At 49.9% G+C, this 57,671-nt stretch carries 57 protein-coding genes, 1 tRNA gene, 1 other RNA gene and 1 riboswitch (2 of these 60 only partly in view); of the genes, 12 read left to right on the forward strand and 47 right to left on the reverse strand.

What is annotated here, in order from left to right:
• From KNP04_RS02980 to KNP04_RS02990, 3 genes are all read right to left on the reverse strand, one after another.
• A protein-coding gene (locus tag KNP04_RS02980; RefSeq protein ID WP_012726857.1) for a methionine ABC transporter permease crosses the window boundary here: on the reverse strand, positions 1 to 77 show its 5' end (the start). It extends 586 nt beyond the left edge of the window; only the first 77 of its 663 coding nucleotides appear in the window; it begins with the start codon at positions 75 to 77; its stop codon lies off the left edge, out of view.
• Entirely contained in the window at positions 67 to 1,095 is a 1,029-nt protein-coding gene (locus KNP04_RS02985; protein ID WP_214693486.1) for a methionine ABC transporter ATP-binding protein, read from the reverse strand. The genes KNP04_RS02980 and KNP04_RS02985 overlap by 11 nt, the downstream gene beginning before the upstream one ends.
• Positions 1,096 to 1,172: 77 nt before the next feature.
• Positions 1,173 to 1,279: riboswitch (SAM riboswitch) on the reverse strand.
• A gap of 450 nt (positions 1,280 to 1,729) precedes the next feature.
• Positions 1,730 to 1,987 (reverse strand): thioredoxin family protein, encoded by a 258-nt coding sequence (locus KNP04_RS02990; protein ID WP_214874609.1) that lies wholly within the window; start codon positions 1,985 to 1,987, stop codon positions 1,730 to 1,732.
• 180 nt (positions 1,988 to 2,167) lie between these two features.
• On the opposite strand from KNP04_RS02990, the gene KNP04_RS02995 reads away from it, so the two are divergent.
• Positions 2,168 to 3,223, forward strand: a complete 1,056-nt coding sequence (locus tag KNP04_RS02995) for a PTS sugar transporter subunit IIC (RefSeq protein ID WP_251129813.1) — start codon at positions 2,168 to 2,170, stop codon at positions 3,221 to 3,223.
• A gap of 45 nt (positions 3,224 to 3,268) precedes the next feature.
• Here the strand turns inward: KNP04_RS02995 and gcvH are convergent, their stop codons facing one another.
• The 6 genes from gcvH to KNP04_RS03025 all read right to left on the reverse strand — a co-directional run bounded on the left by gcvH (position 3,269) and on the right by KNP04_RS03025 (position 10,323).
• Positions 3,269 to 3,652 carry a glycine cleavage system protein GcvH gene (gcvH, locus tag KNP04_RS03000; protein ID WP_026825478.1) on the reverse strand — a complete coding sequence of 128 codons (384 nt, stop codon included), beginning with the start codon at positions 3,650 to 3,652 and terminating at the stop codon, positions 3,269 to 3,271.
• A gap of 48 nt (positions 3,653 to 3,700) precedes the next feature.
• Positions 3,701 to 4,054, reverse strand: coding sequence for an arsenate reductase family protein (locus KNP04_RS03005; protein ID WP_214693491.1), 354 nt, complete (start codon positions 4,052 to 4,054; stop codon positions 3,701 to 3,703).
• Between the two features lie 47 nt (positions 4,055 to 4,101).
• The gene (locus tag KNP04_RS03010; RefSeq protein WP_214874611.1) at positions 4,102 to 4,833 is read right to left on the reverse strand and encodes a hypothetical protein; all 732 of its coding nucleotides are present in this window, start codon (positions 4,831 to 4,833) and stop codon (positions 4,102 to 4,104) included.
• An 89-nt stretch (positions 4,834 to 4,922) separates the two neighbouring features.
• Positions 4,923 to 6,707, reverse strand: coding sequence for an acyl-CoA dehydrogenase family protein (locus KNP04_RS03015; RefSeq protein WP_214874612.1), 1,785 nt, complete (start codon positions 6,705 to 6,707; stop codon positions 4,923 to 4,925).
• A 13-nt stretch (positions 6,708 to 6,720) separates the two neighbouring features.
• Entirely contained in the window at positions 6,721 to 7,893 is a 1,173-nt protein-coding gene (locus KNP04_RS03020) for an acetyl-CoA C-acetyltransferase (RefSeq protein WP_012726865.1), read from the reverse strand.
• A gap of 18 nt (positions 7,894 to 7,911) precedes the next feature.
• Positions 7,912 to 10,323: a 3-hydroxyacyl-CoA dehydrogenase/enoyl-CoA hydratase family protein gene (locus KNP04_RS03025; protein ID WP_214874613.1), complete on the reverse strand. Its 2,412-nt coding sequence runs from the start codon at positions 10,321 to 10,323 to the stop codon at positions 7,912 to 7,914.
• Between the two features lie 214 nt (positions 10,324 to 10,537).
• Here KNP04_RS03025 and KNP04_RS03030 point away from each other — a divergent pair, with 214 nt between their 5' ends.
• The 3 genes from KNP04_RS03030 to KNP04_RS03040 all read left to right on the forward strand — a co-directional run bounded on the left by KNP04_RS03030 (position 10,538) and on the right by KNP04_RS03040 (position 12,755).
• Positions 10,538 to 11,440, forward strand: a complete 903-nt coding sequence (locus KNP04_RS03030) for an SDR family oxidoreductase (RefSeq protein WP_214820570.1) — start codon at positions 10,538 to 10,540, stop codon at positions 11,438 to 11,440.
• A gap of 123 nt (positions 11,441 to 11,563) precedes the next feature.
• The gene (locus KNP04_RS03035) at positions 11,564 to 12,112 is read left to right on the forward strand and encodes a YcxB family protein (protein WP_214874614.1); all 549 of its coding nucleotides are present in this window, start codon (positions 11,564 to 11,566) and stop codon (positions 12,110 to 12,112) included.
• Positions 12,113 to 12,182: 70 nt separating this feature from the next.
• Complete coding sequence (locus tag KNP04_RS03040) at positions 12,183 to 12,755, forward strand: YcxB family protein (RefSeq protein WP_214874615.1); 573 nt, start codon at positions 12,183 to 12,185, stop codon at positions 12,753 to 12,755.
• Between the two features lie 15 nt (positions 12,756 to 12,770).
• Here the strand turns inward: KNP04_RS03040 and KNP04_RS03045 are convergent, their stop codons facing one another.
• From KNP04_RS03045 to secA2, 6 genes are all read right to left on the reverse strand, one after another.
• Entirely contained in the window at positions 12,771 to 13,688 is a 918-nt protein-coding gene (locus KNP04_RS03045) for a proline dehydrogenase family protein (RefSeq protein WP_214874616.1), read from the reverse strand.
• Positions 13,689 to 13,845: 157 nt separating this feature from the next.
• A complete protein-coding gene (trhA, locus tag KNP04_RS03050) occupies positions 13,846 to 14,517 on the reverse strand; it encodes a PAQR family membrane homeostasis protein TrhA (protein ID WP_074033553.1) in 672 nt (223 codons plus the stop codon).
• A 95-nt stretch (positions 14,518 to 14,612) separates the two neighbouring features.
• The gene (locus KNP04_RS03055; RefSeq protein WP_214874617.1) at positions 14,613 to 16,055 is read right to left on the reverse strand and encodes a carbon starvation CstA family protein; all 1,443 of its coding nucleotides are present in this window, start codon (positions 16,053 to 16,055) and stop codon (positions 14,613 to 14,615) included.
• 175 nt (positions 16,056 to 16,230) lie between these two features.
• Positions 16,231 to 18,516, reverse strand: coding sequence for a bifunctional 2',3'-cyclic-nucleotide 2'-phosphodiesterase/3'-nucleotidase (locus KNP04_RS03060; RefSeq protein WP_251129814.1), 2,286 nt, complete (start codon positions 18,514 to 18,516; stop codon positions 16,231 to 16,233).
• 129 nt (positions 18,517 to 18,645) lie between these two features.
• Entirely contained in the window at positions 18,646 to 19,452 is an 807-nt protein-coding gene (locus KNP04_RS03065; protein WP_214874618.1) for an SLAP domain-containing protein, read from the reverse strand.
• Positions 19,452 to 21,818 (reverse strand): accessory Sec system translocase SecA2, encoded by a 2,367-nt coding sequence (gene secA2, locus KNP04_RS03070; protein ID WP_214874619.1) that lies wholly within the window; start codon positions 21,816 to 21,818, stop codon positions 19,452 to 19,454. The genes KNP04_RS03065 and secA2 overlap by 1 nt, the downstream gene beginning before the upstream one ends.
• A 252-nt stretch (positions 21,819 to 22,070) precedes the next feature.
• Here secA2 and KNP04_RS03075 point away from each other — a divergent pair, with 252 nt between their 5' ends.
• Positions 22,071 to 23,366, forward strand: a complete 1,296-nt coding sequence (locus tag KNP04_RS03075) for a Y-family DNA polymerase (RefSeq protein ID WP_214874620.1) — start codon at positions 22,071 to 22,073, stop codon at positions 23,364 to 23,366.
• Positions 23,363 to 23,692, forward strand: coding sequence for a YolD-like family protein (locus KNP04_RS03080; protein ID WP_214746123.1), 330 nt, complete (start codon positions 23,363 to 23,365; stop codon positions 23,690 to 23,692). The genes KNP04_RS03075 and KNP04_RS03080 overlap by 4 nt, the downstream gene beginning before the upstream one ends.
• On the opposite strand, the gene KNP04_RS03085 is transcribed toward KNP04_RS03080, so the two are convergent.
• Complete coding sequence (locus KNP04_RS03085) at positions 23,689 to 25,245, reverse strand: SulP family inorganic anion transporter (RefSeq protein WP_251129816.1); 1,557 nt, start codon at positions 25,243 to 25,245, stop codon at positions 23,689 to 23,691. The genes KNP04_RS03080 and KNP04_RS03085 overlap by 4 nt on opposite strands.
• A gap of 194 nt (positions 25,246 to 25,439) precedes the next feature.
• Between KNP04_RS03085 and KNP04_RS03090 the strand changes: the two genes are divergently transcribed.
• Positions 25,440 to 26,093: a hypothetical protein gene (locus tag KNP04_RS03090; protein ID WP_214874622.1), complete on the forward strand. Its 654-nt coding sequence runs from the start codon at positions 25,440 to 25,442 to the stop codon at positions 26,091 to 26,093.
• A gap of 28 nt (positions 26,094 to 26,121) precedes the next feature.
• On the opposite strand, the gene KNP04_RS03095 is transcribed toward KNP04_RS03090, so the two are convergent.
• The gene (locus KNP04_RS03095; protein WP_214874623.1) at positions 26,122 to 27,534 is read right to left on the reverse strand and encodes an NAD-dependent epimerase/dehydratase family protein; all 1,413 of its coding nucleotides are present in this window, start codon (positions 27,532 to 27,534) and stop codon (positions 26,122 to 26,124) included.
• Positions 27,535 to 27,669: 135 nt separating this feature from the next.
• Here KNP04_RS03095 and KNP04_RS03100 point away from each other — a divergent pair, with 135 nt between their 5' ends.
• Positions 27,670 to 27,858, forward strand: coding sequence for a hypothetical protein (locus KNP04_RS03100; RefSeq protein WP_214874624.1), 189 nt, complete (start codon positions 27,670 to 27,672; stop codon positions 27,856 to 27,858).
• An 81-nt stretch (positions 27,859 to 27,939) separates the two neighbouring features.
• Positions 27,940 to 28,440 (forward strand): hypothetical protein, encoded by a 501-nt coding sequence (locus KNP04_RS03105; protein WP_214874625.1) that lies wholly within the window; start codon positions 27,940 to 27,942, stop codon positions 28,438 to 28,440.
• A 37-nt stretch (positions 28,441 to 28,477) separates the two neighbouring features.
• Here the strand turns inward: KNP04_RS03105 and KNP04_RS03110 are convergent, their stop codons facing one another.
• The 24 genes from KNP04_RS03110 to KNP04_RS03225 form a co-directional block, all read right to left on the reverse strand.
• Entirely contained in the window at positions 28,478 to 29,125 is a 648-nt protein-coding gene (locus tag KNP04_RS03110) for a hypothetical protein (RefSeq protein WP_214874626.1), read from the reverse strand.
• 11 nt (positions 29,126 to 29,136) lie between these two features.
• The gene (locus tag KNP04_RS03115) at positions 29,137 to 29,601 is read right to left on the reverse strand and encodes a GNAT family N-acetyltransferase (RefSeq protein WP_214693536.1); all 465 of its coding nucleotides are present in this window, start codon (positions 29,599 to 29,601) and stop codon (positions 29,137 to 29,139) included.
• Between the two features lie 537 nt (positions 29,602 to 30,138).
• Positions 30,139 to 31,098: an HNH endonuclease gene (locus KNP04_RS03120; RefSeq protein ID WP_214874627.1), complete on the reverse strand. Its 960-nt coding sequence runs from the start codon at positions 31,096 to 31,098 to the stop codon at positions 30,139 to 30,141.
• Positions 31,099 to 31,169: 71 nt separating this feature from the next.
• Positions 31,170 to 31,772 carry a hypothetical protein gene (locus KNP04_RS03125; RefSeq protein ID WP_214874628.1) on the reverse strand — a complete coding sequence of 201 codons (603 nt, stop codon included), beginning with the start codon at positions 31,770 to 31,772 and terminating at the stop codon, positions 31,170 to 31,172.
• Between the two features lie 175 nt (positions 31,773 to 31,947).
• Positions 31,948 to 32,091, reverse strand: a complete 144-nt coding sequence (locus tag KNP04_RS03130) for a hypothetical protein (protein ID WP_012726898.1) — start codon at positions 32,089 to 32,091, stop codon at positions 31,948 to 31,950.
• A 119-nt stretch (positions 32,092 to 32,210) separates the two neighbouring features.
• Positions 32,211 to 32,566: a transfer-messenger RNA gene (gene ssrA / locus KNP04_RS03135) on the reverse strand.
• Positions 32,567 to 32,615: 49 nt separating this feature from the next.
• A complete protein-coding gene (gene smpB / locus KNP04_RS03140) occupies positions 32,616 to 33,086 on the reverse strand; it encodes an SsrA-binding protein SmpB (protein ID WP_214693541.1) in 471 nt (156 codons plus the stop codon).
• A 54-nt stretch (positions 33,087 to 33,140) separates the two neighbouring features.
• The gene (gene rnr, locus KNP04_RS03145; protein ID WP_214874629.1) at positions 33,141 to 35,546 is read right to left on the reverse strand and encodes a ribonuclease R; all 2,406 of its coding nucleotides are present in this window, start codon (positions 35,544 to 35,546) and stop codon (positions 33,141 to 33,143) included.
• Positions 35,547 to 35,561: 15 nt separating this feature from the next.
• Entirely contained in the window at positions 35,562 to 36,302 is a 741-nt protein-coding gene (locus KNP04_RS03150; RefSeq protein ID WP_214758316.1) for an alpha/beta hydrolase, read from the reverse strand.
• A 102-nt stretch (positions 36,303 to 36,404) separates the two neighbouring features.
• On the reverse strand, positions 36,405 to 36,629 hold the full coding sequence (gene secG / locus KNP04_RS03155) for a preprotein translocase subunit SecG (protein ID WP_012726902.1): 225 nt from the start codon (positions 36,627 to 36,629) through the stop codon (positions 36,405 to 36,407).
• Positions 36,630 to 36,702: 73 nt separating this feature from the next.
• Positions 36,703 to 37,590: a YitT family protein gene (locus KNP04_RS03160; RefSeq protein ID WP_083600113.1), complete on the reverse strand. Its 888-nt coding sequence runs from the start codon at positions 37,588 to 37,590 to the stop codon at positions 36,703 to 36,705.
• A gap of 47 nt (positions 37,591 to 37,637) precedes the next feature.
• A complete protein-coding gene (locus tag KNP04_RS03165) occupies positions 37,638 to 38,978 on the reverse strand; it encodes a glycosyltransferase (protein ID WP_214874630.1) in 1,341 nt (446 codons plus the stop codon).
• Positions 38,975 to 40,183, reverse strand: a complete 1,209-nt coding sequence (locus tag KNP04_RS03170) for a glycosyltransferase family 4 protein (protein ID WP_074033967.1) — start codon at positions 40,181 to 40,183, stop codon at positions 38,975 to 38,977. Before KNP04_RS03170 ends, KNP04_RS03165 begins: the two co-directional genes overlap by 4 nt.
• Before the next feature lie 21 nt (positions 40,184 to 40,204).
• Positions 40,205 to 41,086, reverse strand: coding sequence for a UTP--glucose-1-phosphate uridylyltransferase GalU (galU, locus tag KNP04_RS03175; RefSeq protein WP_214693547.1), 882 nt, complete (start codon positions 41,084 to 41,086; stop codon positions 40,205 to 40,207).
• Positions 41,087 to 41,317: 231 nt separating this feature from the next.
• On the reverse strand, positions 41,318 to 42,115 hold the full coding sequence (locus tag KNP04_RS03180; protein WP_214874631.1) for an aminoglycoside phosphotransferase family protein: 798 nt from the start codon (positions 42,113 to 42,115) through the stop codon (positions 41,318 to 41,320).
• A gap of 31 nt (positions 42,116 to 42,146) precedes the next feature.
• A complete protein-coding gene (locus KNP04_RS03185; RefSeq protein ID WP_214874632.1) occupies positions 42,147 to 42,341 on the reverse strand; it encodes a hypothetical protein in 195 nt (64 codons plus the stop codon).
• A 68-nt stretch (positions 42,342 to 42,409) separates the two neighbouring features.
• A complete protein-coding gene (gene eno / locus KNP04_RS03190; RefSeq protein WP_012726908.1) occupies positions 42,410 to 43,702 on the reverse strand; it encodes a phosphopyruvate hydratase in 1,293 nt (430 codons plus the stop codon).
• Positions 43,703 to 43,735: 33 nt separating this feature from the next.
• Positions 43,736 to 45,277, reverse strand: coding sequence for a 2,3-bisphosphoglycerate-independent phosphoglycerate mutase (gene gpmI, locus KNP04_RS03195; RefSeq protein WP_214874633.1), 1,542 nt, complete (start codon positions 45,275 to 45,277; stop codon positions 43,736 to 43,738).
• On the reverse strand, positions 45,278 to 46,030 hold the full coding sequence (gene tpiA / locus KNP04_RS03200) for a triose-phosphate isomerase (RefSeq protein WP_034778525.1): 753 nt from the start codon (positions 46,028 to 46,030) through the stop codon (positions 45,278 to 45,280).
• Positions 46,031 to 46,048: 18 nt separating this feature from the next.
• Positions 46,049 to 47,233, reverse strand: coding sequence for a phosphoglycerate kinase (locus KNP04_RS03205; RefSeq protein WP_214746065.1), 1,185 nt, complete (start codon positions 47,231 to 47,233; stop codon positions 46,049 to 46,051).
• 97 nt (positions 47,234 to 47,330) lie between these two features.
• On the reverse strand, positions 47,331 to 48,338 hold the full coding sequence (gene gap / locus KNP04_RS03210) for a type I glyceraldehyde-3-phosphate dehydrogenase (RefSeq protein WP_012726912.1): 1,008 nt from the start codon (positions 48,336 to 48,338) through the stop codon (positions 47,331 to 47,333).
• 59 nt (positions 48,339 to 48,397) lie between these two features.
• On the reverse strand, positions 48,398 to 49,426 hold the full coding sequence (locus KNP04_RS03215) for a sugar-binding transcriptional regulator (RefSeq protein ID WP_012726913.1): 1,029 nt from the start codon (positions 49,424 to 49,426) through the stop codon (positions 48,398 to 48,400).
• A 109-nt stretch (positions 49,427 to 49,535) separates the two neighbouring features.
• Positions 49,536 to 49,793: a glutaredoxin family protein gene (locus KNP04_RS03220; protein ID WP_074033610.1), complete on the reverse strand. Its 258-nt coding sequence runs from the start codon at positions 49,791 to 49,793 to the stop codon at positions 49,536 to 49,538.
• 5 nt (positions 49,794 to 49,798) lie between these two features.
• Positions 49,799 to 50,944, reverse strand: a complete 1,146-nt coding sequence (locus KNP04_RS03225) for an RNA polymerase factor sigma-54 (RefSeq protein ID WP_214874634.1) — start codon at positions 50,942 to 50,944, stop codon at positions 49,799 to 49,801.
• Between the two features lie 118 nt (positions 50,945 to 51,062).
• On the opposite strand from KNP04_RS03225, the gene KNP04_RS03230 reads away from it, so the two are divergent.
• From KNP04_RS03230 to clpP, 3 genes are all read left to right on the forward strand, one after another.
• A tRNA-Arg gene (locus KNP04_RS03230) sits at positions 51,063 to 51,135 on the forward strand.
• Between the two features lie 138 nt (positions 51,136 to 51,273).
• Positions 51,274 to 53,169, forward strand: a complete 1,896-nt coding sequence (locus KNP04_RS03235) for a 3'-5' exonuclease (protein WP_214874635.1) — start codon at positions 51,274 to 51,276, stop codon at positions 53,167 to 53,169.
• 126 nt (positions 53,170 to 53,295) lie between these two features.
• Entirely contained in the window at positions 53,296 to 53,871 is a 576-nt protein-coding gene (gene clpP, locus KNP04_RS03240; protein WP_012726916.1) for an ATP-dependent Clp endopeptidase proteolytic subunit ClpP, read from the forward strand.
• A 76-nt stretch (positions 53,872 to 53,947) separates the two neighbouring features.
• Here clpP and KNP04_RS03245 read toward each other — a convergent pair whose 3' ends face one another.
• The 6 genes from KNP04_RS03245 to rapZ form a co-directional block, all read right to left on the reverse strand.
• Entirely contained in the window at positions 53,948 to 54,391 is a 444-nt protein-coding gene (locus KNP04_RS03245; RefSeq protein ID WP_353047898.1) for a hypothetical protein, read from the reverse strand.
• Positions 54,392 to 54,480: 89 nt separating this feature from the next.
• Positions 54,481 to 54,996 carry a DUF2179 domain-containing protein gene (locus KNP04_RS03250; RefSeq protein ID WP_074033625.1) on the reverse strand — a complete coding sequence of 172 codons (516 nt, stop codon included), beginning with the start codon at positions 54,994 to 54,996 and terminating at the stop codon, positions 54,481 to 54,483.
• Between the two features lie 90 nt (positions 54,997 to 55,086).
• On the reverse strand, positions 55,087 to 55,326 hold the full coding sequence (locus KNP04_RS03255) for a CopG family transcriptional regulator (RefSeq protein ID WP_074033629.1): 240 nt from the start codon (positions 55,324 to 55,326) through the stop codon (positions 55,087 to 55,089).
• A gap of 84 nt (positions 55,327 to 55,410) precedes the next feature.
• On the reverse strand, positions 55,411 to 56,364 hold the full coding sequence (whiA, locus tag KNP04_RS03260) for a DNA-binding protein WhiA (protein WP_074033630.1): 954 nt from the start codon (positions 56,362 to 56,364) through the stop codon (positions 55,411 to 55,413).
• A gap of 34 nt (positions 56,365 to 56,398) precedes the next feature.
• The gene (locus KNP04_RS03265) at positions 56,399 to 57,394 is read right to left on the reverse strand and encodes a gluconeogenesis factor YvcK family protein (RefSeq protein WP_214693569.1); all 996 of its coding nucleotides are present in this window, start codon (positions 57,392 to 57,394) and stop codon (positions 56,399 to 56,401) included.
• A 1-nt stretch (position 57,395) separates the two neighbouring features.
• Positions 57,396 to 57,671, reverse strand: the end of a protein-coding gene (rapZ, locus tag KNP04_RS03270; protein WP_074033636.1) for an RNase adapter RapZ. 597 nt of this gene lie beyond the right edge of the window; 276 of the gene's 873 nt are visible here — the last part of the coding sequence; the start codon falls outside the window, past its right edge — the gene reads right to left on this strand; the stop codon is at positions 57,396 to 57,398.

Below are 57,671 nucleotides of genomic sequence, written 5' to 3' on the forward strand. Positions count from 1 at the left end.
ACACCCGCGACAAGCGTCATGTACAACGTCTCCCATGTCTGTTCCATCATGATTTGCCAGTCTACGTTAGGAAACATCGCTTTCCACCTCCACTTCTACTGATTGCGAACGAATCGACGCGATGGCGCGTTCGATTTCTCGTGCTTCCCCAATCAATTGGATGAATAGCGTGCCGAGCGCACCGACTTGTGACTGGGTCACGTTCCCGCCGATGATGTTGAATCCGATGTCGTGCGTCTTAAGGACGTCAGACAAAATCGGTTGTTCTGCCGTTTCGTTCAAGAATTTCAATTTGACGATTTGCCCACTCGGATAGCGTGCTTTCAAATGTTCGAACGTGAGCGACAGATCGTCGACTGCCCCGATTTGTTTCACGAATTCTTTTGTGATTGGCTGCTCCGGATGTTGGAACACGTCAGAGACTTGACCTGTCTCAACGACTTTCCCTGCCTCCATCACGGCGACGCGATGACAAATCTTTTGGATGACGTGCATCTCATGCGTGATGAGGACGATTGTCAATCCGAGCTTCTTATTGATGCTGACGAGCAGTTCAAGAATCGAATCCGTCGTCTTCGGGTCGAGCGCGCTTGTCGCTTCGTCACAGAGGAGCACCTCTGGATTTGTAGCGAGCGCGCGGGCAATCCCGACTCGCTGTTTTTGACCGCCGGATAATTGTGACGGATAGCTGTCTTCACGACCTGATAATCCGACGAGCTCGACGAGTTCCTGAACCCGACGCTTCCGCTCACTTGCCGGTACCCCAATCAATTCGAGTGGGAAGCTGATGTTTTCTGCGACCGTGCGCGACCACAGAAGGTTAAAGTGCTGGAAGACCATCGAGACGTTCTTGCGAACTCCTCGTAATTCTTTCGGGCTGAGCTTCGTGAGCTCACTCCCGGCGACCTCGATTTCACCGCTAGACGGTGATTCGAGACGGTTGAGCAATCGGATGAGCGTCGACTTCCCCGCCCCCGAATATCCGATTATTCCAAAAATTTCACCGCGATCAATCGTTAGTGACACATCATCCACCGCCTGGACACGACCATTCTTCGTATCGAACCATTTGGCGACGTTTCGTAATTGAATCAATTCCTTTCCCTCCTGACAACAAAAAAAGTGCGCACGTTTGAGCAAACGTGCGCACTTTATCGTACGGACAACGATTGCTCTCATCTCTCAAGGTTTCTCACCTTGCTGGAATTAGCACCATTTCGGATTGCTCCGCGGTTGCTGGGCGTCATAGGGCCAGTCCCTCAGCCTCTCTTGATAAGAGTGTTGTGTATTCGATTAGCTTTATCATAGCGACAGCTTTTTCTGCTGTCAAATCATTTTTTCAAAAAAATCAAAAAAAGGTGCCGTCCGAGGACGACACAGAACGTAGCACCTTGAGTCACGGAAGGACAGCCCATAGATGAAAATCTTTTGCCCGTTCAAGATTTACATCCTTATATGGGGGAGATTCACCAATCATCACTCGATCTTGATTTGGACCGTGCGATTATACGGAACGTCTTTCTTCGCTTGATTTTTTTGGGGGACAATCGAAGGGAAGACTGACGTGTATTCGTATAAAGGTAGCAGCGGCTTCACCAAAACGTCTTGATGTCGGGAATATCGCGTCCTATTTTGTGTTCAAGTAAGATGTTGTAATGAATATACCATTCGTGAACTTTCTGTGTCAACTGATTATTTAAAATTTTCAGATTATTCTAATGTTCCTCTCTCACTTTACGAAAGAGAGGACGTGTTGAACGTTTTGAAAAGCGTAAAGACGATCCCGAACCTCGCCATTTTCAAGCTTTAACAGCGCTGGGACGCTCATCACCTGATAAGCTTCAAGTTCTTTTGGGATATAGTTCGCATCGCGCTTTTCAATCTGAATTTCAGGGTCGATCGCCTCGACAACCGTCAACATTTTCTCCGCGACAGCGCATGTACCACACATTGGGGCGTATATATATAAGTATCCGTCTGTAATCATTTTTCTCACCTCTCTTATCATTATAATAGTCGTTCGAGTCCCGTTCAAAAATCGTGCTCTCGTGAAATTTCAGAATTTTTCAATGATTCTCTTGACTCTTCTGTCTGATAGGAATAATATGGGTTTTAACTTTATCGCTTTTGTACATAACAGCAAAGAAGAAGGACAGGTGAATGAATGATGACGGAACAAGCAACTGGTACGACAAAGCAATTTACGATGAACGTCTTAAACGGTCTCAGCATGGCGATTCTGATCGCCCTCATCCCGAGCGCGCTGCTCGGTGAACTCACGAAAGCTATACTCCCTTATTTTCCGTCTCTTCAATTCATATTGGATGCGACGACGATTGCGATGCGCCTCCTCCCGGCCATTATCGGTCTTGCCGTCGCGATGCAGTTCGGACGATCGATTTTAGAGGCAGGAACGATTGCCATCGCAACCTATGTCGGCAGTGGCGCCGTTCGAATTAATGAAGGTGCGTTCGTGATGGCCGGAATCGGTGACGTGATCACAGCCGGTGTGACCGCTGCGATCGCTACGATTCTTGTCATGAAGCTCGCTCCCCACTTGAAGACGTATACGGTCATCGTCATGCCGATGACAGTCATTGTCGTCGCAGGCGGCATCGGTGCCTTCTTATTGACGTATATTTCACAGATCACGACATACATCGGATACCTCATCATGACGATGACGGATCTTCAACCGGTTCTCATGGGCATCTTGATCGCGATGGCGTTCTCGCTCATCATCGTCTCGCCGATTTCGACTGTCGGGATCGCGACGGCCATCAGTCTATCAGGCGTTGCAGCCGGTGCGGCAAACCTCGGCGTCGTCGCCGCCGGGTTCGGTCTCGCCATCGCGGGTTGGCAGGCGAACGCGACCGGTACATCGATCGCCCACTTCCTCGGATCGCCGAAGATTCAAATGGCAAACTTCGTCCGACGCCCGATTATGATGCTTCCGATTTTGGCGAACGCGGCCATCCTCGGTGCGCTCGCTGGTATATTAAGAATCGAGGGAACTCCAATCAGCGCAGGGTTTGGCGTATCTGGACTCATCGGACCAATAAACGCGCTACATCTCATGCCGGGCGGGTTCGCCTTGTTCAACGTGCTTCTTGTGATCGTCTTGTTCGGGCTTATTCCAGTCGGGCTCGGGATTTTCTTCTATCGTATGTTCGAACGGGCGACGCTCGTCAAATCGGACCATTACCGACTCGATTTCGAGTGAACATAAAAAAAGCCGGCTTCTCCAATTAGGAGAGGCCGGTTTTACTTATCCTTGAATCATCGCTTCATATTCTTCTGCAGACATGAGCTTGTCGAGGTCTGACTCTTCCGTCAACTCAACTTCGACCATCCATGCATTTTCAAACGGTGACTCGTTGACGAGTTCTGGAGAATCGGCAAGGTCTTCGTTCACTGCTGTGATGCGTCCAGATACTGGCGCATACAACTCAGAGACCGTCTTGACTGATTCGACTGAACCGAATGGCTCGTCGAGTAGGATTGTACCGTCAACTTCTGGGAGTTCCACAAACACGATATCCCCTAGTTCGCTTTGTGCGAAATCCGTGATGCCGATGCGGGCTTTCGTTCCGTTCACTTCTACCCACTCATGTTCTTTTGAATAACGTAAATTTGCTGGTACTTTGCTCATCCTAACTTCCCCCTCAAATAAATTAGACTCACATCTGTATTATAGCACTTAGCCCCAAACGTCCGTAAAGGACTTTTCTGAAAATCCGACCGTCGTTTTTTCACCATTTGTGACGATTGGTCGCTTCAAAAGCATACCATTGCTTGATAATAGCTCAAGTTGTTCGTCTTCTGATAGATTTGGCAGTTTGTCTTTGATGCCTTCGTTCCGATAGACTTGCCCGCTCGTATTGAAGAACTTCTTAAGCGGTAAGTCTGATTGTTTCCACAGCTCGGCGAGTTCTTCTTTCGTCGGTGTCGATTCGACGATATGAACGTATGTATACTCGACCCCTTGCTCTTTCAACCATTTTTCTGCTTTTTTACACGTACTGCATGGTGGATAGCCGTATAGTGTCACCATCTGTTCATCACCTCTCTCATCAATGTAGCATATTCAGAGAAATCAATTCACGTCTCAAGCAACCGTTCGATCTCTCGTTTCATCGTTGGGTTGACCTCATATCGCTCTTCGATAAAACGTAAGATGACCGCCGCCGCGACGCCCGACTTGCCATATCCTAATACCCCGTCCATCAAGAAAGAAATCATCTCTGGATGTCTCGTCTCGACCCGACGTGTCGGGTTGAACGGGTCTCCTTGTCCACCGAGCGCCTTCAAGACGTTTTGAACGGCCGCAACTTGGACGAGTTCGAACCCGGCGAGCATCTCGCCCCGGCGTTCCCGAAGCAAGCCGACATATAGGTTCGTCAATGCTTCTTCATAGTAGTAAGCCGTCGCTTCACGCGCGATTTCAAGACGCGGTGTCGCAAACACGTCGAGTGCTTCGTCCCGTCGCCAGACGACGCGTCCTTGTGTATAGGCGATCGCTGCGAGTTCATGTACTTCAAAGACGGCGAATTCACCGTAGATGCCATCGTGATACATAATCTTATGTCCGTCTTTCGTGTTTTGAAACTGATAGTGAAGCGGCTCGACTTCAAGCCAGTCGAGTCGGTCGATAAAGCGTGCCTTCTGCCCGTCCTCGACAATTAAAAAGAAATCGAGGTCCGAATAATCATCCAACCGCTCCGTCTCTTGTCCAATCGACCCTAATGCCAGCAACATCAGCGTCCCTTCGTGTGCGGCAACCGATTCTCCGATTTGTTCCATTCGTTCAAGCAATCTATCGCGTGTTCTCATCGTCTCTCCCCCTCGTTTCTATTGTACGTGGCAGAGGTCAAAAAAAGAAAGGGCCGACCGCGTCCGGTCCACCCTTTCTGTCGATTGAATTACACGATAAACTTGTTCGCTTTGATGAGGCTCGCAGCGACTTCACGCTTCGTCCCGATCACATTGATCGGCTGATAGCGGCTGAACTTCTTCATTGCCGAGAGAAGCATGCGCTGCTCGTCACCAGACGCCGCTGCATACAATACTTCTTTCGCCATGAGTTCGACTTGTTTGAACACTTGTTCCGCAAAGATTTCTGTGTAGCGGACTTTGAGCGTGTTCTTCTCTTCGCCTGTGCGTGCGATCGCTTTGTCTGTACGAGCGATGGCTGCTTCAAGCGCATAGATGGCACTGATCATGTCTGCAATCTTCGCCAAGATTTCTTGTTCGCTTTGAAGGTCTTGTTGGTACTTCTGAACCGCTGTACCTGCGACCATCAAGTTGATTTTCTTCATGTTCGAAAGGAGCATCTTCTCGCGTGCGAGCGGTGAGCCATCCAATTCTTGCGGCATGTAGCTCATGAGCTCTTTTTGAAGTTTTTGTGCTTCTGCGAGGAGCGGCAATTCACCTTTCATCGCTTTCTTGAGAAGTGTACCCGGAACGATCAAACGGTTGATCTCGTTCGTTCCTTCGAAGATGCGGTTGATGCGTGAGTCACGATAGAGGTTTTCGACTTCATACTCTGCCATGAATCCGTATCCACCATGGATCTGGACCGCTTCGTCGACAACGTAGTCAAACGTTTCAGAAGCGAATACTTTGTTGAGTGAGCATTCGATCGCATATTCAGCAATCGCTTGTGCCACTTTTGATCCGTCGCGCATGTTCTCGTCACCAAGTGCATCCAAGCTATCTTGGAACAAGCCGCCCGTACGATACACTGAGCTTTCCATCGCATAGATGTTCGCTGCCATCGTTGCCAATTTCTCTTGGATGAGCGGGAATTGGCTGATTGGTGTCTTGAACTGTTTGCGCTCGTTCGAATATTGTACCGAAAGGTCGAACGCACGTTTTGATGAACCGACCGCACCGACTGCAAGTTTGTAACGACCGACGTTTAAGATGTTGAAGGCGATGACGTGACCTTTTCCGATTTCACCGAGAAGGTTGTCGACTGGTACTTCGACGTCTTCAAGGATGAGCGTACGTGTCGACGATCCCTTGATTCCCATCTTCTGCTCTTCCGCGCCAGTTGAGACTCCTTTGAAGTCACGCTCGACGATGAAGGCACTGAACTTGTCGCCATCGATTTTCGCATAGACGACGAAGACGTTCGCGAAGCCAGCGTTTGTGATCCATTGCTTCTCACCGTTCAACACGTAGTGCGTGCCTGCTTCGTTCAAGACAGCCGTCGTTTTCGCACCGAGGGCGTCAGACCCTGAGCCTGGCTCCGTGAGCGCGTAAGCCGCGATCCATTCTCCTGTCGCGAGTTTCGGCAAGTACTTGTGCTTTTGCTCTTCTGATCCGAAGAAGACGATCGGGAGTGTCCCGATTCCGACGTGTGCGCCGTAGCTGAGTGCGAACGAACGAGCTTTCGCGAAACGCTCCGTGATGATCGAAGATGAGATTTTATCGAGTTGGTAGCCGCCGTACTCTTCTGGAACGTCTGCTCCGAGGAGACCGAGCTCGCCTGCTTCTTTCAACAATTCGACTGAAAGGTCGAACTCGTGCTTCTCGATACGCTCGAGGACTGGCATGACGCGATCATCGACGAATCCTGCTGTCGTGTCACCAATCATTTTATGCTCATCTGAGAAATCCTCTGGTGTGAAGAGACGCGATGCGTCGAGTGCGTCAATGACAAAGCTACCGCCTTTAATCAATTCATGTTCTGTACGTTCCATATCCGATTCCCCCTTAAAGTAATTCGAAGACACCAGCCGCGCCCATTCCGCCGCCGATACACATCGTGACAACCCCATACTTCTCATTGCGTCGTTTCATCTCATGCAAGATCGAAACAGAAAGTTTTGCTCCTGTACACCCGAGTGGGTGACCGAGGGCGATGGCGCCGCCGTTCACATTCACTTTCGATGGATCGATTCCGAGTTCACGGATGACACCGAGTGATTGGCTCGCGAACGCTTCGTTCAACTCGAACAATCCGACTTCTTCTAACTTCACGCCAGCCATTTCGAGTGCTTTTGGAATGGCGACGACTGGACCGATTCCCATCACTTCCGGACGGACACCACCGACTGCGAACGAGAGGAACTTCGCCATCGGTTGTAACCCTTGGCGTTCTGCTTCTTCACGATCCATGACGAGGACTGCTGCCGCTCCGTCTGACACTTGTGAGGCGTTACCCGCCGTGACCGATCCTTTGATTTTGAAAGCTGGGCGAAGTTTACCGAGTGCTTCAATTGTCGAATCGGCACGGACACCTTCGTCATGCTTCACGACTTTCTCCACTTCTGCGACTTTACCGTCTTCACCGAGCACGTGCTCGATGACCGTCACAGGAACGATTTCTTCCTGGAACTTGCCACCCGCGATCGCTGCAGCCGCTTTTTGGTGACTGTTGATAGCAAACGCATCTTGGTCTTCGCGCGAGATGTTATATTCGGCCGCGACACGCTCTGCCGTGTGACCCATGCTCATGTAGTACTCAGGTGCCGTCTCCATGATGTGTGGGTTTGGACGGATGACGTGACCACCCATCGGTACTTGGCTCATCGATTCCATACCGCCGGCGATGATCGCCGTTGCTTGACCGATCATGATTTTTGCCGCCGCATCCGCGATGGCTTGAAGACCTGACGAGCAGTAGCGGTTGATGGTGATCGCTGGAACTTCGTGCGACAGTCCCCCCCGGACCGCCGCATAGCGAGCGATGTTCATCCCTTGCTCCGCTTCTGGCATCGCACAACCCATGATGACGTCATCAATCGGGCCTTTATATCCTGAACGCTCAAGCGTTGCCTTGATGGCATATCCCGCGAGCTCGTCCGAACGAACGTTACGGAACGAACCGCGTTTTGCTTTTCCGACCGGCGTCCGTGCGCCGGCTACGATGACTGCTTCCCTCATCTGTTATGTCCCCCTTTATCAGTTCCGTAGTGGTTTGCCTTTCACGAGCATATGTTGCATCCGTTGTTGTGACTTCGGCTCCCCGATGAGGCTCAAGAAGGCTTCACGCTCGATGTCGAGGAAGTACTGTTCGTCGACGAGCGTACCGTACGCCAAATCGCCACCACTGATGACATGTGCGAGTTTCTTCGCAATCTTCAAATCATGCTCTGAAATATAACCGCCGTAGAACATTTCATACGCCGCGAGTTCGAGCGTCGCTTTACCCGTTTGACCGACGACTGGCAATTTCTCACGAACCGGTGCCGTATACCCATCGGCAAGTTCAAGTACCGTCTGTTTCGCATCGAACGTCAAGTGATCACGGTTCATCGAGATCCCGTCGACTGCACGGTGGTAACCGAGTGTCTTCGCATCAAATGCCGACTTCGATACTTTCGCCATCGCGATGTTCTCGAACGTCTGTTGCGCCGCCTTCTCGATGTTTTGCATCGATTTTGGCGTCTGTTCAAGGAGACGACGATACGTGTTGACATTTCCGCCCCCACCTGGGATGAGACCGACACCGACTTCGACGAGACCCATGTATGTCTCCAGCGCAGCTTGCATACGTGCTGCCGGTAAGCTGATTTCCGTTCCGCCACCGAGCGTCATGCCGTATGGTGCGGCGACGACCGGGCGACTTGAATAACGAATCTTTTGAACGACTTGTTGGAACTTGTTGATGATCCAATCGAGTTCGAACCAGTTCTCGTCTTCTGCTTCCATGAGCATCATCGCAAGGTTCGCGCCGACACAGAAGTTCTTGCCGTCGTTCGCGAGAACCATTCCTTTGAAGTCTTTCTCGACACGATCAATCGACTGTTCGATCATCTGCATGATGTCGACACCGATTGCGTTGTTTGGTGATGTGAATTCGAGTGCGACGACGTCATCGCCGATATCGACGAGGCGTGCCCCACCGTTCTCTAAGATGATGCCGTTTGATTTTGCGAGTGGCTTGAGTTTCAATTCTTTCGGGTTGACGGTCTTCTCGACATACGCCTTCGACGCTTTATCGTAATACTGGTCTCCCTTATAGAATGACGTGTTACCTGCAGCAAGCATCTCATCGATCCATGCCGGGACGTCGTATCCTTCCGCTTTCATACGTTCGACTGATTTTTCAACACCGAGGGCATCCCACATTTCGAACGGTCCGAATTTCCAACCGAAGCCCCACTTCATCGCATCGTCAATCGCAACGATTGTGTCTGCAATCTCTCCAGTAAGACGCCCCGAGTAAGCGAGCGTCTTCGCCGTGATTGGCCAGAGCAGTTGTCCGACGCGACCTTTGTTCAAGATGGCACCTTTCAACTTCGCTTTCGAACCAGGAAGTGATTTGATTTGATCGAGCTCAGGACCTGTAATCGCTTTCAATTGTTCGTATTCGAACGTTTGAAGATTCAATTCCTGAATGACCTTTCCTTCTTTCTTATAGAAACCTTGACCGGCTTTCTGTCCGATCCAACCTTTTTCCACGAGTTGCTTCATTTCTGAAGGGACGTCGAACGTGTCCTTCTCTTCCCCAGCTTCGAGCGTCTCGTAGACGTTACCCGCCACGTGGACGAACGTGTCGATTCCGACGACATCGAGTGTGCGGAACGTCGCTGATTTCGGGCGACCGATGAGTGGACCTGTGATTGAATCCATCTCTCCGATTGACGCGTTTTGCTTGAGCATCTCTTCGAACGTGACGAGGAGACCGTATGTCCCGATTCGGTTACCGATGAAGTTCGGCGTGTCTTTGGCTTCGACGACACCTTTCCCGAGTCGGTCTTCCGCGAAGCGTGACATGAAGTCGATGACCGGGCGTGCTGTCTTCTCCGTCGGGATGAGTTCGAGCAACTTCAAGTAGCGCGGTGGGTTGAAGAAGTGCGTTCCGAGGAAGCGTGATTTCAATCCTTCCGGAAGGGCACTTGCCATCGCTTCGATGGAGATCCCTGACGTGTTCGAGCTGAGGATCGCATCTTCACGGATGTAAGGTGCAATCTTCTCGAAGAGCTGTTGCTTCACATCGAGGCGCTCGACGACGACTTCGATGACCCAGTCCGCTTCTTTCAAACGCTCTAAATCATCTTCTAAGTTCCCGACTTCGATGAAGTTGAGATGGTCGGCTGTCGCAAGTGGTGCCGGATTTTGTTTCAATAGCTTCTGACGGTTTTCTGAGGCGATGCGATTTCGTACTTCTGGTGACTCAAGCGTCAACCCTTTCGCTTCCTCTTTTGCTGTCAATTCACGTGGTACGATGTCGAGCATGAGCGAACGAATCCCCGCGTTCGCCAAGTGAGCCGCAATCCCCGCCCCCATTACTCCTGAACCGATGACGACCGCAAAACGAATTGAGTTCGTCAAACGGAGGTCGGTTGATTGTTCGATGTGACTCGTCATAGTGTTCCCCCCTAAAATGAGAATGAATAGTGATTCATTTCACGCGTAAAAAAAATCGCAATCACCATCGTGTTTACTCTTCTATCATAAATGAATGAACATTCATTCGCAAGCGTTCATTTTTCAATTTCATTCCATTTTTTGATTGAACGATTAGTTTTCAATCGATGTGGTATAGACAAAAAGAGTCAAATTCAGAAAGGGGAATGTACGCATGCGCGATAATCGTCTGAACACTGCAGGTAGTCGAAAGGATTTTGAGTCGTTTAAAAAGGACGCACAAGAACAGGCGCACCAACCAGGAATCGATTCGAAGATGGAGCCCTTCCCGATCTATGAACGGGAAGACTATAAGGGAAGTGACAAGTTAAAAGACAAGGTCGCGATCATCACCGGCGGGGATTCCGGGATTGGGAAATCGGTCGCCATCTTCTTCGCCCATGAAGGTGCGAACTCGGTCATCGTTTATAAGGACCAAAACGAGCTCGAGGACGCGGAAGCGACGAAAGAACGGATTGAAGACTTGGGCCAAGCCTGTCTCTTGCTCCAAGGAGACCTCGGGGAATCTTCTTTCTGTCAACGAATCGTCGAGGAGACGCTCGAGACGTTCGGTCATATCGACATCCTCGTCAATAACGCCGCCGAGCAGCATCCGCAGGAATCACTTCTCGACATCTCGGACGAACAACTCGAGAAGACGTTCCGCACGAACATCTTCAGCATGTTTTACTTAACGAAAGCCGCGCTCCCTTATTTAAAAGAAGGAGCCAGCATCATCAATACGACCTCGATTACGGCATATGAAGGAAACGATCAGCTAATTGACTATGCGTCGACGAAAGGCGCGATCACCGCGTTCACCCGCTCGCTCGCCAAAAACTTGGCGGACAAAAAGATTCGCGTCAACGGGGTCGCCCCCGGACCGATTTGGACACCGCTCATCCCATCGACGTTCGATGCGGAGAAGGTCAAATCGTTCGGGGACTCTTCCGGTATGAAACGTCCGGGGCAACCGGCCGAACTCGCACCGGCCTATGTCTATCTTGCAAGCGATGACTCGACGTACGTCAGTGGTCAAGTCATTCACGTCAATGGTGGTACAGTGATTAATGGATAATTTTGAAACAGGCTCAGTCATCAGGTACTGAGTCTGTTTTTATGGGAAATTAATCCACTACATGATACAGTGGTTAACAGATATTACTTCGTTAATCAGATGAAAGGAAGGAGTTAGTGATAGATGATTCATTATCAATTGACAAAAAATGATTTTTTCATGCTACAAAAAAATTTTATTGAAAACTCGGTTTCGGAAAAACGGAAATCTTTACTTATCACGATTGTGCTCATGTTGCTGACAGCTTTTTATGGATTTGCCCTCGCAATCACCTTGTTACCTGAAACAATGTCCGCCGCCATCATCCTCATACTCGCTGTCGGTACCGCTGTTGTAGCACCGCTTCTCTTGTTCCCTTTCTTCAAGAAAGTGCATTTTACAATTAGGCTGAAACTATTGCGTTCCATATTTCGACAGGAATCGAAATGGCCACGTGACTTGACATTATCAATTTATGAGAACGGAATTGAAGTCAACTCTCTCCACAACGCCGTCAATAAACAGGTTCGAGTCTCATGGAAAGCAATTGAAAGAGTAAGTGAAGACGAAATCAACTATTATCTATACATCGAAGCGACGGAAGCAATTATTATACCGAAGCGAAAGTTGAGTGAGACTAATCAAACAACCATCAATCACTTGTTACAAAAATACTTAAATATCACTCTCTAAGCAACTATATTCAAGGTTCAATACTCCCTAGACATACATGCATATGACAAACTACAAAGGAGCAGATGTTATGGTCACCACGTACAAACTGACGCTTGAAGATTTTTCAGCTTTCCAAAACGACATGATTCACCATTCTGATCAACATAAACGAATTCGCAGCGTATGGTTGAAATATATGAATATTCCGCTATTCGCGCTTGGGTTCATTGCTACAATCTTATTATTTCCTAATCTCGAATCGACGATGACACGATTGTTGATCACATTTGGAATTGGGATGTTGTTCGCCCTATTACTTAGACCGCTGTTTAAAGATTTACATGCCCCACTCTACCTTTGGCAGATCCGTCGCATCCTCAAAAAACAGAACGTTTGGCCAAAAGACATTAAGCTTCAGTTTTCTGAAACTCACGTCGAAATGCAAGCCGTTCGCGGTAGTATCCACCGTACGACACAAGTTACTTGGACATCTATTCTTCGCGTATATCAAGACGAGTCGTATCGCTTCCTTTATTATGAAGAGGATGAAGCTTTGATTATCCCGAAAATGAAAGATGGGATTACCGAAGTCGAACAAAGTGAAATCGATCGGATACTCGAAAAACATCTACACACAGAAAAGCACACAAGTTCAACGTGAACTCGTGTGCTTGTTTTATTTCTTCACCATTCCTTTTAATACGAACGCCACGTTCGCCGGACGCTCCGCGAGGCGGCGCATGAAGTAACCGTACCAGTCACGGCCGTATGGCACGTAGACGCGGACTTTATAGCCTTGGCGTACGAGCTCGAGTTGACGCTCGACGCGGATGCCGTATAGCATCTGGAACTCGAACTGGTCGAGTGGGATGTTGTTTTCTTTGACGTGCTCGATGACGGCGTCAATCATATGGTCATCGTGTGTCGCGATGGATGCGTAGTTTCCGTTCGCAAGATGGAGTTTGACGAGCTTCACGTAGTTATGGTCGACGTCCTCTTTTTCAGGGAACGCGACCGTCGCCGGCTCTTTATATGCCCCTTTGACAATCCGGAGGTTCGGCTTGAGCGGTGCGAGGTGATTGATGTCATCTTCCGAGCGGTACAAGTACGACTGGATGACCGTTCCGAGACCATCAAATTCACCCTTCAGCTTCTTGAACAACTCGAGCGTCTTCTCACAACGCTGCTCATCTTCCATATCGATGGCCACAAAGACCCCTACTTCTCGTGCGACCGTTAGGATTTGACGCATGTTGTCTTCAATCAACTCGTCTGAGATGTCGAATCCGAGTGACGTCAATTTAAGGGACATATAGGCGTCTAATTGTTCTTCTGCCATAATTTCAATCGCACGAATGATTTCGTCACGATTCGTATTCGCTTCTTCGACCGTCTTAATAAATTCCCCGAGGTGGTCGACCGTGACCGACAACCCTTTCGCGTTCAATTCGCGAATCGTCGGAACGGAAGCCTTAAAGTCTTCCCCTGCTACAAAGCGTGATGCACCAAATCGTAGGCCATATTTCTTTGCCAAACTGTTGAGTGTTTTGTTTTGTGACATGTAGATAAATCCATCGCGCAACACTTTTTCCATCTGATTTTCCCCCTTACTTTTACACCCATCTATCTCTATGATGATGTCTGCAATTATTATGACACACAAACGTCAATTCGTCTGTATTTTTGTAACCGTTTGCAGCACTTTCTTCCCAACTTTTCAAAAAAGACAGACGCCCCGTAGGACGGCTGTCTTATAGGCTTGTCGAAGGTGCGACATAGAGTAAAATACTGAGGAAGATGAACACACTTCCCGCTAGGACGAATAAGTGCCAAATCGCATGGTTGAACGGCAGTTTTTGCCACACATAAAACACGATTCCGACCGAATAGGCAATCCCTCCTGCGAGGAGAAGCATGAACCCTTGATGCCCGAGTGATTCATAGAGCGGACGGATGGCAATGATGCAGATCCAGCCGAGTGCGAGGTATGTCACGTTTGACACCCACATGTACTTCCCGGTCGAAAATAGTTTCCAGATGATTCCGAGAATCGCCACTCCCCATACAATCCCGAATAACGTCCAGCCGAGCGTCCCGTGAAGCGTCACAAGAGCAAACGGCGTATAGCTTCCGGCGATGAGTAAGTAAATCCCCGCATGGTCAAACACTTGCAGCACCCGCTTCGCTCGTGGATGCGGGATGGCGTGCATGAGCGTCGAGAATAAGTAGAGTAAAATCATCGATGCCCCGAACACGCTGACCGCCGTAACGTTCCACGTGCTCCCACTTTCCGTCGCACTCATGACGAGTAAGACGAGGGCGACGATGCTGAAGATGACTCCTAAGCCGTGCGTGATCGCGCTCGCGATCTCTTCCCCGAGCGTGTCGGCATGGAGCATCTCTTTGAGTTGTTCTTGTTTCATATGCTCCCACCTTCCATAACTGTTCCCTCTAGTATGGACATTTCCCGATTTAAACGCAATCGAAAACACGGGCTACCGATTAGCCCGTGTCGAGATTATGCGACTTCTTTCACCGGAACGTCACATTCCATTTGTGCAGCCCGCATCGCGCGTGCCCGCTTGTGGAACAAGACGAGCAACGTCAACGTCCCGAGTGTCGAAATGACATACGGAAGGACCCCGTCCAGTTTGAATCCGATTGGTGCCGTCAAAATATAGAACCAGACCGCATACAACATGAACGTCCCTGGAAGGAGCGCGATGTAGTGGTTGCGTCCTTTAATATACAGGTACATCGCCCCGACGAACAGTGCGATGACCGCCGTCGTCTGGTTCGCCCAGTTGAAGTATTGCCAGAGCATCTGGAAGTCCATGTTCGTGAGCACGTATGAGATCGCGAAGAGTGGCAGTGCGATCCAGAGGCGTGACGAGAACTTCTTCTGCGCGATCGACAAGTAGTCCGCGATGATCATACGGGCGCTACGGAATGCCGTGTCGCCTGATGTGATCGGCAAGACGATGACACCGAGAATCGCGAGCGTTCCACCGATGCTACCGAGCATGAGTGTCGCCACTTCTTGGACGACGAGTGCCGGCGTCCCTGAGTTGATGAGTCCGAGCAATTCACCTGGCTCGAAGATGGCCATCGCAGCCCCAGCCCAAATCATGGCGATGACGGCTTCCGCGATCATCATACCGTAAAAGATTTCACGGCCGTTGCTTTCTTTCATCGTCGTCCGCGAGATGATCGGCGACTGTGTCGCATGGAAGCCAGAGAGCGCCCCACACGAAATCGTGAAGAAGAGGAGCGGCCAGATCGGCAAGCCGTCCGGATGCATGTTCGTCAATGTCATTTCTGGGATTTGGTAACCTTGTGCGAACAAGCTGACCGCGATCCCGATAGCACTGACGACGAGTAGTGCCCCAAAGAACGGGTATATGCGTCCGATGATCTTATCGACCGGAAGGAGCGTCGCCAAGATATAGTAGGCGAACACACCGAAGATGACGAACATGAGCGTCGATGCGTTTCCATCAAACAAGTTGTTGATCATGTTACTCGGAGACGTGACGAACACTGTTCCGACGAGTAAAAGAAGTAAAAGTGCGAATCCGTTGACGATATGACGGAGCGAGCGTCCGAGGAACTTCTCCGCTAGTTGTGGCAAGTGTGCCCCGTTATTCCGAAGGGAAATCATTCCTGTCAAATAGTCGTGTACCGCCCCGGCAAAAATCGACCCGAAGACGATCCAAAGAAACGCGACCGGTCCGTAGAGCGCCCCCATGATCGGTCCAAAGATTGGTCCGACACCGGCGATGTTCAGTAATTGAATCATCGAGTTCCGCTTTTTACCCATCGGCACGTAATCGATGCCGTCCTGGGAAGCGTAAGCGGGCGTCGTCCGCTCTTCCTTGATGCCGAACGTCTTCTCGACGTAACGACCATATACCAAATACCCGACCAAAAGTAGTGCGAGTGCGACAAAGAATGTAATCATCTGTCAGTCCCCTTTTCCGTCCATATGTAGCTGATCCCCGCCAGCTCTTCGGTTTACATGTGTCATGTAACCGATTACATGATTGATTATACAAGAAGAATCCATGGAATGTAAGGGTTTTCATTCACATTTTTGCCACAAAAAATGAGCCTCCATTCAGGAAGCTCATTTCCAATTAACGAAGCGCTGGTTCACCGACGTGGCCGGCACCGACGACTTTCATTTCCGACTTCGTCTGACCGTCTTTTTCACTGACGACTTCGACTGTTTGGCGAAGCTTGAGCGGTTTGACAGACAGTACATATTCTCCGTTCTCATTTGCGACCGTCTGAGCCAATACACGATTGCCGTCGCGAAGCGTCACGTCTGCTCCAGGAGCCGTCATTCCCGTCACGCGTTTTGAGCCCGGTTTGATCGTATCCACTGTGAGGTTTAACACGAACTCTGGTGCTGTCGGCTCGAGACCGAGCGTATACGTCCGGAAGAGACGCCCCGCTGCGTCCGCACGAGTCGCGTCTGTCGCTTCGATGCCTTCGTAAAGGTTCAAGTACTGCTTGCCGGCATCTGCTGTCTCAAATGTCACAGAACGTTTCGCGTCCGCGACAATCTTCCAGTTGTTGTCGGCTTTATAGTCCAAGTTGCTGCCACTCGACACGATATAGTCCGAGATGACGTTACGTGTCTCATACGCTGAGCGATAGACGATGTTCTTCCCGCCACCGAGACCTGGGAATGAAGACGAACCGGCACGATAGTTGTTCGTCGCGACCAAGAACTCTTGGTCCATCGTGATCGGTTGACCGTTATACTCGACGTTCTTCACACGGTTGGCGTTCTCGTTGACGAGCTTCCCGCCGACATCGAACTTCGCCGGACCTGTGACATCGATCTCATACGTCAAGCCGTCGAGGACGTCGAAGTTATAGCTACGGAACTGGAGGTTGAGGAGGTTTTCCCCATCTGTCTCGATTTGGTCATATGCCCCCGCTGACATCTCGAGCCAGTCCATGACGTCTTTCCCTGTCACTTTGACGACTTCAAGCGTGTTCGGATAAACATATAAGTCCGCCACGTTCTTCAAGGCGATTTGACCTTTGGGGATGTTCGTGTAATAGCTCGCGTCCGTCAACTCACGACCGCCCGCTTTGAACGGTGCCCCTGCCGACAAGAGTGGCAGACCTTTATAAGGTGAAAGCTCCGGGTTCGTCTCGAGTTCTTTCTCGACGTACCATTTCTGTGCGTTCGTCACGAACTGGACCGATGCATCGTCACGGACGAGCGCGAAGTAGCTTTGAATATCGTCTTGAATCTGACCAACCGGCTGGTTGATGTAGTCGATTGTCGCCAAGTGGTCGTCTTCGATCAACGCCTGAATTGTCGGGTCGACCGTCGTATCAGCTGTCACCGTGTCGAGCGTGGCTGATGCGTCAAGAATCTGCCATTTGCCGTCGACGAGTTCGAGTTCGAAATCGATGACACCGAGGTCTTTCCCTTGGTTGTTCGCCATGACGACCGGTTTGCCGTTGATCGTCCCTTTTGCCATATCGACGTTCGGGAACGAAGCGAACATACCTTTCGCATCTGGGAAGCGACCGTGCTGGTGCCCCGTCATGACCATGTCGAGCCCATCAATCTTCGTGAGCGCATATCCGACGTTCTCTTCGCTGTCGAGTTGTTCGTCCGCAAGTGCTGCACTTTCGCCGATGCCTGAGTGCGCGAGCGCGACGACGACGTCCGCTCCTTGGTCTTTCAATTTTTGAACCGATTCACGTGCCGATGGGATGATGTCCTCTGCCGTCACGCGGCCTTGTAGGTTCCCTGAATCCCATGACATGATTTTCGGCGGCACGACACCGAACACACCGACTTTGATTGTATGTGTTTCCCCGTCCAAGTCTGTGACCGTCCGTTCGATGATTTGGACCTCTTGTCCATCCACGTTGAACTTCGAGACGATTGGGTTGCCTTCTAAGTCCTTGACGTTCGAGTTGACGAAACGGAGCTTCCCTTTTGATCCTTCCATCGCGTTGTACAAGAATTCGAGCCCGAAGTTGAATTCGTGGTTCCCGAGTGTGACGGCGTCATAGTTGAGTGCTGCCATCGCTTGATACATCGGATGTTCGAACGCTTCATTTTTCCCAGCTTGAAGCTCACGAACATAGTCGCCAAATGGTGTCCCTTGAATCGTATCGCCGTTATCGAACAAGAACGTGTTCGATTCCCCAGCGGCTGTACGATGTTCATTGATGAGTGTCGCGACTTTCGTCAACCCGATCGTGTTGTCGACCTTGTCTTGGAAGTAGTCATAGTTCGTGATGTTCGTATGTAAGTCTGTCGTCTCTAAGAAACGGAGCTTGACGATATCCTCGTCGACTTCTGCCAAAACGTTTGGTGCCTGTAGCGGTAAAACGGTTGGTAACACGAGCGCGGTCGCGATCGACCATTTTAATGCACTTTTCATGTGATTGTCCCCTTTGTCTGGTTGATAAGTGTCTAACCATACTCAATATAACACCAGCCTCGTTGACCTTCTATTAAAATTTTGTATAAAAAAGACCCAATTTCCTTTACAGAAATTAGGTCTTTCGTCTTATGAGCGTTTAATCCGTACGGTGAACGGACCGTCCCCTTCCACGTTCTCGAACGTGACGGAAATCGGGTAGGCATGTTTGCTGTGGACCGGGTTCTCAAGACGGATTGTCGTGAGACCGACAACTTCTTCTCCACTCATAAGTTCGAGTGGGAGTTGTTCCACATTTAAATCGTGGGCATAGCCGTTTCGGAGAAGGAGCGTCGTTGTGACACGCGTCTCGTCTTGTTCGACGGCGACGAGCATCATGTTAAACTCGTCTTCCCCGACCGGTGGTGTCGCAACGTTCGTGCGCATCACTTGTTGCCACGCCCCTGGCGAGAACTGTTCCATCGCCTCACGTGAGATGGCTTGGATCGCGTCGATCGGGTTCATTTGGAAGACGAGACGAAGTGGTGATGACGGATCGATCTCGCCAAACAATTCATCTTGAAGGAAATCGAGGTAGACGGGCTTACTCGTCCACGGCTCGAAGTTCGGGAGCGCCGAACGTTCCAATACTTTTCGTCCGAGCGGCATGTTGTTCGCGTCGAGCAACAAGACCGGAAGTTCGTTGATTTCAAACGAACTCGGGAGCGTGTTGCGGAACAACGCGACAATCGACAAGTCCTGACCGAGCGACTCTGCGCTCAACAGTTCGATTGAGAGCTGGTTGTCGAGGAGTGCCGGGAGTCGTTTCGCATGATAACGGAAGACGTACTCATCTTCTTTCGGGATTCCCATCTCATCATCGAAGACGAGCGTCAACTGACGCCCTTCTTCCGTTTTGCCTGTCTCGATTTGTTTTCGCTTACGAAATCCTAACATTACACTTCCTCCTCTGCCGTCTCAACGAAGTACAGGTCGAGCTGGCATAGTTCTACCGTCACGTCACGGGCGATGTTGACATACGTCTGTTCGAAGATGTCCAACCCTTCTTTGCTGAAGAGACGACTTGGATCTTCTTGGGCATAGCTCCGTAGACCGATTCCTTCTTTCAATCCACTCATCATCGTCAAGTGGTCCGTCCATTTCGTATCAAGGGCACGAAGGAGCGACTCTTTCGTGAATAAGACGACGTCTTCTCGCGTAAGGCGCGCTTCTGTTTTTTGGATGATTTCTTCCATCCAATCCTTTAATGCTTCTTTCAACTCGTACGTATCCGCGATGTCATTCGACCAAGTCGGCTCTTGCATCGTCAAATAGCGCAAGTCTTCTTTCAATTCGGCGACTGGCCATTCTTCTGGAACGAGTTCGTCCGAGACGTGCATGTCGATACTGTTCTCAAGGGCGAGACGCATCATGCTGAGCACGTTTTTCGTGATGGCATCCGCATCGGCATTGACGGCCTGGTCGCGAATCGTATAGATGATGTTCCGTTGTTCGTTCAAGACGTCATCGAGCTTGAACAAGTAGTCGCGGATCGATACGCCGATTCCTTCAATCGTCGTCTGGGCGTATTCCACCACATCGATCGCTTCTTTTGACGAGATCTCACCGGTCGCGTTCGGCTTCAGTTTCTTCTCGACGCGTTCTAGTTTTTGTGTAGCATATCGTTTCACAATCTCATCTTCGAGCGAGACGAAGAACTCAGTCTCCCCTGGGTCACCTTGGCGCCCAGAGCGTCCACGAAGCTGGTTGTCGACACGTTGCGACTCATGACGTTCCGTTCCGACGACGAATAGTCCACCTGCTGCTTTCGACTTCGCATCGAGCATGATGTCCGTTCCGCGTCCCGCCATGTTCGTCGCGATCGTCACTTTCCCGAACTGTCCGGCGTCGGCGATGATGTCGGCTTCTTGTGCGACCGTCTTCGCATTCAACACGTCATGTTTGATCCGTTTCTTCTTCAAATGTTTGCTGATCGCCTCGGATTGCGCGATCGATGTCGTTCCGATCAAGACCGGACGTCCCATCGCATGCAATTCGTCGACTTTTTCCGTCACGGCCGCATACTTCTGCTCGATCGTCATGAAGATACGGTCCGGATGGTCGATTCGTTTCCGTTCACGGTTCGTCGGCACTTGCACGACGTCCATGTTGTACGTTTTCAAGAACTCTTGGCGTGACGTCTGTGCCGTCCCCGTCATCCCGCCGACGAGCGGATACATGCGGAAGTAATGCTGGATCGTGATCTCCGCCGTCGTCTTGTTCTCCTCGGTGATCGTGACGCCTTCTTTCGCCTCAAGCGCCTGATGCAATCCTTCCGAGAGACTACGTCCTTCCATGATACGTCCCGTGAACAAGTCGATCAGCTCGATCTTGTCGTCACGGACGATATAGTCGACATCGAGTTCGAACAACACGTTCGCACGGAGCGCCTGGACGAGATAGTGATAGAGCACCTGATGCGACGCACTGAACAAGTTGTCGATGGCGAACAACTCTTCGATCTTGGTAATTCCCGCTTCGGTGAACGAGGCCGCCTTCGATTCCAAATCGACTTCATAGTCCGTCTCTTCAAAGTTCGAGATGACTTGTTGTGCGAGCTGTTTCAAGCGGATGTGCGAGCGGTCCTTTTGTGCGATGATGAGCGGCGTCTTCGCCTCATCGATCAAGATGCTGTCCACTTCGTCGACGAGAGCGAAATGGAACGGGCGCTGGACGCGTTCTTCCGGCTTCCCGACAAGGTGGTCACGCAAATAGTCGAACCCGAACTCGGTCCCGACCCCGTACGTGATATCCGCTTGATAAGCGGCGCGCTTCTCGTCTGGTTCGATGTCCGGCACGTTCAAGCCAACCGTCAAACCGAGGAAGTCATGAATTTTACCGATTTGTTCGGCGTCACGTCTCGCCAAATAATCGTTCACGGTGATGACGTGGACGCCTTTTCCTTCAAGCGCCTTGACGTAACTCGGCAAAGCAGCGACGAGCGTCTTCCCTTCCCCTGTCGGCATCTCCGAGATGTTTCCTTCGAGAAGGGCGAATCCACCAATGAGCTGGACGTCGTAATGACGCATCCCGAGCACGCGGACCGATGCTTCGCGGACGAGGGCGAACCCTTCTTCGGCGATGTCATCGACTTTCTTTCCATCTAAGAGACGTGCTTTGAGCGTCTCCGTATATGTACGCATCTCGTCATCCGAGAGTGCTTGCATCGTTGTCTCTAAGTCGTTGATTCGCGCGACCCGTCGTTCGTACGCTTTCAAACGCCGGCTTTGATCATTCGTTAATTGTTTTACAAATTGGATCACACTAATAGCCTCCATCTTTCTGTCAATTCATCTGTTACATACTCGTCTATTATAACGAAAATCGAGTGAATTCGGAGATTTTTTTACGAAAACTTCCTAAAAGTTGGTTTTTGTCATGTTAAAAACCTATAAATTTTGGTTAATTTTCAAAAAGTCTTTGTAAAAATATTTTCAATTCACTATTTGAGACGGCGTGAGACCGTGTTACGATGAGAAAAACAGAACATTTGTTCGTAAAAAGGAGTGGTGACGATGCGCAGACGAATTTTTTGTATCGACAGCGTCTCGTTCTATGCCAGTTGCGAGTGTGCCGCGCGCAACAAAAATCCTTACCGCACGAAGCTCGTCGTCCTCTCGAATCTACAGGACAGCGGGGCGCTCGTCCTCGCGGCGACCCCGAAGATGAAGCAGCTCGGCATCAAGACCGGGTCGCGTCGCTTCCACATCGACCGTCTTCCGTGGCACGAACGACGGGACGTTTTGTATGCCGAGGCGCGGATGAGTCATTACTTGAACGTCTCCATCCAAATCATCCACATCCTCCATCAGTTCGCCCCGCCCGAAGCGATTCGTGTCTACTCGATTGACGAGACGCTCGTCGACATGACGGGGACAGAGCGGCTGTTCGGAAGTGACGAGCACGTCGCCCATCTCATGCGCGCGACGATTTTTCGCTATACGGGCATCCCTGTGACCATCGGCATCGGACCGAACAACGTCCTCGCCAAGCTCGTCCTCGACTTGCATGCGAAAAAGAAAGGGGTCGCCACGTGTCTTCTCCACGACGTCGAGCGACTGATTCACCCTTCCCCAATCGAGAAGATGTGGGGCGTCGGGGCGAAGATGGCGGTCCACTTGCAGCGACTCGGTATTTGGACGATTGGTGATTTGGCCCGCTATCCGCTCGAGTCTCTTCATGAAAAATTCGGCGTCATCGGTGCCGAACTCTGGCATCACGCCTGGGGCATCGACGAGTCGCCGACCATCTTGCCGGCGAGCTCCTTGTTCGGGGCGAAACGGACGCGACCGAAGTCGATCGGACACGGGATCACCCTCATGAAAGATTACACGACGTACTCCTCGATCCGGCTCGTCCTACAAGCGATTGCGGTCGAAGTCGGAATGCGGACCCGGCAAGCGGGACTTGTCGGGGGTACGATTCATCTCGGGGTACGCTATACGCGGACAAGCGACCGAGGCGGATTCAGCAAACAAAAGAAGCTCCCCCGCTTCACAGCGGACGAGCAAGAGTTTTTACCCATCTTATTGCAACTATTTTTAGACGGCTGGGAAGAGACCGAGGCCGTCCGCTACGTCTCGGTCGCACTCGGCAAACTCGAGCCACGGAGCGACCACGTCCAATTGTCGTTCTTCGAAGACGAATGGGCGAAGGCGAAACGGCTCGACTTCCTCGATTTGATTGACGGGTTGAACGTCCGGTTCGGTCGCGGCACAATTCGACCGGCGTCAAGCTTACTGAAAGACAGTCCGCTCCGGACGCGCCAACACTTAATTGGCGGACACAAACAAGGAGGCGATTCCTCATGAGCAAGACCCGCTATCGTGACCGGGGTGAATTGAAATGGATCCCATTTCTCATGCCCGAACACGTCGCCCTACTGAAACGTTATTATGCCCAAATCCAAAAGATCGAACTACCCGACTTGGACGAACAGCTCCTCTATCTCTGGCAGACCGAGCTCGAACGCGCCATTCGTGAAGGCGACCAGGTCGAGGTGACCTTGTTCGTGGACGGCTTGACAAAAAGCATGCGCGGCTACGTCCACGCCATCTATTATGCCGAGCGCGAAGTCGAACTGTTCGACGGTGAAGTACGGCGCGTCCCGTTCGGTGACATCTTGTCCGTTCGTTAAGACGCCTCGATTGCCTCTTGGGTTGTCTCGAACGTCTCAATCCCATCGAGTAGTCCATAGTGAGCAAGCGTCGCACGGACCGATGGCGACAGATGCGCGAAGATGACGTGACGGTCGGCCGCTTTCAGTTCGGTGACGACACGACGCAACTCCTCGACTGCGGTCACGTCGATGACCGGGCAGCGGTGGAAGTTGAAGATGAACACGTTCGGCTCCCGATGGATGTGATGGAGGACGTGCTCGAACAGCTCGACCGCACCGAAAAAGAGGGGACCTTCTACACTGAAGACGATTTGTCCGTCCCGCGTGACGTACCGTTCTGTCCGTTCACGCACGTCGATTGTATCCGCCATCCGCTTCGCGAAGAGCGCGAGCGCACAGATGACCCCGACCTCGACGGCGACGACCAAATCGACGAATACCGTCAATAGTAGCGTGACGAGAAGGACGAGCGATTCGGATGAACGATGACGTAACATCGCCATCACGTGATGACGCTCGGACATGTTCCAGGCGACCCGCATCAAGATTGGAGCGAGTGCGGCGAGCGGCACGTAACTCGCGAACGGTGCGAGGATGAGCACCGCAACGAGGACCGTGATACCGTGAATGACGCCGGCGCGTCGGCTGACCGCTCCCGCTTGAATGTTTGTCGCCGTCCGAGCGATGGCACCTGTCGAGGGGATTCCACCGAAGAACGGCGTGATCACGTTCGCGAGCCCTTGTCCGAACAGTTCCTTGTCCGGCTTCATCTTCGTGCCCGCCATCCCATCGGCGACCGTTCCCGATAAGAGTGACTCGAGCGCACCGAGGAAGGCAATCGCGAACGCAGACGGAAGGAGCGTTGTGATCAAGTCGACGTCGATGGCGAGCCAGTTGAACTCCGGCAGTCCGCTCGGGATGCCGCCGTAGGCACTCCCGATTGTCGCGACTTTATCTGGGATGAGGAGACTGACGAACGTCGGGACAAGCATCGCCATGAGTAAGAGCGGTAAACGAAACGGCAGCTTCGGTACGAGCCAAAGCGTCAAAAAGCCGATCCCGGCAATGACAATCGGCCATATCGACGCTTCGGGCAACGCCTGACCGAGACGAAGCAGATTTTCATGAAAGTGCGGCGCCTTCTCAAACGTGACCCCGAACAACTCATCGAGCTGGTCGACGAAGATGACGACGGCAATCCCGGCCGTGAAACCGATGGTGACGGCACGGGGCATGAAGCGGATGAGCCGTCCGACCCGAAGCACACTCATGAGGAGCAGTAACACACCAGCGAGGACAGTCGTGACGAGCAACCCCTCATATCCGTATGCGAGAACGACACCCGAGACAATCGGGATGAACGCTCCCGTCGGTCCGGCAATTTGGAACGTCGAACCCCCGAACAAGCTGACGAGGATTCCAGCGAAGATGGACGTGTAGAGCCCATACACCGGTGGGACGCCTGAGGCGATGGCGAATGCCATGGCGAGCGGGATGGCGACGACACCGACCGTGACCCCGGCCGAGATATCTTTTTGCCACATCTCACGTGTGGAGAGTGAGTCTTGCATCATACATTCCTTCTTTCCAATCAGTTCAAAAACGAGTTTAGTGTACGCCTGGAAAGAAGGCTTGTAAACGGGTTGAGAAAAACGTTAACAGAATGTACAAAGAACGAGATGGTACAATAGGCATTAGACACACACTGATAAAAGTTAGAATCGTTGAACTGATATTACCTGCCGTAACAAAGGAGATATGATTCATGGAAGAACAGTTTGCCATATTAAAGGATTTGTCTGAATATCGTACACCGACTGAGATGAAAAGTTATTTTGAAGAGGTGATTCAGGCTCTTAAGGATGATCGCATGGCTTTAGAGATTTCGAGGTTGCGCATAGGCAAGTTCAAAGAGTTTCAAGAGGAATTCGTACCAGCCTATGTATTCTCTCTCTCACCTTATTTTCCAAAAGACGCTAAAGCGAAAGTCATCATTGGAAATCAAAATTATGACTTTGTCCTACTGTATCCAAACGGGACTGAAGAAAAGTTCGAAGTGAGTTCTTACATAAACGGACCACGAGAAGTGGAAATTGCGCGCGCTTTAAATGAACATGGTATGTGGAGCTCCAGGTTAAAAAGTTATGAACAGCTAAAAAAACAAGCAACAACGTATATTGAAGAAACAAAAAAGAACATGCTGAAAAAATCCAAAAAGGATTATACACATGCATCTTTATTATTTGAAGTATCTACTTTTGAATTTTCCGTCATCTTTCACAATGAATTTGATACCTCTCTCTTGGACTTAGCAAACTTCATGTACGACACTCCATTTAAAGCAAAACACGTCTATCTTATCATTCAAAATGGAGATGACATTCCGACGGTAGCGTCTAACATCATCAAAGTAAAATAAAAAGACGCACCTTTCGATGCGTCTCCCTTCAATTCGTCGGAGCCTCTACGACTTGATCGCCATCTTTCGCGTCTTTCGCCAGCAACTTCACGTGACGACCGAATAACCACATAACGACGAGATGGGCTTTCGCCTGCGTCTTCGTATAGAACCACCACGGAAGTGCTGGTACGAACTCATGGATGGCGACGAGTCCTTCATCCGACTCCGGTAATCGTCTAAATTCGAGACGTCCCGTCTTATTCTCTTCACTCAGTTTAACGAACTTACCCCCGTCAATCGCAAAGGATGCCATATCGTCCGTCGCTTCTCGTTCAAGGGATAGATGAAGCGCGACGAATGACGGATCGAGCAGCGCGATTTCCCAATCATCGTCTTCTTTCGTCGTCTGAATAAGCGGATACATAAAACGACCGAGCCACTCAAAGTACGTGTCCGCCATCCAAAGTGCCGACTTCTCTTGCGGCAGACCGAACCGCTGAATCGAGCGGACGGTGTATGACTTCGGCTGCTTTTTCTTCTTGTCGCCCGAGGCTTGTTTCTCCTCTTCTTCAAGCGCATGTTCGACCGCCTGTTTGAATGGAATCTCACCTTGTCCGATGCCTTCCACGGTATCTTCTGCCACCATCGCATGCCCCATGCTCTCGACGAGCGGATAGACGGTCGCCTTCGGTTCACCCGTGACGGCCATGACCCACAGACGCGACAGTTTGATTGTCGGGAACGGGAAGTCGATCAGAACGCGACGCTTGTCCATAACCTCGGCCGTCTGTTCGATCATCTTCCGATACGTCATCACCTCGGGACCCCCGATATCGATATGACGATCATAAAGCGACTCGGCACCGACGACCGAGATGAGCGCCTGAACGGCTTCACGGATGTCAATCGGATGTGTCTCCGTCTTCGTCCAGCGTGGCAGGATCATCGACGGCAATCGTTTGACAAGCTTCGCTAAAATCGGGAATGATGAACCTTCCGGACCGATGATGAGTCCAGCCCGAATCGTCGTCACCGGGACGCCTTGTCCGCCGAGGATACGTTCGACCTCGAGCCGACTCTTCAAGTGACGTGACAACGTCTTCTTTTGTTTCGGAATGATGCCGCTCAAATAGACGATTTGCTCGATATCGTTCGCCTTCGTCGCCCGGGCAAAGTTGTCTGCAATGAGCGCATCCATGTCTTCAAACGTCGCCTGCGTCAAGCCACCATCCGGAATCATCGAGTGGACAAGGAACATGGCGTAGTCCGCTCCCTCACAAGCTTCTCTGGTTGCCTCATATGAAAATAAGTCACAGGCACGCCATGTGATATGGGCTTCATCTTCTTTATTTTTCGTTGATCGCGATAACGCGATGATGTCGTACTCTTCTTTTAGCTGCTCCATCACGTTCGAGCCGATATAGCCGCTCGCCCCCGCTATAACAATCGTTTTCCGCATAAAGCTCACTCCCCTTCAATTTCACATAGAAGTAATGTACCCGTCTTTTCGAAAAGATAAATCAGTCTAAGTATGTAGAGCCTGCCCGTTAGATACGTAATAAAATGAGAATAATTAGAAAAAGGAGGGATATTCATGGGTTTCTGGTATTTTCTTTTACTTGGGTTAGGAATTCTCCTCATCGTGCGAGGGATTGCAAGTAGTGCGAAACAAGGTGGATTGATCTTAGTCGGGCTTGTGATGATCGGAGTATCCATATTTATGTTCCAAGATGGCAGCGCGGACTTGGTCGCAAGTTGGTTTGATCAAATCACGGGTCGATAGACCAGCAGTGGAATAAATCGATATCACCCGTTATAAGATTGGTAACCAACAGACTTCAATTCATGTGGAGGGAACACGACGATGAAACAGTTCAAACGAGTAAGTGCCATGGCGTTATTCGCCTTGATTGGGTTTGTTCTTTTCCACTATGCGACAGAGTCAAAGACAGGATCCGCTGCATGGACGACAGAAGCTGCGACACATCACTTCAAAGACATCTTAGACGCGCAACGAGTAGCAATTGAAGCACATACCCCGCTCGAAGATATCGAGCGAACGAAACTATCGCACGAAGATGATCTCGTTCGACTCGTCCTCGGTCAGCGGGATTGGGTCGAGCAGTTCCAATATACAATTCAGGATGTGCAAGTGGAGGAAAAAGGCGGTTTCTTATATGCGAATGCATATGTGACGAGACATCTTACATTCCAAAACGGTGTAACGACTGGGCTTGGTGACGAGATGACGATTCAATTGAGATCTCCGAATGAGGCAATAGAAGAAGTCGAGCTTGATAATCATAGTGTGACACAATTAGGCCAACCCTTTTTCAAACGCTGGATCAGTCGAGTGTTTGACTGAACAAATCCCACTTTCCGATTGGAGAGTGGGATTACTGTTAAAATGATAAATCTAAACCAGTACCGTCATCTAGAAGTTCTCCGTTTTTAGCGGTATAGTCGACACGAATCTCGGCTCGCTGCAAGATGTCGTTCTCTTGTAATGCAGACATCCATGTCCGAACGAGTGCTTCGTCCCCGGCTTTCGGTTCTCGGTGAAGCGTCAATAAGATTGTCGGCGACACATCAGCTGTCTGATAGGCAATCGGATTTGCCGAGGAGACATCAAGTTGTCGGATACTTTCTTCGTCATATAGGACGACATAGGTGACGTCTGAACCAAACGCCGTGTCAATCGAATCTTCAATCGCCTCTCTGACCGCATCTTCCCATTTGGATGAGAGAAACGTATCAACAATTTCTCCGGTCGACTCATCCTCGTAGACATAAAACTCCGTCCCCGTCACCGAATCCACCGCAATCGCCGCATACTCAAACGAAAAGTTTCCCATGTTGTCGAATAATACGTCCTCTGTCACTTCAGCGTCTTTGAATCGCTCGAGTACATATGATTCAGCCATCTTCATCACTTTTGCTTCCTCATCGGGATCTGGTTGCATCGACCGATAAAAGGCAAATACCAACCCTGCCACCCCAATCACAATCACGCCAAATCCGACCAAAAGCCACTTCAAGTAACGTTTCATGTCGACTCCTCTCATAACTGTTTGTTCATGGCGATGGACGCTTCTTGGAATCCGAGTCGTTTATACAATCGCTGTGCGTCTGGGTTCGTACCGAATACACTTAATCCAATGGATGTTGCACCAAGTTCTTCTGAGGCGACTTTCTCAAGTTTCTCAAACACTGCTGTCGCGTATCCTTGTCCACGGTACGTCTCTTCAATCAAAATGTGATAAATGAAAACACGTTTCGATTCAGCTTGAAACGCATACCACAAAATCCCGACACGAGTGTCTTCGTTCATCACATGAACAACGGTCTGCCCTTCCCCGGGGCGATTATCTGGGAAGAGGTCGTGAATCAATTGTGTCGATTCCTCTTGTGCCAATACCATCGGAAGTTGATAGTTTCGTGCCACATCTTTTGCATAATCGTCAATCAACCAAGTCACATAATTCGCGATTTCTTGTTCCGTCATCTTGTCAAAATGAATGGTCATCTGTTTATCCCTAATCGTTTTCCTTTAGTGTAACATACAATTTTTGGAATAAATATTTTTAATGAAGCTCAGATTTTTGTAAAGTTAACTTATGCTATAGGAGTGAATTCAATTTCATAAGCTTTACCAAACCCAACTTGCAAACTTTTCGAAAAAAGTCGCCTTCACTATTATGTTGTTCCTCCTTGATTTTCCATCTTGTAAGGACGTTCACGTCAATCTATTCTCCGAATCGACTAACCCATTCATGGAAATTACTCTTCAGAGCGTCAGAAATCGTGAAGACATCCATCTCTATCTTGTATTGACAGACCGAATAGCATATCGGATCCGCTCCCATATCGGCCTCTATCGTATGTCTTTTTCAAATTTTCACAATCACAAATCCTATTTATCAATTCGCTACCTTATTTCTTTTTAATACGCGTCCAGACATAAATACATTATCTTCTTCGTTCATTCATTTTAGATTTTCTAGTGTCTGACTATAATGAATACTAAACAAAAGTCGAACCTAATTGATAAGGTTCGACTTTTTCACGTCTTCGGTGCCCAACTATTTTCAAATCCATTTTGAACAGCGTAATGATACAAATGAATGAGTTTTGACTCTTTGTATGTAGACAAATGTTCTGACGTACGCAGTTCATGATTTCGTTCTACCAAAGTATAAAGATAATCAATCTTCGCTAATCGATTATTCTTGCTTGTATTGCACGTCGGACATGCAAGAACAAAGTTCCATAAGACATCGTTTTGCATATAAGACCACGGAATGAAATGATCAACGTGAATCTGTTTTACCGGCTTTAAGCAATAAAAACAGGTTGAATGACCGTGGCTTAATAAAATTTGTTTAAACTCTTCAAGCGATTGACGCACAGACACAAACTCCAGCTTACTCAAGATCCGTTTCATCGCATCTTGTGAATTGTACTTCTCTAAGAAGACGGCTAACTGATAGTTTGTCACGTTCATTAGAATGCGTTTGTATTTTTCAAAAAATACAACATACACCGGAACGAGCTGAATCCACTCTTCTTTTCGATTAAAGGAGTAAATCGTTTCGTTAAATGAGCGATAGAAAGAACCATATACGTATTTTTTATAAAATTGATTCACGTTCCGGATCAATTGACTTTGTTGATGTTCTGGTAAGCGGTCGAAGTTCCAATCTCGTGGGATGTCATTTTCTTTCTGAAAGGAGACCATAGCTTTTTCAACAGCGCTCTGCTTTCCTAGTTGATTCATCTGTGTCAAACCATGTGTCACAATGAGATTCCAATAGATTTTCGTCACATGTTTAGCAATCTGATGGAATGACACGACACCTGATTCATTTAATTCTGTTGTACATTCAAGTAACGCCTTCATCAATACATGTTTGTACGTAGTCGTGTGAGAAGCGTTCATCAGAAATTGTTGCGTAAAGCGCCATAAGTCAGATTCGGTTAAATACGTATCTTTTGCCTCAGCGACACTTAAATCCCATCCCAATGGCTTCACCTCCATCTATTCGTTGCACTATTGATTATAACGAATACAGATAGGAAGTGGATCACGATGCTTCATACAGGAGCAGAAAACTCTCTTTTGATTTGTTCGATATCAATCATTGTCTTTTCATGAACATACTGAATGAGCGCATCATACTCTTCGACCGTATTCAGTTTTTTGAACTTCTCCACATCTCCTTCAAAGCCCGTGAAATAGTCACTTTGATACTCCGGGTTGTTGAACAGTCTCAAATATTCCATATAGTCCTTGATGGTCATTTGACTCACGATGAGAGAGAGAATGACCTCCCACTCTTTAATCCGCCCCTCATGAATCTGTTTTTTGATGACGATGTCTTGTGCTTGTTCCATTTTGATTTGTTGAATGCATTGCTCCACTTCTAGTCTATATTGGAACAACTCATCTCGATTTCGAGTGTCTAGCGTAGGCGTCACTTCGGTTAAATAGTACTGATACCGTTGCTTTCGCGGATGCTTGTTCTTGGCTTTTTTAGGACTTTGCTCCGAGTCGTCAGGGTTCTTCAATCGTTTCTTTAAATTGATTGACTCTAAAGCTCCAATGATTTCTTTGTTATGTTTTAATGCAAGTTCGACCACTGTCGGACCATATTTTTTGAATCCATTCGCAATAAGTTCCGTCGATTTTTTAGACATGAGGAATTCTCCTTTGATATGTAAATTTCATGACGATTTTCAAAAAACAACTCGTAGTTTCTATTCAACAAAGGAATGCTCAATCCCTTGAATCCATTCAAAAACCAAATAATCGGTTTCCGCTATCCATAAAAAAAGGGATTATTGAGCAGTCACTCAATAATCCTTCACCAAATCACTTCTTCTCTTGTTGCTTCTGCAAATACGCCTCACGAAGCTGGTTCAATCGTTCCTTCTTGTTCGAGACAGTCGGCTTTTTCCCGTCTTGGTACTTCGCTGCAGCTACCTTACTTCTCGTATCTAATTGATATTTCCCCATGCGTTTCACCTTCCTTTCTTTGTGGCTGACTCACAAGCAAAAGCAAAGACCCCCTAATCTCAATGAAATTAGAAGGTCTTCATGAAAATCATTGATCGCAGTCGTTACAGACTGCTTCAAAATGGAGACGGCGGGAGTCGAACCCGCGTCCGAAGGCATCGTAACGTATGCTTCTACGTGTGTAGTTTATCTATTGAATCTCGATGTGACACTGCCGATAAACAGGCGTTGTCGCATCCAGTCTGTTTCATCTCTTCTTCGCGCCCTCAGACGGCGAGGTTGAAGCGTAGCTTGCTTAGTTTGAGACCCTGAAAGTCATCCACACAAGCGATGGATGTCAGGATCCGCAGGGCACTTAGGCTGCTGCGAGTTGTGTGTTAGTTTTGCCAGTTATAGGCGTTTGCGTTTTAACGAGGCCGACCCCTCGACACGCCACATACGACCGACCTACCCCCGTCGAATCCATAACGTCCCCGGGGTGGTAATTGGTACTATATTTAATATACCACAATCAGGATTCGTTGTCAGTATTTTTGCCGATCACGCATCGCACGGTCGACGTCACGTTTCGCATCTTTCTTCTTCAAGTCCTCGCGTTTGTCGTACTTCTTCTTCCCTTTTCCGACGCCGAGCAGGCACTTGGCGAACCCGTTTTTGATATACACTTTGAGCGGGATGATCGTGTAGCCGTCACGCCCTGACGCTCCGATGAGCTGATTGATCTGCTTCTTATGCAACAATAGCTTTCGGACGCGAAGTGGCTCATGGTTGAAGCGGTTCCCCTGGTCGAACGGGCTGATATGACAGTTGTGAAGCGTCGCCTCGCCCCCGTCAAACCGGACGTACGCATCCGCGATATTGATCTTCGATTGACGGACCGACTTGATCTCCGTCCCTGTAAGCACCATGCCTGCCTCAATCGTATCCTCGATCGCGTAATCGAAGGACGCCTTGCGGTTTTGGGCGAGTGCGTTCGAATCTTTCTTCTTGGCCATACACATTCAGTCCTTTATCTACAAGATACGGAGGAAGGGACGAGCCCCTCCCCGTCAGCGACGCTTCTTCGCACCTCGTTTGGCGTCGCCTTTTCGTTTATGCTTGTCTTTCTTCTTCAAGTCGAGTGCCGAACGGCCTTGGGAAGACTTCTCCCCGTCACGTTTCGGTTTCTCACCTGGTTTGCCCGGCTTCCCAGGTCTTCCTGGTTTGCCGCGCTTCTTCTTGTCGTCCCGACCGCGACCGCCACGACGGTCCTTCTCATCCTTCTTCGGACGACCGCCTTTCGCTTTGATCGTCGTCGGTTGGCGACGCGTCGATGGTTCCCGTTTCGGCATGCCGACGACCGTGAAGTCAATCGTACGCTCGTCTAGATTGACGGCGTCGACTTTGACACGGACGGCGTCCCCGATCCGGAACTGACGTTTCGTCCGCTCCCCAAGTAGCATAAGCTGTGATTCGTCGAAGTGGTAGTAGTCATCCATCGACTGAAGACGAACGAGACCTTCAATCGTATTCGGAAGCTCGACGAACATCCCGAAGTTCGTGACGCCGGCGACGACACCATCGAACTCTTCACCGAGATGGGCTTCCATGTATTCGGCTTTCTTGAGCGCCTGTGTCTCGCGCTCTGCGTCGACCGAACGACGTTCCCGTTTCGATGCCTGTTCGGCGATCGCCCCGAGACGGTCCTCGTACTTCGCAATCGTCTGCTCCGACAAGTCGTTGTTGAAGACGTATGTGCGCATGAGACGGTGGACAATCAAGTCCGGATAACGACGGATCGGTGACGTGAAGTGCGTATAGAAGTCCGTCGCGAGTCCGAAGTGACCGAGCGAGACGTCATCATATTTCGCCTGTTGCATCGAACGAAGCATGATCGTGCTGATGACCGGCTCTTCCGGTTCTCCGTCGATCGCCTTCAAGATTTTTTGAAGCGTCTTCGGTTCGACCGTCTCTCCTTTGATGCGTTCGATGTGAACGCCAAAGTTTGCGACGAAGTCGAAGAAGAAGTCGAGCTTGTCCGGTTTCGGATTGTCGTGGACACGATAGATGAACGGCACGTCCATCTTGTGGAAGTGTTCAGCGACCGTCTCGTTGGCCGCGAGCATGAACTCCTCAATCAACTTCTCGGCGACCGAACGTGGACGAAGCACGATATCCGCCGGCTTCCCTTCCTCGTTGACGACGACTTTCGCCTCGGCGAAATCGAAGTTGATCGCACCGCGTGAGTTGCGTCGTTTCCGAAGGACTTCCGCGAGCTCGGCCATGAGGTCGAACTCACCGATGAACGGCTCATACTTTTTCAACGTCTCTTCGTCATCGCGCTCGATGATCTCACGGACATTCGTATACGTCATCCGTTCCGTCGTCTTGATGACACTCGGGAACAAGTCGTGGCGGACGACCTTCCCGTTTTGCGGGGAGATCTCCATGACACAGCTGAGCGTCAAGCGGTTGACGTGCGGGTTGAGGGAACAGATTCCGTTCGAGAGTCGGTGCGGCAACATCGGGATAACACGGTCGACGAGATATACACTCGTCCCGCGCTCGAGCGCCTCGACGTCGAGCGGCGAGCCCTCTTTCACGTAATGCGAGACGTCGGCGATATGGACACCGAGCTCGTAGTTCCCGTTATCGAGTTTTTTGACGTGGACGGCATCGTCCAAGTCTTTCGCATCTTCGCCGTCAATCGTAAAGATCGTCTCGTCACGAAGGTCGACGCGACCGATGAAATCTTTCTCATCCGCCTCGTCCGGCACCGCGTTCGCCTGCGCGATCACGTCCTCCGGGAACTCCGTCGGAATGCCGTGTTTATAGACGATCGACAAGATGTCGACGCCTGGGTCGTTCTTATGTCCGATGATGCGGACGACGTCACAGGCACCGGCGAAGCGTCCGTCCGGATACTTCGTGATGCGCACGACGACTTTATGTCCGTCGACGGCACCGAGCGATTTGTCCGGGTTGACGACAGGCCAGAAGTTGATGCGCTTGTCATCCGGCTCGATGAAGGCGAACTGGTCGAGTCGACCGCTCGGGAGCGTATACGTCCCGACGAACTCGGAGAGTCCGCGCTTCAATACTTTCAATAGGATTCCTTCTGTCTTGCCACGGTTGTCCTCGCGTTTTTTGACGAGGATCGTATCGCCATGGTAGACGTCCTTCAGTTGGTCGGGCGGCAAGAACACGTCTTCCGCTTCCCCTTCGACCGACAAGAAGCCAAATCCGCGCTGGTGGATCGAAATGATCCCCGCGACTTGGCCGAGCGAGGCGAGCGTCCCGTAACGGTTCGTCCGCGTCCGGCCGATAGCACCCTCTTCCTCGAGGGCATTCAATGTGCGGATGAGTTCTTTGAAGTCATCCGTCGACGCGAGCTGTAGTCGCTCGGTCAGTTGATCGACAGAGAGCGGTTTCTCGCTCGCCTGTAGGATCTCTAGTAATTGGTCACGTAAATTCAACGTGACACCTCCTTCTTAGACTGACCAGTCTAACGTTTCGAGAAAATCGAGCACGTCCTGGTGCAGTTTCTCTTTTTCTTTGTCGAGCGTGATCACATGTCCCGAGTTCTCATAGATGAGCAACTCTTTTTGGAACGTGTTGACAGCCTCGTAAATTTGATTCGCCGATTCCGGGTCGATCATGTTGTCTTTGGCGCCTTGGACGACGAGTGTCGGGACGAAGATGTCCTCGAGCTTCGACGCCGTGTCGCGGACGAAGGCACGGAGGTCTTTTAGTGTTGGCATCGGTTTGAACTCTGCCATCTCCTGCTCAATCTGTTCTGGCGACTTTTCTTCTCTACCCTTATATTCTCGGGCATATGCCTGGACTCCTTTGTACAAGCGGTCCTCGGCATCGATTCCAGTCGGTGCGCACATCGGGATGACCGCCTTGACGTCTTTCTCCTCGGCGAGACGGAGTGACATCACGCCACCTAGCGATAGTCCGCAGACGACGATCTCCTCATGGCCTTTGTCGACGAGTGTCTGGTAGGCGTTCAAGACGTCTTCCCACCAGTCTTTTGGTCCATATTGGAGTAACTCTTCCGGTGGGACGGCATGACCACGATAGATCGGTCCCATACATGTGTATCCTTCTTTTTGAAGGAAGCGACCGAGCATGCGGACATCCGCGCTCGATCCAGTGAAGCCATGTAACATCAACACGGCACGTTTTCCGCCCTCGAAGAAGAACGGTTTTGGTGCAGTCACTTTCATTTTATCTGTCATCTCCTCGTATCTACATTATTCCCAAAAAATAAATCGAAAAAACAAAAGCTGACCGCCTCACGTGAAAATCGAGAACGATCAGCCTTATCATCATAATGATGCGACTAGTAATCCTAAAATGAAAAACAAAGTGCCTAGTACAGCTGCAGTTCGGTTCAAAACAGCATCGAAGCCGCGCGCTTTCTGGCGTCCGAACAACTGCTCCGCGCCACCTGCAATCGCTCCAAGACCTTGCGACCGACCTGACATGAGCAGTACGACGACAATCAATAAGACAGCCACGACAAGTAGGCTGATTGTAGCGATCGTTTGCATAGTAGTCAGTTCCTCCTTCTATTTACACGCCTTTTATTATATAGAAGTTATCGTCAAAACACCAGCATTCAAATTATCGGGACGGGTAGCTGAATCCTTCCCCGATGACTTCCTTCACTTGGTGGATGACGACGAAGGCGCGGTCGTCCGTCACTTGGACGATTTTTTTGAGTGGCGCGATCTGACGTTTGTCGACGATCATATACAACATGTTCTTATCCTGCTTCGTGTAGTAGCCGTGCCCATGAATGATCGTCGCCGAGCGACCGAGCGTCTCCGTCAAGACGACAGCGAGTTCTTCTTGTTTGTCGCTGATGATCGTGACGGCCTTGCGGATGTTGAGTCCTTCCGCGACGAGATCGATGACCCACGAGCCGATGATGATGGCGATGAGCGTATAGAGGACGACCTGTTCCCCTAAGAAGAAGCCAGATGTCGCGACGACGATTGCGTCGATGATGAACATCGAGACGGCGACGCTCAAGTGGAGATAACGTTCCATGAGACGGGCGATGATGACGCCCCCTCCGGTCGTCCCACCGACACGGAGCACCATGCCGATCCCGACCCCGATCATGATTCCGGCGTAGACGGCCGCGAGCAGTTTATCCTCGGCAGGGCTGCCCCAATCGTGCGTCAGACTAAGGAAGAATGACGTCGCGACGACGGCGATGACCGAATAGACCATTGTCCGGCGGTCGAGCAGCTTATAACCGACGATAAAGAGAATCCCGTTCCCGATAATCGACGTGAGCCCGAGGTCCCAGCCGAACACGTAGTACAGGATAATCGTGACCCCGAGCAGGCCACCTTCCGAGAAATCGTTCGGTACGGTGAAGTAGTTGACCCCGAACGAGAGAATGAATGAGCCCGCGATGATCCAGGCAATGTCCTTCACCGAGATGGTTTGTAGCTTACGCCAAACTTGTTGGCGTAAGAGATGTTGCTGTTGACGTTTCATAAATGTCCTCCTTCCATATAAAAAAGACCGCGGCCAAAGCCGCAGTCTTAAGATTGTACTGGCTTTGGCGCACCGTCTTTCATAATCGGCAACTTGCGCTCCGCTGCGTTCGCGTAGACGTTCAAGAGTGCCTCTTTTTCCAAATCCCAGTTATATTTCTCACGCGCGGTCTTCGTGTTCTCTTTGACACGCGCATAGAGTGCTTGGTCTTCAATCAAACGGTTGACGCCGTCTGCGATCGATTGTGGATCGTGCGAGTCGACGAGCACCCCGACATCGTTCCCCGCAACGACCCGTTCGATCTCAGGGAAGTCACATGAGACGACCGGTACTTCGGCCATCAAATACTCGAACAATTTGTTCGACGACGCCGAGTAGTGGTTGAAGCAGACGTTGTTCAATACTTGGAAGCCTAAGTAGGCGTTCATCGTATAGTAAGGTAACGCTTCGACCGGTACTTTGTCAATCATCTTGACACGATTGCCGACACCTTCCGTCTCAATCAACTGTTGAATCGTCGGTTTGAGCTTCCCGTCCCCAATCATGACGAGCGTACCTTCTTTAAAGTCTTTCGCCGCGAGCACGAGCTGTTCGAGACCGCGACCTGCTTGAATCCCACCTTGGTACAAGAGGATCTTCTCGTCTTTTGGCAAGTCGAGGAGCGCATGCAAGTCCTTACGGAGCGAGAAGTCGAGCGGACGATAGAACGGATAGTTGTGAAGCACGTACGGATAGAATCCGTATAGCTCTTCATTGTGTGCCGCACGTGTATGGTTCTCGACCATCATCGTATCGACGAACGGCAAGAGCCATCCTTCGAGGTTACTTTGGATGTAGCCGTAACCTGTACGGTCCGTCTGTACTTCGTGCGAATCGTAGACGATTCGACCTTTGTTGAACACTTTTCCGGCGAGGAGTGCCTGCGGGAGCGTGTTCAAATCGTTCGCATGATAAAAGTCATATGACTTCTTCGTCGACGTGAACACCATCTCGAGCATCGCACTCGCATTCACGATTTGCTTACGCACTTGCGGCAACAAAATCGTCCCGACCGCTGCCCCGAGAGCGAGCATCGTGAACGGTGCGAGTAGGAACAAGCCGGCACCGACGAGTCCGGCACCGATTTGACGGGTCCGTTTCTCACTTACCCATTGATACGTCTTCTTCGCAAACTTGAGCGCGTTGACGAGAATCGATGGCTGACGCTTCACGCGGATGACGCGGAAGCCTTCCGGACGCATCTCTTCTTTCGGTAACTCTTTATTTTTCGGGTCCTGAAGCGCAATCAAATCAACTTCATAACCTGCCTCGGCGAGTGCCGAGCATTCGCGAAGGACGCGCGCATCATTCGTAAAATGGTTCCATACAAACATACATACTGACTTCATTGTGTTTCCTCCATCACTAACTGTTGTACGACTTGATCTAACACGTCGATATTCTCTTCCCAACATAAATTCTCTTTGACGTAACGAATCCCGTTCGCCCCGAGCGCCTCCCGAAGGTCCGGTCGGTCGAGGAGCTTGCGGAGGATCCGCTCGATCTCATCGATATCCCGTTTCCGAGAGACGAATCCGACTTCGGCCGCTTCAATGACATTCGCCGCATGGCCTGACACTGCTGCGACAATCGGTTTGCCGACCGCCATATAGTCGATGAGTTTCCCAGGGATGACCGTATCGAACACTTCTTGCTCGATCAGGCTGACAAAGGCGACGTCCGCATTTTTAATCGCCTGGAACGCCTCCGTCCGTGGCATCGCTTCAAGGAACAAGAAGTTTTGGAAACCACGCTCTTTGATCGTCTGCTTCAACTCTTCTTTACGATATCCGTAGCCGATCAGTTTGAAGTGGATCCGTGGTTCGTCACGGAACCGTTCGGCAAGTTCGAGTAAGAGCGAGACGTCTTGCGCGAGCCCCATGTTTCCGGCATATAGAATCTCCATCCGGTCGTCCGGCGGGATCGTCCGCTCAAGCGCTCGTTCCGACTCCCGAATCGAGTTCGGCATGTAGTGGATTTTCTCGTTTGGGACACCGCGTTGACGCAGATAGCTGCGGAAGCCTTCCGAGTTGATGATGACCTCATCAGCGGCACGATACAGCCGCTTCTCGAGCCAAAATGCTGGCGCGAGCACCCAGTCGTGCTTGAACACGCCGACCCCTTTCACCGATTCCGGCCAAAGGTCACGAACGTCTAAAATGAGGGGGACACGATACTTCCGTTTCGCATATACCCCGACAAACGCCATAAAAAAAGAAGGGGTCGTCGCAAATACGACGTCTGGCTTCAATTTTAACTGACGGACGGACCCGATCCCTTTCACCATCTGTTCGAGGAACAAGAAGAGACGGCTGACCATGTTGGACGTATGTTTCCGCTTCTTCGTGATGAGTCGTTTGATGAACGGTTGGTCGTTCAGCTCCCGGTCATTCCAGAAACGATCGTCCTGATACATATCAAAGCTCGGGTACGAAGGAGCGGCCGTGATGACCTCGACTTCATACCCGCGCTGCTTCATCAAATGCGTAATGTTTTGCATCCGGTTACCGGCGCTGCCGATCTCCGGATAATAGTTTTGACACACCATGAGCATAGTTTTCAAAAATAACACACCTTACTGTTGATCAAGTTCGTCCACGAGCCGTTTTAACAAGGCATGGACGTCATCTTTTAAATCAGGATCGCTGAGCGCGTGGCAAATCGTCGTCTCGACGAATCCGATCGGCTCCCCGACGTCATAGCGTCGACCATCAAATTCGTAAGCAAATACCGTCTGCGCCTCATTCAAGCGTGCGATCGCATCCGTCAATTGAATCTCGCCTCCTGCCCCGGCTTCTTGTCCTGACAACGCCTCAAAGACGTCCGGTGTCAGCACATAGCGACCAAGAATGGCAAAGTTCGATGGGGCCTCACCGACGGGCGGCTTCTCGACGAACGTCCGCACCGGGATGAGCTTCCCTTCGACGGCAAGCGGGTCAATTATACCATATCGGTTCGTCATTTCATACGGGACACGCTGCACACCAATGATCGAGCGTTCATGCGCCTCATATTGGTCAATCAACTGCTTCGTCGCCGGCACGTCGGATTCAATGATATCGTCCCCGAGTAAAACCGCGAACGGTTCGTCCCCAATGAATTTCCGAGCACACCAGATCGCATGACCGAGACCTTTTGGCTCCTGTTGGCGTATGTAGTGAATGTTCGCCAAGTTCGAGGAGTGTCGAACCGATTCGAGTAAGCGGGTCTTCCCTTTTGACTCCAAGTTTTGTTCCAACTCGAGCGCACGGTCAAAATGATCCTCGATGGCGCGCTTATTCTTACCCGTGACGATGATGATGTCTTCGATTCCTGAAGCGACGGCTTCCTCGACGATGAACTGAATCGTCGGTTTGTTGACGATTGGCAACATCTCTTTTGGCATGGCTTTCGTGGCTGGTAGGAAGCGGGTGCCGAGACCGGCGGCTGGGATGATGGCTTTACGTACTCGTGTCATTAGCATTGGCTCCTTTACTCGTTATGTAATGAGTATACCCAATATTTGTGTGTTCTGACACAAAATAGAGGTCATGACAAAAGAGTCATGACCAATCATCGTCGTGCTTCGTTTTTAGATAATACCACACCCCAAATGTGATCAGACCGATGACAAGAAGAATCCCTAGCATCATCATGAGAAACGCCTCCCCATTCGCGCTTCAGTAATCTATTCCCTTCCTACATCGTTTCAGAACCACTTCTGACCATGTGCTCGAATGAAACGAAGTTCTTCTTGATAATGATCGTAGTGGCCCTCATCCATCATCTTTTGGAAGGCGATATCTCCTTCAGCGGCTTTCCGCTTCATCAACAGACAAAGTGCCTCGATGCGTAACTGCAACATCTCAAACAAGTCTTCCTTAGGGTCTTCCCAACCGTACGCCTTTAAGAATAATGAAACACGTTCTTGATACGACTTATCATCTCGAATCGCATCGTAATAGATGACTTCTCCTGATTCAGCTTGATGCCGGCGACTGAGCGGGACGAACGTGTAAAGCGCGTAGACGATATCCCAAGCTCTCGGACCTGGCGCAGCCAAATCAAAATCGATGACCCCTGATACTTTTCCCTTATGAAAGATCGTATTGTAGACGGCGAAGTCATTATGGCAAATGACCTCTAACGGTTGAGGCGTGTTGTCAATCGGTGCCCACTCCGGTGACCATTCAAAATCTGTCGACGCATCATGCAGACGTCTCATTAGTCGTGCAACATCCTGAATCGCCTCATCGGACCACATGTAAGACTTCAAGGGATAGTCTGCGGTTTCTCCTTCCAAGTAAGTTAACACTTCTCTTCCTCGATCATCGATTCCGATAAAACGCGGCACTCCGGAAAGTTGCTTTACCTCCAAATGACGTAACCATCGATGAATACGCTCGCTGCCTTCCTTTTGAGTACGATAGACGTAATCCCCCTTTTTATAGACAGTCGACACGTTCCCGCCACTCAATCTTTTTTCTTGTTCATCCGATTGGTCCATCCAATCTCCCCCTACTCTTTATCAGTCACGTTCAGTATACAGCACGGCACGAGGTCTCAATGGCGGATACAGAGCGTTCGTGCCCGTCGAAGCGGTACCGTGACTCTTGCAGGAAAGCAATCCCGCGGAGACCCCGCAAGCGCTTAAGCGCGAGGAGGCTCCGTGGATTGCCTGCAGAAAGCATCGGTGCCGCAAAGACGGGGGTACGACTAATTAATCGCCCCATCATCGAGCAAACGCCAACTTAATCCACAAAAAAACAGGCCCGCCATTTGGCGAGCCTGAAACAATCAATTATTTTTTGAGGTTGTAGAACGACTTGATGCCGTCGTATTTCGCTACATCGCCGAGCATGTCTTCGATGCGGAGAAGTTGGTTGTATTTCGCGATACGGTCTGTACGTGAAAGTGAACCAGTTTTGATTTGTCCAGCGTTTGTCGCAACAGCGATGTCCGCGATTGTCGCGTCTTCTGTTTCACCAGAACGGTGTGAGACAACTGCTGTGTAACCAGCTTTTTTAGCCATTTCGATCGCGTCGAATGTTTCTGTGAGCGTACCGATTTGGTTAACTTTGATGAGGATCGAGTTTGCGATTCCTTTTTCGATACCTTCAGCAAGTTTAGATGTGTTCGTTACGAAGAGGTCATCCCCAACGAGTTGAACTTTGTGTCCGATTTTGTCTGTGAGAAGCTTGTGGCCATCCCAGTCGTTTTCATCACAACCATCTTCGATTGAGAGGATTGGGTACTTGTCAACGAGCTCAGCGTAGAAGTCTACAAGCTCAGCAGTTGTGAGTGACTTGCCTTCGCCAGCGAGTTCGTATTTACCAGTTGACTTGTCGTAGAACTCAGAAGATGCAACGTCCATTGCGAGGTAGACGTCTTCGCCTGGTTTGTAACCAGCTTTTTCGATCGCTTCAAGGATAACTGTGATCGCTTCTTCGTTAGATTTCAAGTTTGGTGCGAAACCACCTTCATCACCAACAGCTGTGTTAAGACCCATACCAGAAAGAACTGATTTGAGGGCGTGGAATACTTCAGCACCCATACGGAGCGCTTCACGGAATGTTGGCGCGCCAACAGGCATGATCATGAACTCTTGGAAGTCCACGTTGTTGTCCGCATGCGAACCACCGTTGATGATGTTCATCATTGGTGTTGGAAGTGTCTTCGCGTTGAATCCACCGAGGTATGTGTAAAGTGGGAGACCAAGCTCATCTGCTGCTGCGTGAGCTGCTGCCATTGACACACCGAGGATTGCGTTTGCACCAAGTTTAGCTTTGTTTGGCGTACCGTCGAGTTCGATCATTTTCGCATCGATTGCGTTTTGGTCGAAAACATCGTAGCCGATGAGTTCTGGTGCAATCGTGTCGTTTACGTTTGCAACTGCTTTCAAGACACCTTTACCGAGGTAACGTGACTTGTCGCCATCGCGAAGCTCAACTGCTTCGTGCTCACCTGTTGATGCGCCTGATGGGACGAGGGCACGGCCGAAACCGCCGTCTTCTGTGAAGACTTCTACTTCTACTGATGGGTTACCGCGTGAATCTAAAATCTCGCGTGCGTAAATTTCTGTAATCATTGACATGAAAAATCGCTCCTTTTCGTATGAAAAATAGTTTTATGATTTTGTAACGATTGATGAACCAGTCATTTCAGCTGGTTGCTCTCCACCGAGAAGGTCGAGAAGCGTTGGGGCGAGGTCGCAAAGTGCGCCTTCGAGAACTGGTTTCAGTTCGACTCCCTCTTTTGTGATGATGCACGGAACAGGTTCCGTCGTGTGCGCTGTCATCGGCGAGCCGTCTGGGTTCGTGACGATGTCTGCGTTCCCGTGGTCTGCTGTGATGATGGCCGCACCGCCCTTAGCAAGTAATGCGTCCACTACTTTACCGAGGCATTCATCGACTGCTTCGATCGCTTTCTTCGTCGGCTCAAGCTTACCTGAGTGACCAACCATATCCGGGTTCGCGAAGTTGATGATGTATGCATCATACTCATCCGACTCGATACGCTCGAGCAAGCCGTCTGTGAGTTCGTACGCACTCATTTCTGGTTGCAAGTCATATGTCGCGACTTTCGGTGAAGGAATGAGGAGACGATCCTCGCCTTCGAATGGTTTTTCTTTTTGTCCGTTCAAGAAGAACGTGACGTGTGGGTACTTCTCTGTTTCTGCGGCACGGAGCTGTTTGTATCCTTGCGCAGAGAGTGTCTCCCCAAGTGTGTTTTTCAAATCTTCCGGTGGGAAGACGATGTCCGTGTCGATATCATCTGAGTACTTCGTCATCGAGACGAGAAGAAGGTTCTCAGGATGGTTTTCAGAGAGTGTAAAGCCTTCGAATCCAGCTTTCTCTTTGAATACTTTCGACAACTGGATTGCTCGGTCCGGACGGAAGTTGAAGAACATGATGGCATCGTTGTCTTGAATTGTTGCGACCGGCTTGCCATCTTTTTCGATGACTGTCGGTAAGACGAACTCATCCGTCAAATCGTTCTCATACGACTTCTTGAGAACCTCGACTGGGTCCGTACCGACTTCGCCTTTTCCGTTTACGAGGACGTCATATACTTTCTCGACGCGCTCCCAGCGGTTGTCGCGGTCCATGGCATAGTAGCGACCAGACACGCTAGCGACTTGACCGACACCGAGTTCAGCGAGCTTTTCTTCTGTTTCCTTGAGGAAACCAGCACCTGACATCGGATCACAGTCACGGCCGTCCGTGAAAGCGTGAATGTACACTTTTTCGATGCCGTGTAGTTTGGCGAACTCAACGATGGCATACATGTGTTTGATGTGCGAGTGAATCCCGCCATCTGACACGAGGCCCATGATATGGAGGCTCGAGTCATGCTTCTTCACATGTCCTGCCAAATGGTTCATCGCTTGACGATCGAAGAACGAACGGTCTTGGATTGCGTTGTTGACGCGTGAGAGTGACTGATAGACGACTCGACCGGCACCGATATTCAAATGACCGACTTCCGAGTTCCCCATCTGTCCTTCTGGAAGACCGACGTACTCGCCTTTTGCGTTTAAGAGCGTATGTGGATACTGCTCCCAGTAGCGATCGAAGTTCGGTTTGTCCGCAGCCATAACCGCGTTACCGAATGATTCATCACGCATTCCGAAACCATCTAAGATGATGAGTGCGACTGGTCTAGCCATTTAAATCGCCTCCAACAATTTGAGGAACGAAGCGGCTTCGAGTGAAGCACCGCCGACGAGTGCGCCGTCGATGTCTTCTTGTGCCATGTACTCTTTGATGTTCTCAGGTTTAACAGATCCACCGTATTGGATGCGTACTGCAGCCGCTACGTCTTCGCCGTACAGACCTTTCACCACGTCGCGAACATACTTACAAGAGCTTTGTGCGTCAGCTTCGTCTGCTGATTTACCTGTACCGATTGCCCAAACTGGCTCGTACGCGATGACGAGTTGTTTGACTTGGTCAGCAGAGAGGTCAGCGAGACCGCCTTCGACTTGTGTTTTGATGACTTCTTCGAACTTGTCGCCTTCGCGCTCTTCAAGTGTTTCACCGACACAAACGATTGGCGTAAGACCGTGTTCGAACGCTTTTTTCGTTTTGCTGTTGATGAACGCATCTGATTCGCCGAAGTACTCGCGACGTTCTGAGTGACCGAGGATGACGTAAGTCACGCCGAGGTCAGCGACCATAGCTGGGCTGATTTCGCCAGTGTATGCACCGCTATCTTTGTCGTACATGTTTTGTGCACCGAGCTTCAAGTTTGACCCTTTAGCTGCTTCTACCATCGGTGCGAGGAAAAGTGCCGGAGCACCAATCGCTGCATCTACTTTGTCAGTAGACGGGATGTTGTTTTTAACTTCCTCTACGAAAGCGACAGCTTCCGAGAGTGTTTTGTTCATTTTCCAGTTACCTGCAATAATCGGTTTACGCATCGATAACCCTCCTCTAAATTACTTGTCGTTAAGCGCCTCGACACCTGGAAGTTTCTTGCCTTCCATGAATTCGAGTGACGCGCCACCACCAGTTGAAATGTGACTCATCTTGTCAGCAAGACCAAACTTGGCTGCTGCAGCGGCTGAGTCGCCACCACCGATGATTGAATATGCATCGCTGTCTGCAAGTGCTTGAGCGACACCTTTCGTTCCGTTTGCGTATTTATCGAGTTCGAATACACCCATCGGTCCGTTCCATACGACAAGTTTCGATTCGCGAATCGCGTCCGCGTAAAGTTCGACTGTCTTCGGTCCGATATCAAGACCCATGTGATCCGCTGGGATCGAGTCGATATCGACTGGGCCGACATACGTTTCTTCGCCGAATTCTTTTGTGATGACGCAGTCGACAGGCATCAAGAATTTCACGCCTTTGTCTTCTGCTTTCTTCATGAATTGACGAGCGAGGTCAAGCTTATCCTCTTCAAGGAGTGACGTTCCGACTTCGTGCCCGAGTGCTTTCGAGAACGTGTACGAGAGTCCGCCACCGATGATGAGTGTGTCAACGATGTCAAGAAGGTGGTCGATGACCCCGATCTTGTCCGCTACTTTCGACCCGCCGATAATCGCCGTGAACGGACGGTCTGGGTTAGAAAGAGCTTTACCGAGAACTTCAAGTTCTTTTTCCATCAAGAGACCAGCAACGGCTGTGTCCACGTGGTGTGCAATCCCTTCAGTTGAAGCGTGTGCACGGTGAGCCGCGCCGAACGCGTCGTTGACGTATACGTCAGCAAGTGCTGCGAATCCTTTTGCAAGTTCAGCGTCGTTTTTCGTTTCACCTGGGTAGAAACGAACGTTCTCTAAAACGACGACATCGCCTTCAGAGAGTTTAGCGACCGCTTCTTCTGCGACCGGACCGTATGCTTCTTCGACGAGCGGTACATCTTTTCCGAGGAGCTCAGCGAGACGCTTCGCTACTGGAGCAAGTGAGAACTCAGGGTTCTTCTCGCCTTTTGGACGGCCGAGGTGGCTCGCGAGGACGAGTTTCGCACCACCGTCAAGCAAGTGCTTGATCGTTGGAAGTGCGGCTTGGATCCGAGTTTCATCTTGGATGACGCCATCTTTGAGTGGAACGTTGAAGTCAACGCGGCAAAAGACGCGTTTCCCTTTTACATCGATGTCACGAATAGACTGTTTGTTCATAACTTTCGCCTCCATATGTCGTGCGTGTCATTTCATAAATAGAGCGGAGAACAATCTCTTGTTTCCGCTCCTATTTGATTCTATTTAGTTCACGAAATTACTTCGCGATGTTAGCGAAGTGCTTAACTGTGCGAACCAATTGTGCAGTGTAAGACATTTCGTTGTCGTACCAAGAAACTGTTTTAACGAGTTGCTTGTCGCCAACTGTCATAACTTTTGTTTGAGTCGCGTCGAAGAGTGAACCGTATGTGATTCCAACGATGTCAGAAGAAACGATTTCGTCTTCAGTGTAACCGAATGACTCGTTTGCTGCTGCTTTCATTGCTGCGTTTACTTCGTCAACAGATACTTGCTTGTCGAGTACAGTTACGAGCTCAGTGAGTGAACCTGTAGCAACTGGTACACGTTGTGCAGCACCGTCAAGTTTTCCTTGAAGTTCAGGGATTACGAGACCGATTGCTTTAGCAGCACCTGTTGTGTTAGGAACGATGTTCGCTGCAGCTGCACGCGCACGACGGAAGTCACCTTTCGGGTGTGGAGCGTCAAGTGTGTTTTGGTCGCCAGTGTAAGCGTGGATTGTCGTCATGAGACCTTCAACGATTCCGAACTGGTCTTGAAGTACCTTAGCCATTGGTGCCAAGCAGTTTGTTGTACAAGAAGCACCTGAGATGACTGTTTCAGTACCATCGAGGATGTCGTGGTTTGTGTTGTAAACAACAGTCTTCATGTCACCTGTAGCAGGAGCCGAGATAACAACTTTCTTCGCGCCAGCTTTCAAGTGAAGCTCAGCTTTTTCTTTAGAAGTGAAGAATCCAGTACATTCGAGAACGATGTCTACACCGAGGTCTCCCCATGGAAGTTCTTCAGGGTTACGGTTAGCGAGCGTGATAACTTTCTCTCCGTTTACGAGGAAGTGATCGTCGTGTACTTCAACTTCTCCGTCGAAACGACCTTGAGTCGTGTCATACTTGAGAAGGTGCGCAAGCATCTTCGTGTCTGTCAAGTCGTTGATTGCAACAACTTCGATTCCTTCGTTTTTGATGATCTCGCGGAATGCCAAACGACCGATACGTCCAAATCCGTTAATACCAACTTTTACTGCCATGTTAATTTCCTCCTTAGGGTAGAAGCTATTTATTGAAGAGCCAACGGGGGGTCAACTCTTTAATAACAAGTTAATAATTCTTTCGCCGCACCTTCGTCTGTGACGAGGATGATGTTCGACGTGTGTTTCGCATAAGCGGCGATCGCCTGTGCCTTCGATTTCCCTCCGGCAACCGCGATGACGGTATCCATGTCATCCAGCTCTTCGAGTTGGATCCCGACCGTCTTGACGCGATGGACGATCTCACCTTCCGCATTGAAATAATATCCGAATGCTTCGGCGACGGCGTCATGCCGTTCAATCATCCGCAAATGCTCCGGTGATGCGTGACGGCGCTTTGCCATCGTTTCTGCCTCACCAATTCCATGTACCACAATTCGCGCCGCTCTAATCATTTCCAGTACATTTTTAATACTAGGTTCCTCCACCATCCGGTCGAATGTTTCTTGTGACACCTCATCCGGAATATGTAGAAGATGATAGTCTGCGTGGGCCCGGTCCGCCATGCGTGAACAGACGGTGTTCGCTTGAAGTTCAAGCGTTTCTCCAAGTCCCCCGCGTGCGGGCACAAAATGCATTGGGCGTTCTTTTTTATCGGGCGACATCATCGCCGCAACCGATGCCATCGTCGTTCCACCCGTTACCGCAATCACGTTATCATCCGGTGCGAGCCGCGCTTTTAACTGCGTGACCGCTGCCCGTCCGATATCGCGTTGGACCCAGAATGTTTCATCTGAATCACCCGGTACGATGACGACTTGGCGAACCCCTAATTTCTCTTCGAGCTCTCTTGCCACTTCTGAGATCCCGAGAAGTTCTCCCATGATCTCGTGCAAGTCCCGTAAGACGTTTCGTCCCGTCTCACTGAGGGAAATTCCTTGAGTAGCGACGTAAAGAAGACCTTGGTCTTTCAAAAAGTCGACTTCTCGTCTGAGTACCCGTTCGGTCAGTCCCAAACTCGTTGCGAGTGTCCTGCGGCCAATCGGCTGCATCAAGCGGACATAGTGTAAGATATCGTAACGATGTCGGAGCGTATCGAGCAGGTCAGGGACAATTTGCTTCTGAACGTGAATCAGTTGCTGGATCATGCTCTTACCCCCTCGACTTTCAGTGTGGACAACTTTTGTCCCACTTTTTTATTTGCGTCCCACCGCTACGAGTTCATCTTATCAATCACTTTTCCGTCTGGCAACCCCTTCAAACGTTTTTTTTCGATGTAAGCGTATACTTAACAAAATCTTCAACTTTGTTGTCATCATATCGCCCTTGACTGATGACTTCTCCTTCGTGTATAAGAACCGGGATTTCGAAGAGGTACTTTGCCTCGAGATCCTCATCTCCCGTAATATCAATCTGTTCAAGTTCAATCGGATAATCTTCCTGCAACCATTCGAGCATGACAAGCGCCTCGTCACAGAGCGAACAATTGTCACGTTTATATAAAGTTAGTTTCATTTACGTCATCCCTTCCATAACTGGCGCTCGCGTTCGCGCGAGTTGCCAAATCCAAGCTCTTCCCGATAGTTCGTCACGGTCCGTCTCGTCACTTGATAGCCGTATCGACCGAGTTCGTTTGCGAGTGCCTGATCACTTTGTGGGGCCTTCTCTCGTTGAATCAGTTCTGCGAGCGTCCGCTTGATCATGAACGGTGAATGTCCATGACTCGTCGACCTTACGAAAAAGTGTTTCCATTCCATGATCCCGCCTTCAGTCTTAGCAAACTTCCCTTGAATGGCACGCCCGACTGTTGATTCGTGCTTGCCGATTTGTTGCGCGACGGTCCGTCGGGTCAGCGGATTGAGGACGAGCTCTCCTTTCAACCACTCGGTCTGACGTGACGCGATGACAGCCCATATCTCACGTAACGTCTCGTTCCGCATCGCAAGGGACGTCATCCACCATTTCGCCTCGCGGTCATTGCCGACTTGCGCCGCGTCAAGTTCCGGGCTGAGCCACGTTGTGATTAGTTCTCCATCTTCATATCGCACTTCGACTTCCGGAAAGACGTGACCCGTTTCTTCATATAATAATGGACGCTTTGGCAGTGTCGCGACAATTCGCTCTAAACGGATGAGCTCTTCATCTGAAATCGCGAGCACGCTCGCCATCTGTTTTTGGCTCACGCCACTCTCGATCGCATCAAATACATCGACGACGCGCGGGTCCTCATGTTCAATCGCATGGCGGTACTGACACTCTCGTTCCGTTCTCGCCCCGATCCCCGTCGGTTCAAGAAATAAGAGTGCCTGTCTCGCCTGTTCGATTTGAGTCACATCGACACCAAACCGCTCCGCCAACACATCATTCGAATCCGGCAATAATCCTCGATGGTCGAGCAACAGGACGAGTTGCCGTCTCAGCTCTTTCTCTGAGTCGCTGCCGCTTCCTTCGCGAATCTGAGTGAACAGCTTCTCTTCGAACGCGCTCGCCGCATCCGCTACCCAACCGAGGTCCCCACTCCCGATATGAATGTTTGGATTATGTCGCGCCAAACGTGCGAGACGAAACGAGAGCGCGAGACGGTCCGCCTCGAGCACCGGTAGCCGTTGCACAAGGTCTTGCGTCATCTGTTGCTGTTGCACTTGTTTTTGTTCTTGCCGTTGCATCGTTCTCCCCCCTCTTCTCTATTGTAACGAACCCGCTCCACTCGCGCTCAAAAAAGGATAATGAACAGGATTGCTTTTTTAATAAAACAAATGTATAATAAATTCGTGTCACACACATGCACCCGTAGCTCAGGGGATAGAGCACTGGTTTCCGGTGCCAGGTGTCGGGAGTTCGAATCTCTCCGGGTGTATCAGATGAAAAGGACGAAGACCAAATGAGGTCTTCGTCCTTTTTTATGTTTTCTACTTCAATTTTTAATTCATCACACTTCTAATTATCCTTTATATAGTATATTTAAGTAAAAGAATTGAAAAAGAGGTGTCAGTAAATGGCTCATACTGTTCCAGAGACAATCCGTTCATCTGCAACAACAGGAGAACGACTTGTCTTTCGCACATTGAAGCGCTACCTCCCAGATGATTACATCGTTTACTTCGAACCCAATATACACGGCAGAAGACCAGATTTCGTCATCATTGGACCCGACTTAGGATTAATCGTTTTAGAGGTGAAAGATTATACGCGTTCTACGCTTTATCAACTGAACCACGATGAATGGATCATCACTCCTGCAAACGAATCGCAAAAGAAAGTGAAAAGTCCATTTCTACAAGCCCGTGAAAATATGTTCAAACTGACTGATGTCCTAAAGAAAGATCAAAACCTGATTCAGCACGAAGGAAAATATGCTACAACGTTAAAATTCCCTTATGGCTCAGGCGTTATTTTTACACGACTGACACAAGATGATTGTATTCGCCATGGACTCTATCAAGTCATTGATCCTTGTTTGTCACTCATGCGTGATGAAATCAATCCTGATGACCCACAATTCTCAGAGGAAATCCTTATCGAAAAAATTCTGAACATGTTTACTGTTCCTTATCGCCTAAAGCAACCATTGACCGGAGAAGAGATTGATGCGATTCGTTATCATCTATTCCCAGAAGTTCGAATCAGCGCGGAGTTCAAAAAAGTCACCCCTTATCAAGATCAGCTCTTACTTTCCCTTCACAATATCCGAGCCATGGACCTGCATCAAGAAAACTTGGCCAAACAACTCGGCGACCAAAATCGCTTGATTCGAGGTGTGGCAGGTAGTGGAAAGACTCTTATTTTAGCAAGTCGCGCCAAATTGTTATCCAAGCAACATCCTGAATGGAAGATTTTAATCCTATGTTACAATATCTCGCTAGCCCGTTTTATCGAGCAGATGGTGCAACAAATGATGTTAGAACCTGATGACTTATTTGATTTTGACTCTCAGATGAAGCGCAAAAATCATACGATCGAAGTTCGAAATTTCCATGCCTGGTTGCAGAATGATTTACATATTTCAGAGAGAAGGATTTCTGCGACGCTTGAAAAGTTAAGAAAACGAGAAATCATCCTTTCTTCGTACGATGCCATCTTGATTGATGAAGGACAAGACTTTGAACCCGAATGGCTCGAACTCGCCAGTGAAGTCTTGAATCCAGAAACAAAATCGCTGTTGCTTGTTGAAGATCGTGCCCAATCCATCTATAAGCGAAAACGTAGCTATGTACAGGACACGGGTCTCGACTTCCGAGGAAGATCCAAAATTTTAAATATCAATTATCGGAACACATCTCAAATCGTATCGTTCGCCTGGTCTTTCTATCAATCCAACTCCTTATTGAAAGATAAAGTTGTGACGAAAGAGTTAGACGGAGAAATCATCGCTCCTCAGAGTACGCTTCGAAGAGGTCCTGAACCAGCCGTTATCAAATGTGACCATTTCTTCAAAGAAGCAGATCTCGTTGCCCGACAAATCAAAAAGTTACATGAGGAGAAAAAAGTCCCTTATTCTGAAATGTTGATCCTATATCGTGTCCAAAAGTTTTCGACGATGCATTATGTCGACACCTTACAACGTGCACTGAACTACTATGGAATCGAACACTTTTGGATCACAGAGAGTAGTGAGACGAAACGTACCTTCTCAAAAGATGATCAGTGCGTAAAAATCAGTACAATCGACAGCAGTAAAGGTCTTGATTTTCAAGCCGTTTTTATCGTCAACGTTGACAATATGCCATTCAAATATGAAGAAGATGTCGAGCGCGAAGTGTCTCTCCTTTATATCGGGATGACACGTGCAAAAGAATATCTCTTCTTATCGTATTCAGGCGACTCCATCTTCACTCGTTATTTCGAATCATGTCAAGTAGTCACACCGGCTCGTCCAAAATTAAATGGGTAACGTCAGCACTTGAGACGTTTTACACATCGAGGGTCGTGGAATAAGCACTAGAAAGGGTTTCTGTTTGACCAACATTGACTATACAGGTATGATGAACTTACAACCTACATAAAGGAGGCAGATTCAATGTTAATTCCAACAGTTATCGAACAGACAGGCCGTGGGGAGCGCGCGTACGACATCTACTCACGCTTGCTCAAAGACCGTATCATCCTTCTCGGAAGTGCGATTGACGACAACGTCGCGAACTCAATCGTCGCACAGCTTCTCTTCCTCGCAGCTGAGGATCCAGAAAAGGACATCTCGCTCTACATCAACAGCCCAGGTGGTTCGATCACAGCGGGTATGGCGATTTACGACACGATGAACTTCATCAAGCCGAACGTGTCGACGATTTGTATCGGAATGGCTGCATCGATGGGTGCCTTCTTGCTCCAAGCCGGTGAAAAAGGAAAACGCTTCGCACTTCCGAACGCGGAAATCATGATTCACCAACCGCTCGGCGGCACACAAGGCCAAGCGTCAGACATTAAGATTCACGCAGAACGTATCATTAAAATGCGTGAGAAATTGAACCAAATCATGGCAGAGAACACTGGACAGCCACTTGAAGTCATCGAGCGCGACACAGAGCGTGACTACTTCATGGCAGCTGACCAAGCGAAAGACTACGGTCTCATCGACAAAGTCATGACACGCTAATCATACAAAAGACGTTTCCCCATCAATCGGGAAACGTCTTTTTCATGTTCTTTGTCTCTTAGAGGCAGGTCAACCATTAGTTGTCAGGCACTCGGACACCGAAGACGTATCGACTGTCGCCCTGCGTCCATTCCCCGCCGACCTCATATAGATAAATACCAGGTTCGTCTGGTACGACCGGTTCAGCCGGGACGAGCTCTCCGTCTTCAATCTGAAAGAAACTCGATTCCATCGGGTCAGCATGGTAGACAACGTCAATCGCGTCACCCGGTTTGACCGTGATGAGTTGCAGGTCATCCGCTTCCGGCAAGCCATAGTCGGCGCACGTCGCACGACTGCCGGCTTCCCAACAATACGTCGATTGTTCTACTTCCGCCGTCACCGAGCCGACACGAACCGTCGGCAGCGGCGGTTTGACCGGGTCGTCCCCATCACCGAACCAAGACACGGCGACATAAATCACCCCCACACCGACAAGTAACCCAATCAATACAATCCAAAAACGTCGATTACGCTTCACGGTCTCATCTCCTTTCCTCACTCATTCCCTATCGTGCAGGAAAATCCCTACTCCAACAAAAAAAGACCCACTTCCGTGAGTCTTGTGCGTCATTTCGGACGACGCAGTCCTTTCATCATATAGCCGCCTTTGAAGTCGATCGGGTCGAATGCGACGAGAAACGCCTTCGGCTCATGCTTCTCGACAAGTTCACGCAATTCTTTCATCCGTGTACGGGCTGCCAAAACGTCCAGACGATAACGGACACCGTCTCGACCTTGTCCTTGGTAATGCGTCACCCCGTAACCATTGTCACGCATCTGTTGAATAAGCTCTGCCGGATATTCTTTCGTGTGAACTTGGATCATGTTGTAGCCGATGGCGAGTTTACGTTCAACATAGCCACCGAGTAAAATCCCGAGCCCGAATCCGACTGCGTACACGATCATACCGAGCGTCGTCAAATCTTGGAATACGATTCCGAGTGCGAAGATGTAGATGAGTGTTTCAAGCGTCCCGAACAGACCCGCGATGACGGTCTTCCCTTTCACGAGCATGATTGTCCGGAGCGTGAGCACCGGGACGTAGATAAGTTGTAGCAATAGGATGAGTAAGATTTGACCCATTCGATCGACCTCCGTTCAAATTCATTACCACCACTATTCCAAATTTCAGAGTGAGATGCAACTAAAAAAGGCTGACCGAAGTCAACCTTATTATTTCGTATCTAGATTTTTCACGCTCGTGAGCAATTCATAGTCTTTACGAATCACTTCGTAGATCGCGTTCTTATCTCCGTTCAACAACTCTTCTGCACGAAGCTGGTTCAAGAGAAGGCTTGTTGCGAACGTGACGAGTGCACTCTTCGGAATTCCGATTTCTTTTGCGCGCTCCGTGATGACTTGGTCGAGCTTAGCGTCAATCGTGAGCGATAATCTTTTCTTTTCATTCGACATAGTGATGAAGCTCCTTTAATTCCTATTCAGTAAACCTATTCCAGTTGCTTATTATATAGGAAGAATGGTTTTGGTGCAACCGCGTCACGATGAGGCGATCTCGTCGCCGCTCCGTACACGCTCGGCAATTTGGTCAATTTTACGAAGTCGATGGTTAATTCCAGACTTCGAGATCGGGCCAGACTCGAGCATCTCCCCGAGTTCTTGTAACGAGACGTCTTGGTGCGTGACACGCAGTTCGGCGATTTCCCGAAGTTTTTTCGGCAAGACATCGAGTCCGACCGTCCGCTCCAGGAACTTGATATTCTCCACTTGGCGTAACGCTGCCCCGACCGTCTTGTTCAAGTTGGCCGTCTCACAGTTGACGAGACGGTTGACGGAGTTGCGCATGTCCTTGATGATGCGTGCATCCTCAAATTCGAGCATCCCCCGTGTCGCACCAATCAACTTGAGGAAGTCGGAGATTTTCTCGCTCTCCTTCATATAAAGGATGTGTCCTTTTTTCCGCTCGAGCGTCTTCGCATTCAAATCGAACCGATTCGCCAGATCGCGTAGCGCCTGGTTATGGTTTTCATACAAGCTGTAGACTTCGAGGTGATACGACGACGTCTTCGGATGGTTGATGGATCCTCCGGCGAGGAAAGCCCCACGCAAGTAGGCGCGTGCCAAGTTCTCGTCTCGTGTCATATCCGAGTTCAACGTCCGGATCATCTCATAATGTTCCCCGAGAATCTCGAGGTCACGAAGCATCGTCTCCGCGTGCTGTGACACACGGACGATGTAGACGTTATTCTTTTTCAGACGCATTTTCTTCCGTACGAACAAATCTAATGGATGGTCGTAGAGACGTTTCATCAACGAATACATCCGACGGGCGATCGAGGCGTTTTCGGTCGAGACGTCGAGCGTCATGCCTCGTCCTAGGGCGAGCGAGATGACCCCATTCATCCGAACGAGTGCCGACAATTCCGCTTTCGCCTCGGCGTCATTCACTTCAAGTTGTGTTAATTCTTTCTTCACATCTGATGCAAAGCTCATCGAGTCCCCCTCCTTTCTGTCTTTCAAACGATTCTTATTTCAATTCTAACTGTTGGAACGAGCGTGGCTTCTTGATCCGAAGTACTCGTTGCATGACGAGTCCGGCGATGGCGTCGGAGTCGTGACGGATATAATCCCGATTGTAATCGACGATATCTCCCGCAAGGACGTTCGTTCCATAGTTTCGGAGTTTCTTCCGGTCGAAGCGGACCTCTTCCGATCCGTCCTCGAGGTAACGCTCTAAATATTCTTCATCGATTGGCTCGTTATTGACGACGATTGTATCAATCGACGCCTTCCCGAGATAAGCTTCGATGGATTTTAAATGTTTCATGGCGTCATAGCCCTTCGTCTCGCCCGGTTGTGTCATGACGTTACAAATGTAGACGACCGGGACTTGTGAACGGACGATGGCTTCTCGCACGTCTGGGATGAGTAGGTTCGGGATGATGCTCGTATAGAGACTTCCGGGACCGAGCACGATGACATCTGCCGACTCGATCGCTTCCACGACCCCTGGGGCCGGCTTGATGCCTTCTTCGAGTAAAAACAGGCGTTTGATTGGCTGCTGATGGAGTGGGATCTTCGATTCGCCTTTGACGATCGTCCCATCCTCAAACTCCGCCGCGAGCGTCATGAGCGTCTCCGTCACCGGCAACACTTTCCCTTGTGCATTCAAGAGCTGCGACATGACGTCAATCGCTTTGACGAACGAGCCTTCACAAATATGCGTCGCCGCCGTCAGCATCAAGTTCCCGAGCGAGTGACCTTCTAGGCCATACCCCGTGTCGAAACGATACTGTAAGATTTTATCCATCAACGGCTCGACTTCTGACAGGGCCAAGATAACATTTCGGATGTCGCCTGGGGGCAACATATGAAATTCGTCACGAAGGCGTCCTGAGCTGCCTCCGTCGTCCCCGACCGTGACGATGGCGGTGATGTCGAGCGGATAATGCTTCAAGCCACGGACGAGGGTGGACAAACCTGTCCCCCCACCGATGGCCACTACTTTCCGATCTCGTCTCATATCATTTCTCCTTCGTCGCGTGGGCAAGGTCACGGTGGACCGTCTTCACGTTGTAGCGCTCCGCGAAATGCTCCGACACTTTCTCGGCGAACGTGATCGAGCGGTGTTTCCCACCCGTACAACCGAACGCCACGACAATCTGCGTCTTCCCTTCCCGCTTATATTGTGGAAGCAGGAATTCGAGCATATCGATCAACTTCTTATAAAACGCCCGCGCTTCCGGGTGTGACATGACATAGTCTTGCACTTCCGTCGTCTGACCCGTGAGCGGTCGAAG

The sequence above is a fragment of the Exiguobacterium sp. CH10 genome, assembly GCF_018617635.1.
Lineage (GTDB): Bacteria > Bacillota > Bacilli > Exiguobacteriales > Exiguobacteriaceae > Exiguobacterium > Exiguobacterium aestuarii_A.

Coding starts and splice junctions, on each gene's coding strand:
- gap (WP_012726912.1), bottom strand. CDS start 48,338: ATGGCAGTAAAAGTTGGTATTAACGGATTTGGACGTATCGGTCGTTTG.
- clpP (WP_012726916.1), top strand. CDS start 53,296: ATGTTAATTCCAACAGTTATCGAACAGACAGGCCGTGGGGAGCGCGCG.
- KNP04_RS03010 (WP_214874611.1), bottom strand. CDS start 4,833: ATGAGAACACGCGATAGATTGCTTGAACGAATGGAACAAATCGGAGAA.
- KNP04_RS03045 (WP_214874616.1), bottom strand. CDS start 13,688: ATGGAAAAAGTGTTGCGCGATGGATTTATCTACATGTCACAAAACAAA.
- KNP04_RS03060 (WP_251129814.1), bottom strand. CDS start 18,516: ATGAAAAGTGCATTAAAATGGTCGATCGCGACCGCGCTCGTGTTACCA.
- KNP04_RS03125 (WP_214874628.1), bottom strand. CDS start 31,772: ATGTCTAAAAAATCGACGGAACTTATTGCGAATGGATTCAAAAAATAT.
- KNP04_RS03160 (WP_083600113.1), bottom strand. CDS start 37,590: ATGAAACGTCAACAGCAACATCTCTTACGCCAACAAGTTTGGCGTAAG.
- KNP04_RS03100 (WP_214874624.1), top strand. CDS start 27,670: ATGGGTTTCTGGTATTTTCTTTTACTTGGGTTAGGAATTCTCCTCATC.
- KNP04_RS03105 (WP_214874625.1), top strand. CDS start 27,940: ATGAAACAGTTCAAACGAGTAAGTGCCATGGCGTTATTCGCCTTGATT.
- KNP04_RS03250 (WP_074033625.1), bottom strand. CDS start 54,996: ATGGGTCAAATCTTACTCATCCTATTGCTACAACTTATCTACGTCCCG.
- KNP04_RS03005 (WP_214693491.1), bottom strand. CDS start 4,054: ATGGTGACACTATACGGCTATCCACCATGCAGTACGTGTAAAAAAGCA.
- KNP04_RS03185 (WP_214874632.1), bottom strand. CDS start 42,341: ATGGGGCGATTAATTAGTCGTACCCCCGTCTTTGCGGCACCGATGCTT.
- KNP04_RS03110 (WP_214874626.1), bottom strand. CDS start 29,125: ATGAAACGTTACTTGAAGTGGCTTTTGGTCGGATTTGGCGTGATTGTG.
- KNP04_RS02990 (WP_214874609.1), bottom strand. CDS start 1,987: ATGATTACAGACGGATACTTATATATATACGCCCCAATGTGTGGTACA.
- KNP04_RS03055 (WP_214874617.1), bottom strand. CDS start 16,055: ATGATTACATTCTTTGTCGCACTCGCACTACTTTTGGTCGGGTATTTG.
- KNP04_RS03015 (WP_214874612.1), bottom strand. CDS start 6,707: ATGGAACGTACAGAACATGAATTGATTAAAGGCGGTAGCTTTGTCATT.
- KNP04_RS03085 (WP_251129816.1), bottom strand. CDS start 25,245: ATGCAAGACTCACTCTCCACACGTGAGATGTGGCAAAAAGATATCTCG.
- KNP04_RS03095 (WP_214874623.1), bottom strand. CDS start 27,534: ATGCGGAAAACGATTGTTATAGCGGGGGCGAGCGGCTATATCGGCTCG.
- KNP04_RS03040 (WP_214874615.1), top strand. CDS start 12,183: ATGGTCACCACGTACAAACTGACGCTTGAAGATTTTTCAGCTTTCCAA.
- eno (WP_012726908.1), bottom strand. CDS start 43,702: ATGTCAATGATTACAGAAATTTACGCACGCGAGATTTTAGATTCACGC.
- secG (WP_012726902.1), bottom strand. CDS start 36,629: ATGCAAACGATCGCTACAATCAGCCTACTTGTCGTGGCTGTCTTATTG.
- KNP04_RS02995 (WP_251129813.1), top strand. CDS start 2,168: ATGACGGAACAAGCAACTGGTACGACAAAGCAATTTACGATGAACGTC.
- KNP04_RS03030 (WP_214820570.1), top strand. CDS start 10,538: ATGCGCGATAATCGTCTGAACACTGCAGGTAGTCGAAAGGATTTTGAG.
- KNP04_RS03235 (WP_214874635.1), top strand. CDS start 51,274: ATGGCTCATACTGTTCCAGAGACAATCCGTTCATCTGCAACAACAGGA.
- KNP04_RS03035 (WP_214874614.1), top strand. CDS start 11,564: ATGATTCATTATCAATTGACAAAAAATGATTTTTTCATGCTACAAAAA.
- KNP04_RS03025 (WP_214874613.1), bottom strand. CDS start 10,323: ATGACGAGTCACATCGAACAATCAACCGACCTCCGTTTGACGAACTCA.
- KNP04_RS03170 (WP_074033967.1), bottom strand. CDS start 40,183: ATGCTCATGGTGTGTCAAAACTATTATCCGGAGATCGGCAGCGCCGGT.
- KNP04_RS03205 (WP_214746065.1), bottom strand. CDS start 47,233: ATGAACAAACAGTCTATTCGTGACATCGATGTAAAAGGGAAACGCGTC.
- KNP04_RS03220 (WP_074033610.1), bottom strand. CDS start 49,793: ATGAAACTAACTTTATATAAACGTGACAATTGTTCGCTCTGTGACGAG.
- KNP04_RS03215 (WP_012726913.1), bottom strand. CDS start 49,426: ATGATCCAGCAACTGATTCACGTTCAGAAGCAAATTGTCCCTGACCTG.
- trhA (WP_074033553.1), bottom strand. CDS start 14,517: ATGAAACAAGAACAACTCAAAGAGATGCTCCATGCCGACACGCTCGGG.
- KNP04_RS03065 (WP_214874618.1), bottom strand. CDS start 19,452: ATGTTAGGATTTCGTAAGCGAAAACAAATCGAGACAGGCAAAACGGAA.
- gcvH (WP_026825478.1), bottom strand. CDS start 3,652: ATGAGCAAAGTACCAGCAAATTTACGTTATTCAAAAGAACATGAGTGG.
- KNP04_RS03020 (WP_012726865.1), bottom strand. CDS start 7,893: ATGAGGGAAGCAGTCATCGTAGCCGGCGCACGGACGCCGGTCGGAAAA.
- smpB (WP_214693541.1), bottom strand. CDS start 33,086: ATGGCCAAGAAGAAAGATTCGAACGCACTCGCCCAAAACCGCAAGGCG.
- galU (WP_214693547.1), bottom strand. CDS start 41,086: ATGACACGAGTACGTAAAGCCATCATCCCAGCCGCCGGTCTCGGCACC.
- gpmI (WP_214874633.1), bottom strand. CDS start 45,277: ATGGCTAGACCAGTCGCACTCATCATCTTAGATGGTTTCGGAATGCGT.
- KNP04_RS03075 (WP_214874620.1), top strand. CDS start 22,071: ATGCGCAGACGAATTTTTTGTATCGACAGCGTCTCGTTCTATGCCAGT.
- KNP04_RS03150 (WP_214758316.1), bottom strand. CDS start 36,302: ATGAAAGTGACTGCACCAAAACCGTTCTTCTTCGAGGGCGGAAAACGT.
- whiA (WP_074033630.1), bottom strand. CDS start 56,364: ATGAGCTTTGCATCAGATGTGAAGAAAGAATTAACACAACTTGAAGTG.
- KNP04_RS03080 (WP_214746123.1), top strand. CDS start 23,363: ATGAGCAAGACCCGCTATCGTGACCGGGGTGAATTGAAATGGATCCCA.
- KNP04_RS03165 (WP_214874630.1), bottom strand. CDS start 38,978: ATGAAGTCAGTATGTATGTTTGTATGGAACCATTTTACGAATGATGCG.
- KNP04_RS03225 (WP_214874634.1), bottom strand. CDS start 50,944: ATGCAACGGCAAGAACAAAAACAAGTGCAACAGCAACAGATGACGCAA.
- tpiA (WP_034778525.1), bottom strand. CDS start 46,030: ATGCGTAAACCGATTATTGCAGGTAACTGGAAAATGAACAAAACACTC.
- KNP04_RS03180 (WP_214874631.1), bottom strand. CDS start 42,115: ATGGACCAATCGGATGAACAAGAAAAAAGATTGAGTGGCGGGAACGTG.
- KNP04_RS03090 (WP_214874622.1), top strand. CDS start 25,440: ATGGAAGAACAGTTTGCCATATTAAAGGATTTGTCTGAATATCGTACA.
- KNP04_RS03130 (WP_012726898.1), bottom strand. CDS start 32,091: ATGGGGAAATATCAATTAGATACGAGAAGTAAGGTAGCTGCAGCGAAG.
- KNP04_RS03115 (WP_214693536.1), bottom strand. CDS start 29,601: ATGACCATTCATTTTGACAAGATGACGGAACAAGAAATCGCGAATTAT.
- KNP04_RS03265 (WP_214693569.1), bottom strand. CDS start 57,394: ATGAGACGAGATCGGAAAGTAGTGGCCATCGGTGGGGGGACAGGTTTG.
- KNP04_RS03255 (WP_074033629.1), bottom strand. CDS start 55,326: ATGTCGAATGAAAAGAAAAGATTATCGCTCACGATTGACGCTAAGCTC.